The organism is Rickettsia sp. 109562A South Dakota (genome assembly GCF_055791265.1).
Genome location: NZ_CM147703.1, coordinates 829,903 through 887,573, shown reverse-complemented (window position 1 = coordinate 887,573; position 57,671 = coordinate 829,903). Strand labels below are relative to the sequence as shown.

Here is a 57,671-nt window from a genome sequence, read left to right as displayed (position 1 = left end):
TAGACGAGGTGTTTGAGCAATAAATTTACTAGAAAAATTTCCTGATAAATTTAAATTATCCGTTTTAAGTAATAAATTTTTAAAAAATAAATCTATTAAAGTGAGTTTTAAATCTGACGATAAACTAAAAGGAATAACTTCTTTAATAGTAACGTCGTTAAATCCTAAAATATTCAGTAACGAATTTATATCGTTGTGCTTTAAATATAGCTGTCCATCGAACATACTTCTAACAGCATTCTGTGTTACACTACCTGTAAGCTTAAATTCCCCGCCTGACTTAATATTGCCTGAAAATTCATTTATCTTTAAAGTACCTTTTAATAAGTTAGAAGAAAAGACTATTTTTTCTAATGCTTCATTATTACTTAAAATTATTTCGTTAATTGTCACGTCTGCTTTAAGTAATTTATCGGCAAAAATAAATCTAATATTTGAAGGAGCAGTATTAAATGTTACCCCTGCATTTGGAGAAATTAACGAACTTAAATCTATTTTAGGAAAATCTAGTTGCACATTAGTAGTAATATTATCATTTTTAGCAATGTTAACAAATCCGTTACCGGTAATAAAAGACGATGCTATTACTATGTCTTTTAGCTCTATTTCATCTTCATTATTTGAAATATTAAATTTAACGTTTACTGCCTCATTTTGATTAAATTTATTAAAAAGATGGTTTAAATCCGGTAATATACTATACATTACCGACGCTAAATTTTTAATCTGATATTCACCGCTACCGCTAGTAAGCTTAAAATCTTTGTAAATTTGCGATAACTTAAAACCATAATCATTATTATCAATATTAAGACTAAAATCTACTGTATCGTCATGTTTATTAATTGAACCTGAAATTTTACCTATATAGTTACTTGTAGTTTTAAATATGTAATTAGACGATAAAGCATTTTCTTTTTTTAATATACAATTATCAAAATTTAAAATAGAATAGTCTTGTTTATTAATAATACTTAGATTAGCAACATTTAGATTTATATTTTGTAATTTATATTTAAAGAAATTCTTTATTAACTCTTCATGATTATAAATATTTAATACATTAGAATTTGAATAAAATTTAGCATCTAATATGTCTATTTTATTAATTTTAGGATTAAATTTTATAAGCGACCACAACGAAAAATGAATTTTAATCTGCTCTAAATCTAGCTTTCCTTCTGCCCTTATCAACTCAATAATTAAATAGGGCAAAGGAAATTTATTCATCTTTATTTTTCCGATATTTTCCTTCGCAATTCCTAAATGACTAGTAAGATTATTAGTAACCGAATTATAATTAACAAAAGATAATGCACCAAAAATTATAAATAACAATAATGAGAAACAAATTATGATGCCGGCAGCTATTTTTTTTATCATGTCTGTAAAAAAGTTTTTAAATATATTATTATATATAACTATCAAAATTTAAAGGTAAATTAATGAATTCTTTAGAAAATTTAATTTTAGTCGGTGTAATAAAATCATGTCACGGAATTAAAGGTCATGTAATTTTAAAATCTTTTACCGTCCCTACTACAAAAATACTTGAAAGAAATTTAGTAAATGAATCAGGAGAAAATATAAATATTAAGCTAATTAGCCAAAATGCCAAAGGGGAATTAATTTGCACATTTAATGATATAGCTACTCGAAATGAAGCTGAAAATTTAAAAGGTTATAAACTATTTTGCTTAAGAGCAAGTTTACCGGAACTAGAAGAAGATGAATTTTATATAGCGGATTTAAATCATCTACCGATATTAGACCAAGATCATAAAGAAGTAGGCAAAATTAAAAATATTCTTAACTTTGGTGCCGGTGATATAATTGAAATAGAATTTTTAGACCAAACAACTGAATTATTACCTTTCAATAAAGAATTTTTCCCTGTTATAACTAAAAATTATGTGATTTTAAATTATCAAAAGAGAAGTTTGAACAATTTACTTTAATTTTTCAATCTCTTATTTTTGGAGTTCTTCAATTTCTTTTTTTGTAAAACCGGTAAATTCAACAATTTCATCTCAAGGCTTATTTTTTGTTAGCATCTTTTTAACTAGTATTATTTTTTTCTTTTCTTCTACCTTTCTCGATGCCTTGTTGCTCCCAATGATATACAATACTTCCCATAATTTCTTCTCCTTCTTCAGGGTTTAAATGTAATTTAAGTATTTTTTCTATTATATCATTTTGACTAATTTTGGTCAAAGTATAGTATAAAATTAGCTCTATATAATCAATGCCGATATTAACCTCGGCAAACTTAGGTAAAAGGTCAGCTATCTCATGCCATCTTTTTAATAAATCACGCTCATTTATATATTTCATAAAAAATTGTAAAATTCCAGACCAAGCATTTTCTTTCAATTTTTGATCAGATATATCATGCGCGTTTATAAGGTGATAATCATTAATCCAAGTATTTTTTACAAGTTCACTATGATCAAACAACTCCCATAAATTTCGAGGAGCATTATATTTTTGTATACCGTTTAAAATACTAACGGATATACAAAAGGAAATTTCCTATTTTTTGTTATTTTCATATAATATTCAGCAATATTTAACATATACTTAAACAAGCGAAAAGTCATATAATGATCAGGTTTACTTTGATGTTCTAATAATAAAAATAAGTAACCGTCTTCACCGTCAAATTTAGCAGAAAATAAAATATCCGATATAGACTTCTTAAGGTTAGGTTCTATAAAACTATCCTTTTCCATTTGAAGAGTTTCAAACGAGAGTAAATCTTTGATATGAGGCGGTAAATGCATCTGAAAAAACTCTCTAGCGACGAAAGGATTTTCAAATGCACTACGTACAATCTCGTCATACCTAAATTTATTAGACATAAATATTATTGATATTCAAAACTATAAATACATCAATAAAATAATTATTTCAATTAAAAATTGAGTAAATTATATGAATTTGACAATTAAGCCTTAAATACTATAATCAATATATGTATATAAATAGAAGGTTAAGCTCTATGCCTAAAGCTTTAAAATACTCACTTATTATATTTATAAGCATAATATTGTTATTAATTGTTATTCCTTTCTTTATTCCTTTAAATAATTATAAAGGAGTAATAATAGATAAAGTCAAAGAGGCTACAAATAGAGATTTAACTATTAACGGCGATATAAAATTATCTTTATTACCGAATCCCGCAATATCACTATCAGAAATTAAATTATCATCAATAGACGGCACAAAGGAACCTCATCTAGTTTCCGTTGAAAGTGCTAAAGCGTCATTGCGGCTTTTTTCTCTTTTTAGAGGAGCAATTGAAGTCGCTTCTATAGAACTGCAAAAACCTATTATAAATCTAGAAGTTTTGAATAACGGACAAAAAAATTGGCAATTTGCTACACCTAATAATAACCCTAAAATAAATAATGTCAGCTCTGCAGAATCTACTAATACTAAAACTGAGTTAGAACTTCCTATTTTGATTAGTCATTTTAAAATTATAGACGGCAAAGTAATATATATAGAAAAAAATAATGAGAAAATATTTAACGATATTAACTTAGATACTAAAATTAAAAGCCTTAAAGGACCTATAGATTTCACTTTAGCTTTAAAGGCTTTGGAACAGCAGATTAATATAGACGGAAATATTGCAGAAATCGGGAAAATAATTACGTTAAGTGCCGATATTAATCTTGCCAGTGAAAAAATTAAAATTGAAGGAAAATTTGATAGCGAAAATAATTCTTTTATAGGTAACGCAAATATTAAAGGCAATACTAAAACTTTAGGTATACCGGCTGACTTACAACATGACTATGAGCTAACTACGGCAATTACTGCCGATAGTAAAAACATAGCTATTAAAGATACAAGACTTACTTATACAAATATAGAATTATTAGCAAATACAAATTATGATATAGAGCGTAATAACCTAAAATCAAATATTATTATAAATCCAGGTAACATTATAACCGAGATTAGCTCTAATTTAGATAAGACAAATATTCTGCTACAAGCAGATAGTGTAAAACCTATACTTGATGCTCTAAAGCTAAAGACCGATAAATTACCTCCTATTATTAACCAAAAACTTATACTTACTTCTAGTGTAGTGTATAATTCCCAAGCAATAAAACTGAAAAATATTAATTTATCGGCTGCAAATAGTAATCTAACCGGAGATATTGAGCTTAAAAACTTAGCACAAGATATAACTATTTCCCACAATCTAAAAATTAATAATTTTGAGTCGTTTATGACTTTACTTGGAGTAAATAATCTAAATCGTATTGGAGTATTCCAGCTAAACGGGGAAGTGCAAAAAGTTAAAGATACTTTCCGTATCAATAATAAAATATCTGCTTTTAATACTAATATGTCTATTAAAGGCGATATTAATTTAGCAGCTCAGAAGCCAAATTTTAACCTTAATTTATATAGTCCATTAGTTAATTTGGAGAAAATTATTTCAAGCAATAGCCCTACTGCTACTCCAAATAAAACTAATAGTCCTGCTACTCAAAATATACCGACCCCTAAAAATAATTCTCCTTGGTCAAATAATCCTATTAACTTAGGATTTTTAAATGAAATTGCAGGACAAATATCTGCGAGTATTGATAAATTAACTAACGACTCATTAATCATAAATAATTTAAAAACAAAATTAAATATCACCGGCGATAAGCTAAATATTACTTCAGTTAATGCGAGTATTTACGGCGGTGAACTTAATAGCACAGGTTTTGTAAATTCAGGAAAAGATCAAAATATTGCAATTAAAATCGATTTAAAAAATGCCTATCTCAAAAATTTAACTCCACAATCGGGTAAAATAAAAATAACTGATGGGCGACTAAGCTTTAAAGCCGATCTTAACTCTAGCGGTAATAGTGTTTATACATATGTTAATAATCTAAACGGACAATTTAACGTAAATAGCGATAACGGGAAAATAAGCGGATTTGATTTAAACAGAATTGCAGATGCGGTAAATAATGCTAAAAATACCGAAGGAGTATTGCGACTTATTAACAGCTCCTTTAGCGGTGGTTCTACATCTTTTAAAAATTTAATTGCAAGCGGAAATATAACACAAGGCAAGCTTAAGTTAAACGAATGCAGTTTAGATGCTTCACCTGCCAAAGCAAATGCAAGCGGTCAAATTAACTTACCGCAATATATGATGGATATTAGTGCAAGCGTTACTATTTCTGATTTACCGCCTATAGCCGTTAAATTATACGGATTTATAAACAACCCGCAGCATAAGCTAGATATTCAGGCTCTTCAGACATATTTAGTCACAAATGTTTTTAATAGCGTTATTAAAGACTTAAAAAGCGGAGAGAAGAAACCTGAAAATATTATTAAAGATGCTTTAGGCCTCAGAAAGAAAAAGGATTCAAATGTAGAGGAACAAAGCAATACTAAGCCGGAAAACCAACAAGCAGATCCTGTAAATAAGCTTCTACAAAAAGGATTGAAGAAACTGTTTTGATACAGTTATTCCTGCAGCAAACCTAATGGATACACATCCTTTGTTGCATCAGTATCCAATACCAAACTAGCTATGTTTTTAGGAAAATCTTGAATTGCTTCCGTAATTTTTGCTGCTTCTTCATTACAATTCACCTTTTTCAACAAAATAATAAGGTCTTCATATAATGATTTGCTATTTGGATTTAACCCGATAACTCTTTTGATAGAGGCAACTGCTTCTTCCGGCTTTATGCTATCTAACCTAATGAAAAGCTCTTCATGATAGTATGCTCTCTTTGGATCTAGTTCAATAGCTTTCTTTAATGATTTAATCGCATTATCTTGTTGTTTTTCCATTAAAATAGAACTTAAGCTATGAAAAACTTCAGCTTCTCTATTGTTATACTTCTCAGTTTTACTATAAGTTTCGATAAAATTTGAAAGTTCTTCAGGATCAATTTCAACGAATTTTCGTAGATTGTCTTTTTCCTCTTGATATTGATATCTGTTATGTAAATTGACACATTGTTTAAATAGCTCCGCAATTTCATCTTTAGGTCGGGTAGAAACCATAACATTTACTCCATATTTTAATTAAATTAGTTCCATGCTATGGTAACCCCCACAGAACCGTGCTTGCGATTTTCCCGCACACGGCTCCTCAATGAAACATTTACTATAAAGCTAGAATTAATACATTGCATTACATATCCTCGGTGTTGGTAGTGGATTCCACTGTAGATAATTTTGATACTCTTTGACATTCATACTCTTTTTCTGACTGCGACGATTTATCCACTTGAATACTATCCAAAAGATCGACTTATAAAATTTATAGAGACAGCGATAATTACCACTCACTCCAAAATAATTATAATGGCCCGTTAATTTAGATTTAAGTACTGGCCACCATGCTTTAAGACACAATTTATTACGTATATTCTTTAACCATTCCTTAGTTTCCTTAAGCTTCTGACAAAGATTCTCCTTACTCGTCTTATGACCCATAACGAAATACCCTTGTCTACTCTTACCGCAATAATGCGTAAACCCAAGAAAGGTAAAAGTTTCTACTTTTTCTTTACTTCCCTGAGCATGTTTCCAAACTTTTCGTCCAAATTTAAGAACTCTAGTCTTATCTTCTGATACCTGTAGACCAAACTTTTCTAACCTTACATGTAGCAGATCTAGAAAATTCTTTGCATCTTTCTCACTTTCACAACATACTACAAAGTCATCACAGTAGCGTATTAGCTCCATGTGTCCTTTTGCTTGTGATTTAACTTTCTTAAACCATAAGTCTAGTACATAATGAAGATAGATGTTTGCAAGTAATGGACTAATCACTCCTCCTTGAGGAGTGCCTACCTCCGTTACTAACTGCTTTCCATCCTCAACTACTCCAGCTTTTAAGAATTTTCTTACTAACCACAATAAATTACGATCAACAATTTTCTCCTCTAAGCAACGTTGTAGCCAATAGTGATTAACATTATCAAAGAACCCTTTAATATCTACTTCCACAATGTAATTAATTGGCTTAGTCATAACCGTTTTGTGTAATGCTCTTATTGCATCGTGACAGCTTAACTTAGGTCTGAATCCATAAGACATATCCAAAAACTCAGCTTCATAAATCTGTTCTAAGATTTGCTTTAGCATAATTTGAACTAACTTATCTTCAACTGATGGTATACCAAGGCCACGCTTCTCATTCTTACCAGCTTTTGGGATATATACCCTCTTTACTGGTTTAGGACGATATTGCTTCAACTTTATCGATTCCACTAATTGATTAAGCCTATCTTCTAGATTAATACCGTATGCTTCCACTGTCTCACCATCAATCCCACAAGCTTTATTACGCTTGAGCACTTGATAGCATTCTGCAAGATTAGCCTCATTAACATGATGTATTAATGATGTGAATTTTAGCCTTTTATCTTGCTTCGCTCTTTTAGCTATTTGATTGAGTTTAACCTGCATCACTATAATAACCTCAGCGTGTTATCTTGAACGGTACTCAACCAAGCTTTCCATTGCTGACCGCTTCCCCATGTACATAGCTTTCCTATACTCCGAGTACTATCAGTCAGTCCGACTTCTTCTGTATCATTTGTCAGTTCTTGCCTATTTTGACTTGTCCCAACATACTCTTTCGAGAATACAGAAGATCTCCCAAGTTTACGTAAACTCCATCTCATACCATGCCACCGGACTCCGACCCCGATAGAGTGAGTTGTGACTTACCATTACGTCACCCTTCATGCTGCCTTCCGCACTATGAAAAACGTCGGCCTCTATAATGTTGGATATTTCGGGGCTCAACACCTTCACTTGCGTTGCAGCCTGGTATGTCGCTTCTACTGGCTTCATCACATTTGTCGCCTCCTGTAATGCAATAGTTGCTTCTATGCTGTTGGTTAGACTTTGCATAGGTGGGATTTTCACCAACTGATTTTTACGCACTTTCCTTGGCGCACTCATATTTTTCCCCACCTTTATAATTAGCATAACGTCTACTTCTAGTAAAACCCATCTGTAAATATTTGCTTGCCATATCAGCTCCAACAAAATCATTATCCTCTAAGTATTTTAAAAAAATTTCATATATTTTTTCACTACTTTCTTTAGCAATTTCAGAAGTTTTAAACTTCCAATAAGGCAAAATTTCATTTTTATATGGTTGACAAATTAATACTCCCTGCTCACCTTTACCTACTCTATAAGCTTCAGGGCATTTACGATAATCAATATCATTTTTCCATTTATAATTTTTATTATCAAAATTTAGATAGCTTGGTTTCTCCATAACTTATGATATATTTTTGTAATTAATAATTTATAACTACAATTTCAATGCAAGTAAATAAATCTGGAGTTTGTAAAGTTAAGAAAGTATTTTTAATAAAATTAAATTTAAAATCGTATAATTAAGAAAATAGTACAAAATACGAAAACTTGGCACGTACGTCCTAATGGGAGATCAGCCGATTACATAACACCTAACTTTATATATGGCTGTGCTGGAGGTTGCAGAAATAGTTATTGCTATGTTATGCATCACAACTATGAAACATTGTATATAAATGAAAATATAGATCAAATACTTGACGTATTGGATAAACATATAGCGAGTTTACCAACTAAAATTTCCAATTAAACAGATTCTAAATACTGGACATATGATATAGGTTGCTCTACCGATATAAGTTTGCATTGGAAACACACCAATTGGTTAAAGATATTTAATTTCTTTAAAGAAAATTCGCGTGCTAAAGCAACTTTTGCTACTAAATATGTCACTCCTAAATTACTTAATTTTAATCCTGAAGGCAAAGTAAGAATCAGATTTAGTTTGATGCCGGCAAGGATGAGCGATATATTAGAGCCAAAAACGAGTCCAATTATTGAGAGGATAAAAGCAGCGAATATTTTTATTGAATCAGGTTACGAAGTTCATCTAAACTTTTCTCCTATTATTGCTTATGAAGGATGGCTCACCGAATATGCAAAGTTATTTGAAGATTTAGATCAATACATAAACAGTCAATATAAACCGTTTATAAAAGCGGAATGCATATTTTTAACGCATAACGATAAGCAGCATGAGAGAAATATTGCCTCAAATAGATTGGAGAGTGAAGCTTTAATTTGGCAACCAAAACATACAGGAAAATAAAGTAAGTGAATACGGAGGTAAGGCTGTACGTTATAAAGCTGGTATTAAGAGTAATTTTATCCAACGATGGAGCGTGGTGTTGCATGATAGGTTGATTCCATGGAATCAAATACGATATATCTTCTAATGCTTCCTACTTATCAAGCTTACGAAACAAAAACATAAACTCCTGTCTACTAAATTATAATTTTATATTACTGCAGTTAAAAAAGCAAAAAATTTGAGAATTACAGTTATAATTTATATAGTCAACTAATTTTTCAAAAATTAATTTATATTTCTTTACCATCACAAGAAAATTCCTAATCTCAAGGATTATTATAATAATAAAAAATCACTTGCATGAAAATAAACTTATGATATGTTTCTTCACGTTGGGTTTCAATTTTATCTTCCATAAAAGTAACCCAACACTACTATCTCTCAACTGATAGGGAGTATAGTGTTAGTTGAGTACAAAAGTAAAAATATAAAAAACAAATAAAATATTGAGTAAACAAAAAGTCTTTTAGCTTGTTTGTTATCAGGGGTATCATAGAATAAAGAACCGGCATAATATAAAAATACTAACCCAAGAATACCGGCAATTATTAAATATATAAAATTACTCATTCCGATAAAAAAAGGCATTAGCGAAACAATAAATAATAAAATGCTGTAAATTAGAATTTGTTTTTTAGTATATAAAGCTCCTTTTATTGCAGGCATCATCGGTACTTTACAGTTTTTATAATCTTCGTTACAGAATAAAGCGAGAGCCCATGAATGCGGCGGCGTCCAAATAAAGATAATCAAAAATAATATAACCGACTGAAGAGATATAGTATTACTTACTACTGCATAACCTATTACAGGAGGCAATGCCCCCGATACTCCGCCAATAACGATATTTTGTATAGAACGACGCTTTAACCAAATAGTATAAATACAGATATAATAAAAAATAGTGAATAGCAGTAAAAAGGATGCAAGTAGATTAACACATAAAGCCATAAAAAATACTGCAAAAAATCCCGTTATCAAACCAAAAGATAAAGCCTCATCAGGTTCTATAGCACCTCTGATGACAGGTCTTTTTTGAGTACGTTTCATTAAGCTATCGATGTCTCTATCGTACCACATATTAATTGCCCCTGCACTACCTGCACCAAGAGCTATGCAAACAACTGCAATACCGGCAATAAACGGATGCACAGAATAAGGAGCAAGCCACATACCTACAAAACCCGTAAAAATTACAAGCGACATTACACGCGGCTTCATAAGTAAAATATAGTCTTTAACAGTACTCTGTGAATGATTAATTTTATCTAAATTTATCGACTTTATTAAGGAACTCATATGAAATATTTTTTAATTGAATATAAAAAGTTTTAGGTTAAAAATCAATGATTGACTTTGATGCAAGAAATGTATATATTTTCTTGTAATTCAAATAAAAGTTAAGGATATTATCAGTGACAAAAATTGTTCGTTCTAAATATAAAGCTAGTAGAAGACTTGGAGTAAGTCTATGGGGTGATAGCAAGGATGCTTTCAATACACGAAATTATCGTCCCGGACAACATGGGCAAAATACCATGATTAAAACTTCAGATTACGGTTTACATTTAAAAGCTAAGCAAAGATTAAAATGCCACTACGGTCGCGTCACTGAAAAACAATTTAGAAATATTTTTGCACTTGCTCAAAAAATGAAAGGTAATACCGGTGAAAACTTCATTGGGCTACTTGAAAGTAGACTTGATACGGTAGTTTATAGAATGAATATAGCTCCAACTATTTTTGCTGCAAGACAGTTAGTTTCACACGGTCATATTAAATTAAACGGTAAGAAAGCCGATATTGCGAGTATACGCCTAAAGGAAGGCGATGTTGTAGAAGTTAAAGAATCCGTAAAACAGATAGCACTTATTCAAGAATCCGTTTCAAAACAAGGTCAAACAACTCCCAATTATTTATCATTTGATGTACCTTCATTAACCGGTAAATATTTAAGAGTTCCTGCTCTTTCTGATGTTCCGTATCCTTTTGAAGCAGAAGTTCATTTAGTAATCGAGTTGTATTCTCGTTAATACATAATACTGTCTTTACAAATTAAGTCCACTACTCTAAGAACGTTCAGAATGTCATTCCCGCGAAAGCGGGAATACAGTTAAACATATAAAAACTTGTTTTGTATATGTTTATTTTTATTAAATATACGTTATTTTTCTAGATTCCCGCTTTCGCGGGAATGACATAGAATCGTTGTATCGAACCACGTAACAATGCCTTTCAACACTCACTAATAGCAATTATAATCAAATTTTAATTATAGTCAATTCAGCCCCATTTGGTGACAGGCGTGAGGGTAGAGCCTATAATAATAAGCGAGACGACGAGCAACGTGCTACTTGCGTAGGGATCAATTGATTATATGGGAATTTTTTAAGATTTCTTTATAGACTTCAAGATTTTTTCTAAGCATCAGATCAAGGGAAAAATTATTAATTACTGTATGTCTTGCTGCTTCTTGGATTTTCTTAGCAGTATCGGTACCTAAAATCGAGAAACAATAATCAATTTTCTGTGCTAATGCGTCAGCATTATTGGGTTCTACGTGGAAACCGGTTATATTATTATTTATTGTTTCTACTGCCCCGCCAATATTAGTTGCAATAACAAGCTTCTCCATCGCTTGCCCTTCTATAATAGTACGACCGAAAGCTTCAGGCTCGATTGAGGCAGAAACGATAATATCAGAAATTCCGTAAAGATTTATTATATCTGAATCGTTACCGAAAATTTGAATTTTATTTTGAAGTTTTAGATTAGCTATAAGCTCTTTTACTCTATTAGTAAAATTAGGATGTCTAGATATATCACCGACCATTAAACAATAAAAATCTCTATGTTTTAACTTACTTAATGCTTCTACTAAAACAAGATGCCCTTTCCAGCTTGTCATTCTAGAAGGCATTAATATTATCGGCACGTTGCTCGGTGCATCATATTTATCACGACATTTTTTAAGTTTTTCCGGCGTTAAATTTGCCGGATCAAAATAATAACAATTCACTCCACGCTCAATTACTACTATTTTATTTTCATCAACTTTATAGTTTTCGAGCAAATGTTGTTTTACAAAATTGGACACGGCAATAACTGTCTCGCCTTTTAGCATTATGCTATTATAATATTTTTTAAAACTATTCGGAATATTATAAACCCCGTGAAAAGTAGTCAAAAATTTAGCATTTGTCCATTTTGTTGCTAGATATGAACTCCATGCCGGTGCCCTTGATCTTGTATGCACTATATCAACATTATATTTTTTAATTATTTCTGCTATTAATCTTGCATTATTCAGAATTACAAAAGGATTTTTACTGCTACTGTTCATTTCAATATGCAATATATCTTCCTTATCTAACTCTTTTACTAAAGTACCGCCTGCTGAAATTATGATAGGAGTATGACCAAGAATTTTAAGATATTTTGCAACTTCTATAGTACCTCTTTCAACCCCTCCCGAAACTAGAGCAGGCACTACTTGCAAAATAGTATATTTATTGTATCGTTTACTTAACTTTAATGAAGGCATTAAATCTCAATCTATTAAAATAATTATTTAAAATGCACAAGCTTTATAATAGCACACAAGACAAATTTATTGTCTATAATAATTATAGAATAATTAATACAAATATTCCATCTGTAATTTTTTTACACGGCCTGATGTCTAGTATGCAATCAACTAAAGCTCTTTATTTAATAGATTATTGTAAAAAAAACAATTATAATTTTATTGTTTTTGATAATTTCGGTCATGGAAACGCATCAGGACGATTTGAGGATCAAACAATTAGTGATTGGTTAGAGGGAATCTCGCTAATTTTAGACAAGTTAATAGATACAGAGGCAATATTAGTCGGTTCGAGCATGGGAGGATGGCTAGCACTCCTTGCAGCTTTAAGATTTCCTAATAAAATAAAAGGACTTGTATGTTTAGCTCCCGCTCCCGATTTTACCGAAGATATTTGGCAAAATATATCGCTAGACGATCAAAATAAGATGCAAAAAGAGGGAATGCTAGAAGTAAGCGGTAAAAATTGCGAACATAAATATCCTATTAGCTATAAACTAATAGAAGATGCAAAAAAACATTTACTGCTAACAAAAAACAAAATTGATATAAATATACCGATGCATCTAATTCATGGTATGTTAGATGAAGATGTACCTTATAATGTTTCAACAAAATTATTCGAAAAAATAGCCGGTAAACAAATAGTATTAAAATTAATTAAGGATGGTCACCATAATTTATCTAGAGAAGAAGATTTAAAGGTAATGACAAATTCCTTAGAAGAAGTAATAAGTGACGTTACAAAATAAAGATAGATATGCGGGCATTGTTGCGTGGATCAATTCCACCCCTGTCATCCCGCGACTTGATCGCGGGATCCAGTTAAAAATACTAAAATTATCAGTACTTTAAGTTGTTTTTCTGGACCCCGTGGTCAAGCGAACTAGGTGACACAGTGGGTTTTATCGATCCACGCAACAATGCCCGCCCGTAATGACGTGACGTAGAATTTTAAACCATCAATAAAAAATAAATATGTATAGCAAAATAAATAAAGTTCATGATTTTAAAGAAGTTATAGAAGCAATAGAGCAAGCCGATAATACTAGCTTGGTGCTTTTTGATGTAGATGAAGTAATTGTAATGGATAGTGATGAATCTAGGTTAACACATGACTATAGAAAAGAATTAGTAAGCAATATTGAAAAAAGACTTACCAAAAAAGAATGTGAATTATTACTTAGCATTGTTCTTAAAGATAGGAAAGCTAGATTTGTTAACCCAGATATCTTAACAATATTTGCTCTACTTAAAGAAAAAAATGTACCGGCAATGGGTCTTACTAAACTTCCTACCGGCAAATTCGGTGCAATTGAAGATATGATCGAATGGAGAATTCGTGAATTAGCCGAATTAAAGGTAAATTTTCAAGAGTTTTCACCTTTGAAAGATGAAATAATAATCGAAGCTTTTAGTGCCGGCTACGGTAAACCTACATTAAAAGACGGAATAATTTACACCGCAGAATATGATAAAGGAAGTGTGCTTGAATATGTATTACGTAAAACGAATTATTATCCTAAATCAATAATATTTATTGATGATATAGAAGAAAATTTATTATCATTACAAGAAACTTGTAAGACACTAAAAATGAACTATCAAGGATTTGAATTTATGGGTTCTGCTATCGTTCCTGAACCTGATCTTGATGAACAATTAGAAAAAATTAGATTTGAAGTTCTAGAAAAAGAATATAAATGGTTAACAGATACGGAGCTTAAAACACTAAAAAAGTAATCTCATGTTTATAAAGTTTATTAATTTACTTATTTTACTTATTTCATTATCTGCGATAGCAAATAATGAAGTAACCACAAACATTATCGGTGTAAAAGCAACTAAAGTACAAATTGCCGAGCTTTATGACATATTTAATATTGTAGGGCAATGCCAAAATGATAATAGCCGTGATTATTATGCTAATGCCACCGGAGTAGTTGAAAAGGTCTCGGCACATCAAGGAGAAATAGTAAAAAAAGGGGATATATTGCTAGTTATAGATAAAAACATAGCAGAAACCACTAAATCTAGAGCAGCAGCTTTATTAAATACAAAACAAGAAGATTATAATAGAAAAGAAGCTTTATTTGCTAAAAAATTTGTAAGCAGCGAAGAACATAAAAGATCAAAAAGCGCACTTGAAGATGCAAAATTTAATTATTCCAAAGCTCTAAAAACATACAACGATATGATAATTACTGCACCCTACTCCGGTAAAATAGGTGTAATTAAGGCTAAAGTCGGTGATGAAATAAAAATTGGAGATTATCTCTTTAGCATTACCGGAACAGAAAACTCACAAAGTATTTTCATTGAATTACCGGAATCTTTAAGCGGAAAAGTTGGAGTCGATACTGAAGTTTTAATTGCAGGAAAAATTAAAAGCAAAATCGGAGCAGTATCGCATTACTTATCAGATAACGGTACTATTACCGCTAAAATTATTTTACCGTATGAAGATACAGACTTTTTGAATAACAAAGCTAATAAAGAGGAATTTGAAGGAAACACTTCACCTCGCACCGCAGCGTACAAAGAAGTACGTGAGGATGCGAGTACCGGATTGACGTACAAATTACCTTTAGAAGCGAGTTATTCAAAAAGTCTACTGCATAATAGCTTTGTAGATGTTATGCTTATAATTAATCCCCATAAAAATCTAACCGTTCCCGAAAGTTGTATTCAACGAAATAATCAAGGTAATTTTATTTATAAAATAGACGGTGACACATCTAAGCAATTATACGTAAAAATCGGTACACGCACAGAAGGTTTAATTGAAATTATCTCAAACGATATTAAGGAAGGCGACTTAGTCGTTACCGAAGGTATGACTAAAATCGGTGATGGATCAAAAGTGAAAATACTTGAGGAATAAACTAATTAATTGCTTCTTTTAAAAACTCTTCTGCTGAATTTACAGCTATTAAACTCTCATTATGATTTAGAAACCTTCTTACTGCTCTTGCTATTGACGTAGGGGAATTAGGATCAAATGTCTCTTTTGGGTTTGCTACATCTCTTACATAATCTAATTCAGATGCAATAATAGGTATTTTATATTCTGTAGCCTCAATTAAAGGCAAACCTAATGACTCTGACTTTGAAGGGTAAATTAATGCTGAAACTTGTGTATATAAATCTAACACTTCGTTAGAAGATATTTCTCCTAGGTTAATAACATTTAGTTTATATTCTTGTATATATTTTTCTAATTTTTTAGCCGATTCAGGATATAACTCAACATTTACAGTTAAAGCAAGAGATGGTTTTATGCCTATATCAGCAAGAATTCTCCATGCTTTCAATAAATTAATATGGTTTTTGTGCGATTCCCCACTAGCAGGATAAATAAAATCAAATTTTTTAAAATCTGAATTTTTCTTTTTTACCTGATTATTTTGAGGGACAAAAGCTAGTACAGCGATATCAATGTCTTGACTTAAAAACTCCTTAGCAACTCTTAGCATAGAAGGAGTTTGTACTATATATTTTATATTGTTATATCTAGAACCTAAATGTAACCAAATTTTTTTTAATGATGTTAAAATTGAATGGTTATTGTTTTTTAGAGGTTCTAATAAAATACGATTTTGTAAAAATACGATTACTTTACCTTTTATAGGAAATAAAGGAGGTAACCCATGAAAACATAGCACAATATCATTGATTTTACAATTTTTCTTTAATTCCCATTCGGCTAATAACCGTGATTTAATAAAAACAATATTTTTTATAGAATTAGATAAATCTAATTTCGTTTTTACCCTTTCATCTAAATATATATGTTTCCAATTATTGGTAAAATCTTTACTATTTAGAACTTCTTTTAATAATATTAAACCTCCCCCTGTATGAATACTAGGAGCATAAAATATAAGATTATTTTTTAGTGTTTGTTGATACGCTTCCTTATCCATCTATATATTTTTGTAATTGTTGTATTTATCCCATGCTCTCTTAAAGAATATATTATTTCTGTAATTATAAAAACCCAAAATCCTGCTATAACTTTCTGCTCTGCCATAGAAAGAGCTAATTTATATGATTTCATGTATCCATTTTTCTTTAAAAAAGCAGCAATATGAGATAAAAATTCATTAGTAGACCCTTCTATTTCGATCATTTCCTCTTTTGTTAATTTTTTTAAAAAACCTGACCATAAAATCTCATATTCCTCTAATTGATTTAAAGCGGTATTAGTAGTTTGTTCAGAGTGTAGCCGAGACTTTATAAGAACTTCATGGTCAAAATAAACAGGGGCTACTCGAAAAAGTTTAAACCATAAATCATAATCTTGAGTATATTTTAAAGACTCATCAAATAAACCAATTTTTTGAAAAAATTTGCTAGGAATTAATAATGTACATCCATGAATTAAGCCATGCAAAAGCGAAAATAGTGGAATGTCTAATTTTTTTTTTGAATATCTTTGATCTAGTTTTACAAAATATAAAGAACGTGATTTTTTGTCGATTAGTTCATAACCACAATAAACAACAGTATCTTTATTATCTAATTTACTTAATATATTAACTTGATGTTCAATTTTATTAGGTAAATATACATCGTCATGACTGAGCCATGAAAAATATTCCCCTTGCATATTTTTTATGCCACAATTTAAAGCTGAACCACACCCACCGTTCTCTTTATAAAAATAACGTATTTTGTCCCCGTACGATAATGCAATAGCTTCTGTTGTTCCATTATCTTTTGAACCATCATTAACAACAATAATTTCAATATTTTTGTAAGTTTGAGCTAAAGCACTATCTATAGCTTCACGCATATAGTGAGCACCGTTATATACAGGAATAAGGATGGAAACTAGAGGAGTGTATATGTTTTGCTTCATCTAACTCTTCAATCCTAAAAATTTGAAAAATGCATCTTTCATACAATCTAATGTAAAATCTCGAAAAAAGCATTCTGAACCGTTTTTAGCAAATTTTTTATAAGAATCTTCATCAGTTATTACCTTTTCAAGCTCATATATTATTTTATCAGCAGCAAGAGAATTACATAAATACCCTGCATTATTTTCTGCTATATATTTGCTTGGTGAAGAATAGTCAGGAGCATGGCAAAAGACCGGTATACCGGAAGCAAAATATGTAACTAATTTTGAAGGAAAACTCGTACTTGATTCTTTATAAAATTCTTCAGAAAACCAGTAAGGCATATAAAGAAGATCTGACTCAGTAAGTAATCTAATGGTTTCTTCTTGAGAACGCCATCCTAAATACTCAAAATTAGCAGGTGATTGCGTAAATGCTTGAAAACCTCCACCCATTACCCGAACTTTAATCTTTCTGCCCGCAATAATCCAGTTAGCTTGATTAAGAGCATTAATAAGACTTAGCCATTCAGCTTGAGCATAAAACTGTCCTGCCATACTAATTATAAATTCACTTTCATCTCTATAAGAAGTAGAAAGTAATCGGGCGAATTCTTTTGGTAATCCTGCAATTACCGGTATAGTAGATATATTATATTTAGCCTTATAACTCTCAGACATCGCCCATGAAGCAGTAGCACAGCAAGTGCTATGTTTAATTACTTCATCAAATTCTTTTAAAAGCCTTTTTTGAGTAAACTCATCAATTTTATTAGCTCGAAGCCACCACTCAAAAGGATCCCATATTTGAGTAAATAAAGATACTGTTAGCTTTTTAGCTAAAGGTTGTGTTAATCTAATTATAGTCTGCCCTTGCAATACTGCCCATATAGCATCAACTTGCTGCTCTTTAGCAAATTTTATTATTTTAGGAAGTAAAAAATATTTTACTTTTGCAGCATTAAATAACTCAAAACTATAAGCAATTAAGTCTCCTATTTTTCCTTCTTTATGTCTTCTAGCGGCTTCAATAGGTTTAAATAATTTTAAGTGAGGAATTTCTTTTAGTTCTTTTGATATTTTAAATTCTAGAGTAGGATTTGCAACACTACAGATAACAATTTGATCTAAAGGTAGAAATTTTACTAAAGGATATAATACTAACCCTGCCGTATAATTCTCACACGGCGGTATATCAGTTAAAAGTAAAATTTTCATTTATTTAAGGTCTCTTTATAAATACTTACTAAATTTTTTATGTGCATATCTTGACTATAATGTAATTCAGCTATTTTCCTACCTTTATTACCTCGCTCTAAACGCTCTTTCGGATTATCAATTAATTGCTTTATAGCATATGATAAAGCGTTACTATCACGCATTGGAACAGAGATGCCGACTTCCGGAGCAAAAGTTACTTCAGGCAATGAATTATCGCCGTCAAAAACTATTACCGGTTTACTGCATGCCATAGCTTCTATTGCCATAACACCGAATGCTTCCGCAACAGACGGCATCAGGAAAATATCACAAGCAGCTAAAGCATCTCGGAGTAATACATCATCATTAGTCCAACCAAGCTCAATTATCTCAAATTTTCCTCTAAAACGTTCTAGTATATTATGCCTACCAACCGTTAAAAGACATATAGGTTTTGTAGTTTCTAATTTTTCTAGTGCCTCCATAATATATTGGTAGCCCTTAAAATGAGTATCTTCAGAACGAAAACATATTACTATTTTATCTTCACTAATATTAAAGCGTCTTCTTGCATTTGCGGTGAAATCGGAAGAGAAAAATTCTAAATCTATACCAAAAGGTAAATGATGAACTTTAATTTCTTTACTATTAAACAGTGGAGAGGCATTAACCATATAGTGCATCCATTTTGATGCTACAATTATGTTAAAATTAGCTTTCTCATAAGCCATACGTTTATAGTTAAATAAAAATCTACTATTATCTTTTTTCATTGCAAACGGAGTTTTAAGATCAGGGCAAACGCCGCAATCTTTTTTCCAGCCTAAACAACCCATTGGATAAACACAACGTCCGGTCATTGCCCAAGGGTCATGTAATGTCCAAAGAGTAGGTTTTAAATCTGTGATCATTGATAAATCGCTAATACTAAAGTAACCGGAATGTATAATATGAAGATGTATTAAATCCGCCTCTTGAAAAGCCGGCATTTTTATTATTTTAGGAACATTACGATACAGCATAGATTGTAGAGAAGCTTGTTCTTCTATTAATTGAAGAATTAAATTTACTTTTCTTGTTACTATACCCTCAAATGTTAGTACTTCAGGATCCTTAGTATCCTTAGCCCATACTAAATGCTTAGATTCAATACCATATTTTTTTAAAATCGGCGTTATAGACAAACCATGAAACCTACGACCCGGTGATTCATAACCATTTATTTGTAATATTTTCATTTAATTAGACCTTATTAAACGCTATATCCCTCATATTGCTCTTAATTTATTTAACATTCTGCTTATTTTAGCGTAAATCTTTATAAAAATAGAGCGATTCTCATTACTGATGTTTAGTTCTTGCTCCTTGATTTTCAACTGTTCTTTAAGTATTGCTAATTCTTCAGTACTAACGATTAACTGATCTGTTAATTGGTCTGTAGTAGATTTTAATAATTCTTGCAAATTATTTATTTGTACATTAGCAGAATCTAGTAATTTTTGTAAATTATTGATATCTTTAAATTGTGAAGCAAATTTATTTATCTTAGATACATATTCTTGAGCTGTATTAATAGCAAAATTTATTTTTTCACTCTCTACTATTTCTAAAATTTCTTTTAAAGACGTTGTTGCTCCTTTCTCAATTAATAGCTCTGTTGTGCGTTGACACTTCCATAAACCACATTTTAAACTATTTTTTACAATTTCACTGTTTATAACTTTTTCTCTAAAGTCAGGACATGTAGCTTTAAAATTTTCTAAATGATTTGTAGTATCAAATAAAATCTTTTCTCCATATACGTCATTAAAATAATTTTCGGTATATACTATATTTTTTATTGCATAAAACCCTCCATAAGGAGTAGTAAGAAGCTCACCCTTAGCATTATGAGTATGTAATTCTTTACATCCTATAATACTCCATCCGGGAAAATCTTCTGGATGCCATCCGGATTTATGTTCTTGCCATTCTCCTCCATGTAAATTCCAACCGTCGGTATCATGTACTTCTTGCGGCATAAAACCCAAAGGGGTAAATATTATAATTTGTTTGCGAGCTACCCGTTCGCATTCAATTAACACTGCTTTCCCGATTTCTTTAGGCATATGCTCTATAACATCTATTAAAAATATTGAATCAATCGATTTATCGGAAAATGTAGTAAGAGTAGCTTTTGCATCTAAAGGAATTATTATTGAATTAGTTCCTGATAAATTCTTTTTTAATATTTCAGCATATTCTTGATATGGTTCTACACAAATAAGTAAATCAGGAACTATATATTGTTGCGGACGAATCCCGCATCCAATATCCATAATACTGGAAACAGAACTTATAAATTCTTTTATTTTAGTATGAAATATATCTGCCGAATACCATTCTTCAACTATTTTATCTTCTTCTGTCATTTAAACCAAACCGTACGGTTAACATAATCAACATAACTTAAAACTATACGTAATATTTTCTTTGATACAAGTCCTGCTTCTGCATAATCCGGTACAATATTTTGCATACGTTTGTTATTTTCGTGTTCTTCCGTAATAGCTTTCACCGATTGCAGTACCCGCTCAGCCTTAAAACCCGACATAATTAACGTGCCGACATCCATACCTTCAGGACGCTCATGTGCTTCTCTAATATTTAAAGCAGGTAAATTAAGTATCGATGCTTCCTCGGTAATAGTACCGCTATCGGATAAAATACAAAATGTATTCATCTGAAGCTTGACGTAATCCGTAAACCCGAAAGCCGGCAAAAATCTTATTTTATCTCCTAACTCCTTAAACCCTTCCAAATCTTCGAGCCTTTTTTTAGTCCTTGGATGTGTTGAGAAGATTACGGGCAAATTATACTCTTTAATAAGCGTTTGTAAACTACTTAATAATTCTTTCAGATTATTTTTTACATCAACATTTTCTTCACGATGTGAGCTAATTAAGAAATATTGTTTTGATGTAAGTGATAATTTTTCTAGAATATCAGATTTTAATATTTTAGGCATAAAGCGGTCAAGGACCTCAGGCATATGTGAACCTGATTTAAAGGTAAGCTCAGGCGGCAAGCCTTCAGCAATTAAATAACGCCTAGCATGCTCGGTTAATGTAATATTAACGTCGCTAATATGATCAATTATTTTACGGTTTATTTCTTCAGGTACTCGTTGATCAAAACAACGATTTCCTGCTTCCATATGGAAAATCGGAATTTTACGGCGTTTAGCGGCAATTGCCGATAAGCAAGAATTAGTATCACCGTAGAATAAAACGGCATCAGGTTTTGCTTTCTCAAGAACTGCGTCAACTTTTTCAATAATAAGCCCGATAGATTTTGCAGTATTGTCTGCTGCTACTTCTAAGAAATAATCAGGTTTTCTAATTCCCATATCATCAAAAAAAACCTGATTTAATTCATATGCATAATTTTGACCGGTGTGAACTAGGATGTGATTAGTATATTTATCAAACTCAGAAATTACGCAGCATAGTTTAATAAGTTCAGGACGAGTACCGACAATCGTCATTACCTTAAGCATTTTTTAGCTCCTCTTGTACGTAATCAAGAGTCAGTAATAACTCCTTTACTTCTTCTAAATTTAAACGTCTTGTATTATGCGAAGTGTAATCATCTAAAAGCGCTACTTTCTTTTCACCTTCAACAAAATATTTTGCATAATTAAGATCACGTCCATCCATAGGAATACGGTAATAACCGCCTAAATCTTCAGCCTTTGCCATATCTTCGGATGATACTAACGATTCATAATGCTTCTCTCCATGACGTGTACCGATAAAGCGTATTTTATTTTTGCTACCGAATATATCTTGTAACGCTTTTGCAAGTACCTCAATTGTACTTGCCGGAGATTTTTGTACGAAAATATCACCCTGACGACCATGCTCAAACGCATATAAAACCAAATCTACCGAATCTACTAACGACATTAAAAAACGTGTCATTGACGGTTCGGTAATGGTTAATTCCTTACCTTGTTTTATTTGATTGATAAAAAGAGGAATTACCGAACCTCTAGAAGCCATAACATTACCGTATCTAGTAACACATAGCACTGTTTCATTCATTGAACGCATACGTGCTTTTGCTATTGCTAACTTCTCCATTAACGCTTTAGATAATCCCATTGCATTAATCGGATATACGGCTTTATCCGTACTAAGAACTATAACTTTTGCAACTTTGTTATTAATGGCTGCACTTAAAACATTTTCAGCACCTAACACATTAGTATTGATTGCTTCCATAGGATAAAATTCACAAGTCGGAACTTGTTTTAAAGCTGCTGCATGAAATACGTAATCTACACCATGCATCGCCTCATCAACACTTTTATAATTACGCACATCCCCGATATAGAATTTAAGTTTCGGATTACTTAAAGCAATACGCATATCTTCTTGCTTTTTTTCATCCCTACTGAAAATTCTAATTTCTTTAATATCGTTAATAATATCGGATTCAAGAAAACGAGAAAGCACCGCATTACCAAACGAACCGGTGCCTCCCGTAATCATTAAAGTTTTATCTACAAACATTATATAAATACCTATTTTAAAAAATTGTAATGTCATTCCAGCGTAGGCATTGTTGCGTGGATCGGTTTTTCCGTTGTCATCCCACGACTTGATCGCGGGATGACAAGCTCATCAACCAAACTCATACATATTTTTTACAAGCTCACGCCAATCAGGCGGAGTATATCCCGTCACCTCATTAAAACGAGTAGCATCAAGTGAGCGATCTATTACAAGCTCATCTGACGGAATAATATCGATTTCTTTATTATATATTTCCGCTACTAATTTTAACAATTCTAACTTATTAATCGGTTTTGATGCAACATGATAAAGCCCGCGTAACTCTTTATTAGGCAATACAAAATCCCTTATTATTCTTGCAAGCTCTACTGTCGGAAAACCTGAATAAATAGCTTTCTCAAAACCTTTTACTGAACCTTCTGCACTTAAAAACCAATTGGTTAAACTGCTATTTCCTGCTAGCTCATGACCTATAATGGAAGTACGCAGCGTAATAGCATTAGGGTAGTCTACCTCACCAAGAAGCTTAGAACGTCCGTAGAGATCATAACAATCAGGAAAATCACTTTCCTTATAATTACCTTTTTTTCCTGAAAAAACACAATCCGTACTAATATGAATTAATCTACTACCTACAAGCTCGCATAAACCCGCTAATCTATGCGGTAACAAACTATTTATCGGCAATGCTTTTAACGGATCACCCGCATCTGCTAGTTGTTTTACAAGTCCTATACAATTTATTACTATATCGGGTTTTGTTTTATTAAATACTTCAACTAAAGAATCATGGTTCTTAACATCTACATTTGTAATTAATTTATCGGATAAATCCTTAGAAAAATAAGAACGAGCGGAATTATTTCGGGCTGTCGCATAAACGTCAAATTTTTTATCACTGCTTAAAAACCTAAATATGCTATTACCTAGCATACCGGTAACACCTAGAATTAATATTTTCATGGTATATTTTATTTATTTTTATCGCACCGTTTCTATCATAAATAATATATCTTTACAATAAGGTTTTTGCAAAGCTAGAAAGACATTGCCTAAAAAAGTGATTTTGTTTTACCCGACTCTTAAAAAAGACCTTATTGTCATTCCCGCTTTCGCGGGAATGACATCAAAACATTAAGGCTTTCCAAGCAATGCTTTTTAGGCAATACCGCTAGAAATATATAATTATCAACGAATCAATTTATCTCTTCTTCTTTTCTCATGAGCTTTAATTCTTAATATAAATCAATATCTTTATACTTATCGAGTATATTTCTTGCTTTTTCTATATTTGGATGAAAAGTTGATATTATTAATTCTGAATCATATTGGTTTTGCATATTCATCCACCAGCGAGGATTAATATTAAAATACTTACCTAAACGAGGTGCGGTATCAGCAGTAATAGAGCGATGATGCTTAATTATATTATTGATTCTAGTAACAGGTACATCAATATCACGAGCAAGTTTACTTTGGCTAATACCCATAGGCTCCATAAATTCTTCTAAAAGAATTTGTCCCGGTGAAATAGGTGGTAATTTGTTTGTCATAAATTCTTTCCTAATTAATTAATAATAATCTACAATTTTAACAAATATAATTTAAAACCTCTTAATCGAATCAAGCACGGTTTCCAGTATCATACTAGCTGCTACTGCATCATCGTTATTATTACGGTCTTTTCTTTTCACTCCAAATGACTTAAGGAAATTATTCGCTGCTTTTGTAGTTAGTCTTTCATCTTGTAAATATATAGGCAAATTTGTAGACTTTGCCAACTCTTCGGCAAATTTCATCACTATATTTGTTTGCTGTGTTACTACACCGCTCATATCAATCGGCAGACCTATTACAACGCCGCAAATTTTATATTTTTCGATTATATTAAGCAAAGAAGTAATAACAGCCTTTTTATTTACCTCGGTTATAGTATTTAAAGGCATAGCAATACTCCGTTTCCCATTGGACATAGCAATACCAAGTTTTTTACTCCCGTAATCAATAGCGATAAGCGGAGCATTCACTATTAAAAGCCGATAAAATTCTTGAAGATTTTTTATGATCATGGTAGTTATTAAGTCGACTTATATTATGTTTTATATGCTAAAAACTATTCAAAAACATTTAGATACGAAATTAATTAAATTATCGGCAATTTTAGCCTTTATTTATTGTTTGTTATTTGATACCGCAATATTGATTTATAAATTTGATTATTATAAAGCAACGATCTTTAGAGGGATATTAGAATTATCAAAAGATTTTTGTTATATTTATATATTTTCTTTTATAGCATTTTTTGGTCTTAGCGTACATAGATTAGTGTTAAAAATCGGCACAGGGTTTTTATTTATAACATCCGCTATTGCTAGTTATTACATTTATTTCTTCAAAATAAATCCTACTAAACAAGTAATAGGTAGTTTTTTCTCAACGGATTTAAACGAAGTTTATGAATTAACCAGCATTAAGTTAATAATATGGATAATTTTTTGCCTTTTTACCTGTTTTTATACCCTTAAATCTTTCGCTGCCGAAAATTCTAAATCATTCGTAACAAAACTATTATCTGCCGCTTGTTTACTTATTTTTGTATATAATATTATTATTCCTTCATTTAAGATACTAAAAAATTATTTTCCTGTTCAGTATTTACATAATACTTATCTTAATTTTGCCGGAAATGTCGGTGATAAAAATTATGCACGTATAGATATTAGCAAACAATATAATTTTATAGATAACTCTGACGCCAATATTATAGGCGTTTTAGTTATAGGAGAATCGGCAAGATTTGATCATTTCGGTATTAACGGTTATGAAAGAGATACGACTCCTTACTTAAAGACTGCTCAAAACCTAATTTCTTTCAAAGCTAAATCTTCTTCTAACCTTACCTATATTTCCGTACCGTCGTTACTTTCACGTTATCCTGCAAGTCAAATTGAAAATAGTAGACAAGAGAACAGCTTTTTATCAATTTTAACAAACCTTGGCTTTAATACTACTTGGATCGGCACTCAAACTTTAATGAGGAGTTTTGCAAATTTTGACCTAAGTAATATCTACAATGACGTTAATTTTACTATAGTACCGGGCGGCTCTGCCCTATTCTCTCTAAATGATCATGATGAAAAAATATTGCCTTTTATAAAAGAAATAATAACAAATTCAGAAAAACAATTTTTAGTAGTTCACACCTCAGGAAGTCACTGGAACTATAATGCGAGATATCCTAAAGAATTTGAGTATTTTACCCCTACCTGCCCTATTAAGGTTAAGGGGGATGCGAGCGATTGCGATAAGCTTGCTTTAGTTAATAGCTATGACAACTCTATTTTATATACCGATTTTTTTTTATCTAATTTAATAGATCTACTTAAAAATAAAAATGCATTTTTATTTTATGTATCGGATCACGGAGAATCACTAGGAGAAAACGGCTATTACGGACACGGAGGTCCGCTACTTGCAGAACAAGTAACCGTGCCGCTTATAGTTTGGGTATCGGATGATTTTAAAGCAAAATATCCTGAATCAGTATCTTCAATTAAAAATTATGCTAATACCGAGATTAGCCATGATTATGTATTTCACTCAATCCTTGATTGTTTAAATATAGATTCTGACATAATAGATAAAGACTTAAGTATATGTAAATCTAGTTAAAAATTATTGGATTATTAAAAAATTTATATATAAATTAAGATCTCAATAATTATATATTTATTATTATGTCTGATACACCTAAACTAGAAGACTATTATTATAGATTTTTACAAAATATTTTACTTAAAACATTAGAACCAAAATAAAGCTGCAGAAACTTATTTATTACAGGAAGATTTTAATAGTGCTTTAAATGAGATAAAAAATGTAAATGAACAACTTGAAGAATATTCAAGCATTCTTTCTTTACGCAAAGCAATTAAAACCCATTTTTGATAAAAAAATATATAATTAAATATAACAATATTTTTAGATATTTTTTTGACTTAAATTCTTTTTTTATAATCAAAAATAATATAAAGTAAAAATAAAAAAAGGTATCAAATATGGAATACGCATTATTAATTTTTAGTATTATAGCGATTTTAGTTATAATACAAATGGTTAAAGTTGTACCGCAACAACAAGCATGGGTAGTGGAAAAACTTGGAAAATTTGATAAGGTACTGCAACCTGGTTTAAATTTACTAATCCCCGTCATTCAAAGAGTAGCATACAAACATACTTTAAAAGAAGAAGCAATAGACGTTAATGCACAAACTGCTATTTCAAACGATAACGTGACACTATCCATTGATGGCGTTTTATATGTCAAAATCATTGATCCAACGGCAGCTTCTTACGGTGTTAATAATCCTTACTATGCCATAACGCAACTTGCCCAAACTACCATGCGTTCAGAAATCGGTAAATTACCTTTGGATAGAACTTTTGAAGAGCGTGAAGCATTAAATATTGCTATAGTGTCGGCAATTAACCAAGCTGCTATAAATTGGGGTATACAATGTATGCGTTATGAAATTAAAGATATACAGCCACCGCAATCCATACTTAAAGCTATGGAATTACAAGTAGCAGCCGAGCGTCAAAAGCGAGCCCAAATTCTAGAATCGGAAGGTAATAGACAAGCAAAAATTAACCATGCAGAAGGTGAAAAAGCACAAATCGTACTGAATTCAGAAGCTTCTTATACAGATCAAGTTAACAGGGCAAAAGGTGAAGCTGAAGCAATAGGCTTAGTCGCTACCGCTACGGCAAATAGTATTGAGATTGTTGCAGCAGCAGTACAAAAAACAGGAGGAAGTGATGCGGTAGCTCTTAAAATAGCCGAACAATATATCAGTGCATTTGGTAATTTGGCTAAAGATACCAACACCGTAATTTTACCTGCAAATCTTTCAGAACCGAGTAGTTTTGTAACTGGAGCGTTAACTATATTTAACCAATTAAAAGCTTCTTCAGAAAAGAAAATAAATAAGTAACAATTTATAAAGATTTATTATTGTAATAATAATTAGTTTTATATATCATATCAAATTATTAATTAATAAAAGGTTATGAATATGTCAGTATTTGTCGGCAAAACTGCTCCGGATTTTACGGCTAAAGCTATTATGCCTAATAATAATATAGACGATAAGTTTAAACTTAGCGATTATGCTGCAGGGGATAATATAGTGTTATTTTTTTATCCCCTAGATTTTACTTTTGTTTGTCCATCGGAAATTATAGCATTTCACAATAAGCTTGGTGAATTTACCGAAAGACGTACTAAAGTAGTAGCTGTTAGCGTTGATTCTCATTTTAGCCATTTAGCTTGGAAAAATACTCCGCATAATAAAGGAGGGCTTGGACAAGTTCAATTTCCTATGGTTTCCGATATAAAAAAAGATATTTCTTCAAAATATAACGTACTTAATGAAGATGGGGTCGCTTTGCGTGGAACTTTTTTAATTGATAAGGATTTCATAGTACGTCATATGCTAGTTAACGACTTGCCTATCGGTCGTGATATTAATTATACGTTAAAAGTAATCGATGCTTTAACTCATCATCAAAAGCACGGTGAAGTTTGTCCTGCCGGTTGGCATAAAGGTGAAGAAGCAATTACTCCGTCACATGAGGGTATAGCACATTATTTAAGCTCACATGCAGAGAAATTATAGTTGCTCTTAATTTATGTCATCCCGTGGCTTGACCACGGGATCTTGTATCACAGGCTGTGTCCTGAGATCCCGCGGTCAAGTCGCGGGATGACACTAACTCATATCAAATAACCCTAAATAATGCTAAAAGAATTATTCTCTGCCTCTAGTTCTAAAACATCCTATAGCACTGAAATAATCAATATTTTACGGCTCATTAGGAGCGAAAATGTCGGTCCTAAAACTTTCTTTAGTCTAATTAAATTATTTGGTGATGCAGCTACCGCTATAGATAATGCTCCGGATTTTTCTTTAAGAGGCGGTCGTTCAAAAGCAATTAAGATTTTTAGCAAAAGTGATGCCGAAAAAGAAATAGAGTGTCTTGAAAAGAATAATGCTAAGATCATCACATATAAATCTCCGGCATATTTAAAATTATTACTTGAAATTTATGATCCTCCGCCGATATTAAGCTATAAAGGCAATATAGAGTTATTAAATCATAATAAATGCGTTGCAATAGTAGGGGCAAGAAATGCTTCTGCAAACGGAAAAAACTTTGCTCATAAAATTGCTACCGGTTTAGTAGAGCAAGATTATATAACTGTTTCAGGACTGGCCAGAGGAATAGATAGCAGCGTGCATCAAGCTGCAATTTCTAAAACTATCGGAGTTATTGCAGGCGGTATTGATCATATATATCCACCGGAAAATAAAAAATTATTTGAAAGTTTAGCCGAAGAAGGTTTAATATTAGCTGAATTACCTATCGGCTCTACACCGCTTGGCAAACATTTTCCGCAACGTAATAGAATAATATCAGGACTAGCCTTAGGAGTAATAGTAGTAGAAGCAAGCTTAAAATCAGGTTCGTTAATAACTGCAAAATTTGCACTTGAACAAAATAGAGAAATATTTGTCATTCCAGGTTTCCCTTTAGATCCAAGATGTCAAGGTACAAATAAATTAATTAGAGAAGGAGCATATTTAGTGGAATCAGTAGACGATATTGTAGCTAATTTACCACAATATGAAAAATTTATCGAAAAAGATGATGAGTCATTTAAAGATTTTATTGAAATGGATGCTAATTTTAAAGCACTAGATACGACACATCTAAAAGAACCGTCACAAAAGGAGCGTGCTGCTACATTGGAACTATTATCGGCAGTACCTATTAATTTTGAGTATTTACAAAAAGAAACAGAATTACCGCTTCCTATTATATACACGGTAATATTAGAATTAGAACTCGCCGGTAAAGTGGTACGCCATGCCGGTAATAAAATCTCATTAGTTTATAATAAGTAGATGAAATTAGTAATAGTAGAATCGCCGGCAAAGGCAAAAACAATAAATAAATATTTAGGTGATGAGTTTAAGGTCATTGCATCATTCGGTCATATAAGAGATTTACCTTCTAAAAAAGGATCAGTATTACCTGATGAAAATTTTGCAATGAAATATGACCTTTCAGACAAAGCCGGTAAATATGTAGATGCAATAGTTAAAGATGCAAAAAAAGCCGATGCGGTATATCTTGCAACCGATCCGGATCGTGAGGGTGAATCTATCTCATGGCATGTTGCAGAGGTAATAAAAGAAAAAAATAAGGTTAAATCCGATGATTTTTTCAAAAGGGTAGCCTTTAACGAAATCACTAAAAAAGCAATTATTCATGCCGTTGAGAACCCTAGAACACTTGACACTAATTTAGTAAATGCTCAACAAGCAAGAAGAGCTTTAGACTATTTGGTCGGCTTTACCCTTTCACCTCTTTTATGGCGTAAGTTACCCGGATGTAAATCGGCAGGGCGTGTACAGTCTGTGGCTCTGCGATTAATATGTGAGCGAGAAGATGAAATAGAGCGTTTTAAGTCAGAAGAATATTGGGATATTAGCCTTAAAATGCAAAATAGTAATAACGAACTATTTACTGCTAAATTGACTCATGTAAACGATCAAAAGCTAGAAAAATTCTCAATTACTAATGAAAAAGATGCAAAAGATTTAACCGAAAAATTAAAGTCTCAAAATTTTCATATCGATAAGATAGAAAAGAAACAACAGAAACGTCAACCGCAACCTCCTTTTATTACTTCATCACTACAACAAGAAGCAGCACGGAAATTAGGTTTTAGTGCTAAAAAGACTATGCAAATAGCACAAAAACTTTATGAGGGCGTTGACATAGGTAAGGAAACTATAGGGCTTATTACCTATATGAGAACCGACGGTGTTACATTATCAAATGATGCAGTAGCAGATATACGTAAGTTAATCGATAAAAATTACGGCGATAAACATTTACCGAGTAGCCCTAGAATTTATAAATCCAAAGTAAAAAATGCTCAAGAAGCTCATGAGGCGATAAGACCGACAAATATAACTTATACTCCTGATAGCTTAAAAGAAAAACTCGAAAAAGACTATTATAAACTCTATGAACTAATTTGGAAAAGAACTATAGCCTGCCAAATGGAAAATGTTATAATGGATTTGGTAGTTGCAAATTTAGCTTCAGAAAATAAAGAATATTTGGCAAAAGCAAATGGATCGACTATAGCCTTTGACGGGTTTTATAAGGTTTATCGTGAAAGTGTAGACGATGAAGCAGAGGAAGAAAATAAGATGCTGCCACTTTTAAAAGAAAATGAGCAGCTAAAAACTAAAGAAGTTATTCCAAATCAGCATTTTACAGAACCGCCTCCAAGATATTCGGAAGCAAGCTTAGTGAAAAAACTTGAAGAGCTTGGGATCGGTCGCCCCTCCACCTATGCTACTATTTTATCGGTTTTACAAGATCGAAAATACGTCTCTCTTGAGAAAAAACGTTTTATGCCTGAAGAGCTTGGACGTTTGGTAACTGTATTTTTAGTTGGTTTTTTCAAAAAATATGTAGAATATGATTTTACCGCAAGTCTTGAAAATGAATTAGATGAAATAGCAGCCGGCAAGCTTGAATGGAAATCTGCCTTAAGTAATTTTTGGAGTGGTTTTAACCATAATATTGAATCGGTAAACGAACAAAAAATAACCGAGATTATTAGCTATGTGCAGAAAGCCCTTGATTATCACTTGTTCGGTGAGAATAAAGAATCTAAAGCTTGTCCTTCATGTAAAACAGGCGAGCTTAGTTTAAAGCTCGGTAAATTTGGAGCGTTTTTAGCATGTAGCAATTACCCTGAATGTACCTTTAGAAAATCCATTGTTAGCGGTAACGATAATAACGAGAATGAGGGTGAGCTTTCTACTACTCCTAATGAGAATAAAGTTTTAGGCACCGATAAAGACGGAATAGAAATATATCTGAAAAAAGGACCTTACGGACCTTATATTCAACACGGAGAACAGGAAGGTAAAGTAAAACCGAAACGTAGCCCCGTGCCTGCTAGCTTGAACCAAAGCGATATCACACTTGATATAGCATTAAAGCTTCTAAGCTTACCGCTTAAAATTGGTATTCATAAAGATACTAACGAGGAAATTATGATAGGATACGGTAAATTTGGTCCTTACATAAAATATATGGGTAAGTTTATTTCAATCCCAAAGAAATATGATTTTCTAAATTTAAGCTTAGATGAGGCAATGCAGCTAATCGAAGACAATAAGGCAAAATTAGAAAAGAAACAAGCGTGATCAGTGTCATACCGTGGCTTGACCACGGTATCCAAAAAAATAACTTAATGGATCCCGCGATCAAGTTAGCTAGGATGACATTAGAGGTACTGGATACCGTGGTCAAGCCACGGTATGACATATGTATTTTAATAATTTAAATACCACAAATAATGACAAAAGTTATAACACGATTTGCTCCGTCACCGACCGGCATGTTACATGTCGGTAATATTAGGGCAGCACTACTTAACTGGCTATATGCAAAGAAGCATAACGGGCAGTTTATCTTAAGGTTTGATGATACGGATTTAGAGCGTAGCAAACAAGAATATAAAGACGCTATAGAGGAAGATCTAAAATTTTTAAATATTAATTGGGATCAAACATTTAACCAATTAAGCCGTTTAAGTAGATATGATGAAATCAAAAATCTATTATTAAACAAAAAAAGATTATATGCCTGCTATGAAACTCCTGAAGAGCTAGAGCTAAAACGTAAATTTCAATTATCTAAAGGATTACCGCCGATTTATGACCGAGCTAGTTTAAATTTGACGGAAGAACAAATAAAGAAATATATAGAACAAGGAAGAAAACCGCATTATAGATTTTGGGTAAATCATGAGCCGATTAGCTGGCATGATATGATCAAAGGCGAGGTTAAATATGACGGCAAAGCTTTAAGCGACCCAATAGTGATAAGAGCTGACGGTAGTATGACCTATATGCTTTGCTCGGTTATTGATGATATCGATTATGATATTACTCATATTATTAGAGGGGAAGATCATGTTAGCAATACCGCTATTCAAATTCAGATGTTTGAAGCTTTAAATAAGATTCCGCCGGTTTTTGGGCATTTGAGTTTAATAATCAATAAAGACGAGAAAATTTCTAAAAGAGTAGGAGGATTTGAGATTGCAACTCTTAGGAAACAAATTGGGCTTGAAGCTATGACAATTGCCAGCTTTTTTAGTTTACTTGGTTCTTCATCACAAATCTTGTCTTATAAAAACATGGATGAATTAGCAACGCAGTTTGAGATAAGTAGTTTCTCTAAAAGCCCGACTATTTATCAGCCGGAAGATTTAGAAAGATTAAATCATAAATTACTTATCAGTTTAGATTTTGATGAAGTAAAAGATCGCCTCAAAGAAATAGATGCCGAGTATATTGATGAAAATTTTTGGTTATCGGTAAGACCTAACTTGCAAAAATTACGTGATGTAAAAGATTGGTGGGAGATTTACCATCAAACTCCAAATGTAGAAAATCTAAATTTAGATAAGGAATATTTAAAGCAAGCAGCAGAGTTGTTACCGCAAGGTGAAATCACTAAAGATAGCTGGAGCATTTGGACTAAAGAAATAACAAATATAACAGGTAGGAAAGGTAAGGAGTTATTTTTACCTCTTCGCCTTGCTTTAACCGGCAGAGAATCAGGACCGGAAATCGCAGGAGTATTACCTTTGATTGATCGGAAAGAGATAATAAAACGATTAACGTAATTCCCGTGAAAGTGCTTTGTTGTATGGATTCTATGTCATTCCCATGTAGGCATTGTTGCGTGGATCGATTCCACCCATGTCATCCCACGACTTGATCGCGGGATCCAGTTAAAAAAATCATTAGTGTTTTAAATTATTTTTTGGATACCGTGGTCAAGCCACGGTATGACCTAGAGCACGTTTTTCGATCCATGCAACAAAGCCAATGCCTACTTGCAATGACGATTGAGTATGACAACAATTTTAGTAATACTCTATCATATTGGTATTAATAGCACCGGCAAGTTCTGCGGTATCGCCGTAGATATTATCAACAATAAGAGAAATTATGCCTGCTGTTCCTAAACCTTCCACAGTTTCACAAGCTACATATCCTGCAGTTAGCCCTGCTTTTACTGTATTTTTTACACATTCGATAGAATCAGACGGCGAAATTAAAATTGCTCCGACAGTCAAAGCCCCAATAAGAACCGGAACCGGAGGTGTATAGTAAGTAAGACTCGCAAGACCAGCTACCGTTGCTTGAACAAATATAGCGGTAAAGGAATAATTAGCACTGCTTACATCAGAAGCAAGTTCTTGAATAGAACCTACAAATTTTGCACCGTTCGTCACTATATTAGTAGCATGTGTTATTGCTGAGCTAGCATATGTTGTGCAATCTGCTGCAGCTTTGTTAACATTTTGAAAATGAATTGCAGCACTATCAAAGTAGCTGGATGTTTTTTTGAGGTTTGTAACCCCGTATAGTTTTTTGACATAATTTCCCCTTAAAATTAAATTGTGACGCAATTATAAATTAAATGTTAGAGTATGTCATGTCAATGGATATTATTAATAGATGATTAGGGCATTAATAATGTATTAAAGTGAAGAGAGAGTATTTAGCCGTTAAAAAACTTTTTAATTTTTAGCTTATCTTCTTTAGATAGATTAGGCTTGAATCTGTATATATCTTTTTTATCAGCACTTTCAGGTCTAAATTTAAACTCACCTTTAGTTGTTTTGATTATAACAATCTGATCAGGATCACTATTAGGAAAGTCATAACGCACCACTCACTATATCACCATTCCGCAAACCTGCTTTATAAGCGTTACTATTTTCGTCAATATTTTTTATTGTATCATTATTTACTAAAGCATCTCGATCAAAACCACGATCATACACGCCCATTTTTACTTTCTCGATCGGCAGAACTTTAGCTATGTCAGTTAGATCTATAGTTTTGCCTTGTCCTATATATTTGTTTATTTCTTTATCTATCCCTTTTGGAACATAATTTTTAACTATTTGTTTTAAATAATCGCTTGAAAATTCTTGCTCTTTTGAGGTTTTAAATAAATCAAGCATAACATTATCTAACGATTTACTCTTATTACTATCTTTAATGAGATTATCTAAATAAAGTGCAAAAACAAACCTACGATAATAAGGTAATTTCCTTATCCGTTAAATCAAACTGACCTTGCAAAGAAAGATATACCGGATTTTTCTGATTAACAATTTTGTAGATACGTAAATCCCCTGCTGCATACAAAGCACTAAGTAGCTCTTCCTTTTTAGCTTAAAATTTAAAGGATTTACTGATACCGTAATCTGATATTGTTTTCCAGCTATCAGAAATATTATTCCATTCAATATTAAACTCAATTTTATCCTTATCATTAATATCTTCGGGTAAGGTAAAAAGCCCATAACCCGGTGAATGAATTAAATTTTGTCTAATTATTGTTTCGTGGACGTTTGAAGGATTGCCAGTTTTTTGGTATATCTCATAACTTAAACGGATAATATTGATTTTTCCCGTATTTAAAACAGCTTGATTCCCATTTTGATTTCTAAACTGTAACTCTCCAATCGGATATTCAAGTTTGACATTCTTTATTTGTTCATAATATGAACCGCTTGCCCATGCATAAGGTAAATCTAAAATAACTTCGCCGTCCATAGCGCCGATTATTTCCGTTTCAACTTTAATAGCCGAAACAGGCTTATTAGATAAAGGAGTTATTTTATAATTTATTTGTCGATAAGTATTTGCAAATACTTAATTTGAGACTAAAATTAAAATTAGGAAGAATGCAACTTTTATTAAATTCATATGTTACTTTCTGCCATTAATTTATAAGCTTCTTCATCTTCAAGCCATTTGGCATTTTCTATTAAATATGATTCTTGAAATTCGGCAAGTGTTGGATCAGGTTCGCCTTTTAAATTTTTAAGCCCGTCACATAAAATACCTAAAAAACCGATATTATTCTTTTTACAATAATCCCCTACATCTTCAATATGCTTCATGCGGTCATCAACAAATACAATAAAACTAGCATTTAACTCATCAGAAAATTTTGATAAAGTACCGCTTTTTGAATGATTACTCGTTATAAATATCCCTTTAGAAAAAATAGCCTCATCCTTTTGTCCTGAATTATAAGCTGCCAATTCTTTATTATCAGAAAACTCTATATCAAGTTCTTTTAATTCTTTATATTGCCAATCTTGCATAGAAAGAATATTGCCGAATTCTCCGGTATTCATCTGTGTAAGACCATAAACCGGATAATTTTCTTTTAGATTATTTAAAACTTCTACCCACTCTTCATCAATTAATATTACCTTTCGCTGTAGTCTCCAATTACTGACAATTTCTTCATAATTATCATAATTACTTTTACTTTCCTTAATTCTATCAATCATTTGATTATAAGGTGCTGCTCTAAAAGTTTTTGATTTAGGGGTTATAATAGTATCGTCTATATCAAGAAATATTAAAGTATTAGCAGGTGCATTTTTTATTATTAAATCATAAACTTTTAATGCACTATCAGCAGTTTCAAAATTTTTCATACGGTTTTTACTTTATATTACTAAAATCAATACCAAGCTCATCAGCCAAAATAACCATTAATTCAAGCCCTGCTCTATTGCTCCATTTTCCGTGTTCATAAAAAAAGTGATAAGGACCACTAACCGGTGACGACAACCAAATTTCTTTGGCTGCACTTTGTTTATTTATTACATATATACCTTTATCAGTATCAAGATTTAATATATCGCCTTGTAAATCTACGTCTATACTCGCTTCTTTATCTTGCTCTTCTATCTTTACTGCTATATATGCAATTGTTGTTTCGGCTATTTTACTAAATTCGGCGTTATTCATAATCAGTATATATCTATTTGTCAGGATCAATTTCCGGCTCAGGTACTTTAATCAAACTTTTTCTATAACTTTCAACAAATCTATTATGATCATTAAGGTTGTTGGAAAAATTATGCCCTCCTTTACCGTCAACTACAAAGAATAAGGCATCTGTTTTAGCAGGTTTTACTACTGCTTCTAAAGATTTTAACGAAGGACACGAAATCGGACCCGGCGGTAAACCTTTAATATAGTAAGTATTATACGGCAGTGCTTGCAATAAATCTTTTTTTGTTAAAGCTCTTGCTAATTTAAATTTTCCCTCAGTCAAAGCATATATAGTAGTCGGATCGGCTTGTAGCTTCATATTTTTCTTTAAACGATTAATGAATACTGCTGCTATAATAGGCTTTTCTGCATTTGAGCCGGCTTCTTTTTCCACTATAGAAGCTAGAGTTAATACCTCAAGTCTAGTTTTTAATGGAGAATCCGTTGGAAGATTTTGCATTACCTTATCTAAATTAGCAGACATTAAATTTCTCATTTGATCGATTATTTGCTCTTTTTGATCTCCATAAGAAAAAAAATACGTTGAAGGCATTAAAAAACCTTCCGGTATTATACCTTTTATTTCTCCGAGTAATCGACTTTCTTCATTAATTTTCTTTATAACCTCACTAACTACCGTACCTTCCGGCACAATTATCTTGTGTATTATAGATTTACCGCTTGCTAATATTCTTAAAGTTTGCAGAGGCGATATATTACGTGTAAACACATATTCACCGCTTTTAAGAGGGTTTTTTACAGAATAAATTTTAGCAATTACTTTAAAAATTCTTGGATATTTAATTACCTCATTAAGATACAGTGTTGTAACTATTTGATTTACGGATAATTTAGGTTCAATAATTATCGTTTTATTTTGAGTAAGATTACCCGGCACAAAAATATAAAATATACTAAAATTTAGCAAAGTAATAAATACAATTAGAGATACTATAACTAAAAAAAGTTTAGTTTTTAATAGATTTTTTAACATAACGACTATTATTTTTATAAAGCTTAGAAATATTGATAAAAAAAATTACCACGAAATATGGTTTTTTCTTGACATGTGAAATAACATATAGTAAAACTAACTTAAAGTTTGGTTGAAGTTAAATATTTGCTAAATTTAAATTATATAGTTTTTGCTAAATAAATCAATAGTTTTAATATTTAGTAATTAAAATATTAAAACTAGATGACCAATGAGCAACAAAATTAATAATGCAAACCAATTTACTATAACAATAGTATACTCCTGTGAAATGAAAAGTTGTAATTTTTATTACAAACAAAAAATATAAATCTTTATTCATAGTTCATATTACTATACCGGCGTTAATGCTGATCTTATAATGGGCATTATATATTATGATACAAGATCACAATACCGATCTAAAACACGAAGAGCATACTGAAAGGTTAAAAGCTTTACAAAATAAGTTAGGAAACTTATCCGGTTTCTTGACAACAATGCGTTCTGATAACAATGAGGAATACAAAAAAATTTCCAATGATTTAGAAATTTTAATGAAACAAATTAATACTATAAGAAAAAACATGGAAATATATTTTGTTATTATATTAATATTAATGTTTATTATAATTCAAAAAATGTTATGGACCACCGGTTCAAGTACTAATCTTTCTCTTTTAACAACTTTATTTTAGGTTCTAAGAACTCCTGTTTAATAATTTCTGCAGCTATATAAGAAGGTAATTGATTTGATTTAAATCTTAATTTTTGTAAGATTTTTTGGCTTTCTATTACCTGTTTATAAGCTTTTTTAGAATTAAATAATAACTCTTGAAGCTTATTACTAATAAGAGTAGCTCGGCAATTAAATTGGATAAATTCTGGAATTATTTCGCTGCCGGCTATAATATTTATCAACGTAACATATTTTATTTTTATTAATGCTCTAATGATAAGACAACTTAAAATATTAACCTTATATGCTACAATCATAGGGGTACCCGAAACAGCTATTTCTAAAGTATTAGTACCGGATTTTGCTAGAGCCAAATCAGAGACGGCATAAGTTTTAAGTCTTTCACTTGAAAATAAATAATTAAACTTAACATTTTCTAAAAACGGTTTTATTATTACCTCATGGGCAGGATTTGCAAGAGTAAATATAACTTTAAGATTCTTACAACTCTTGAATATTTCTTCTATTGAAGAAATAAAAACCGGTAAATGCCTTAGAATCTCTCCTCTTCTACTTCCAAGAGTAACACATAGAATTTTCTCATTCTCATCTATTTTAAACTCTTTACGTAAAGCTATTTTATCACTATAAAACTCTTGCTCCATAATCGGATGACCTATATATCTACAATCAAGCCCTACTGTAGTAAAATATGGAGGTTCAAACGGTAGTAAAGCAAATAAACAATCATAAATTTTAGCGTATTTTACTGCTCTCCCCTCTTTATATGCCCATACTGACGGAGCAACGATATGAATCATTTTCAGCTTTGGTAAAAGTTTTCTTACCTGCTTTGCAACACGATAAGTAAAACCGGGTGAATCTATGGTAATCAATAAATCAGCTTTACTATTTATTATATCCTCCACAGTTTTATCAATTAATTTTTTAAGCTTAAAAATATGAGGTAAAATTTCTACAAAACCCATTAAATTTATTTCAGATATAGGAAATAAGCTTTTAAAGCTACCGGCTTCTTCCATATATTTACCGCCAACGCCAACAAACTGTACTCCTGTATTGTTTTTTAAATGCTGAATTATGCGTCCACCGATAAAGTCTCCTGACATCTCACCAGCTATAAAGTAAATTTTTGCCATTTTGTTTAAGAATTCTAATTGTGAAGATAGTTATTTTTTAAGGTTCTCAATTTCTGCTTTTAATTGCTCTATTTCTTTTATAGATAATTCAGTAATCTCATGTATTTCTTCTATCGATCTTTTTTTAATTAACATCTTTTTTGCTATTTTTATACTTTTTGTAACTTCCCCTTCTTGTCTACCTTCTTCTATGCCTTTTGCCATGCCTTGTGCTCTACCTTTTTCTTCAGCAGAAACTATATAATCACGCTCTTTAAAGCTTTTATTCATATACGCCCGATAAGCTATATGCTCTTTAGGCGTCATCTTAAGTATATTAAGTCACTTTGCAACTTTCTTCATATAAGGTGATTTAAAATCTTTCTTAACTTCAGAATGCTTTACTATATACAACCATTCATCCAACTCATTTCTTATAATATCATCAAATAATGGAACAGATATTATAAAATACTCAGGAAATACATTATACAAATCAAATATCCTACCTTTCATATCACCTAAATGCAATTTCATAGGATGTTTTTTATCAATCTCTCTAAAAATAGTTTTCCCATGATATAAAGGCTTCTTCATATTATCAAAAGAAAAATATAGCAAATTAATATGGAATACTTTTTTAATTATAGAGTAATCATCATTTTTGGATATACTATCTACTATTAATCTACTACTATTCAAACAAGCCTTGTGTAAAAAAAGATTTGTATATGACTTATCTATCTCTACTATATATTTATGCCCTTCTTCATCTTCCACTATTACATCTGCTACACTAGATTTTAAGCTATCATTTTCTTTATTACTGCTACTCTCAAGTAATGCTGTTATCTTGACTGAGCTATAACCTGCATCCTTAAGTATTGCCGAAATAAATCCTTCAACTATCTCGTAATCACCTTTATCCTTAAGTAAATATTTAATAGCGTAATCAAAACTTATTATAGTACTCATATTTTTCTATCTAATTATATATTATTAAATTCCATTTTACGGTAACTCAAAGCTTCAGCAATATGCATTTTCAAGACCTTATCGGCATTCTCAAGATCAGCAATCGTACGTGCTACTCTCAGTATTCGATTATAAGCCCGCATTGATAAACGAAATTTATTTGCTGCCTCATTCAGTAAATCTCTTCCTTCATCCGCAGGCATAGCGTAATCTATTAATAACTGACCGTCTAATCTGTTATTTGTTTTAATATTATAACCCTCATATCTCTTGTCTTGAATCAAACGCACTTTCTCAACTCTTGCAGCTATATCCCTAGAATTTTCTTCAGAATTATAAGCAATGAGATCATAATTATAAACATTAATACTAGATACTTCTATATGCAAATCAAATCTATCCATAATAGGCCCCGATACTTTCATTTGATAGTCGCTAGCACATTTTGGAGCTTTTATACATTCTTTATAAGAATCCCCTAAATAACCGCATTTACAAGGATTCATAGCTGCTATCAGCTGAAAACTTGCAGGATATTTTATATGGGCGTTTGATCTTGAGATTAGTATTTCACCGTTTTCAATAAGCTGTCTTAATGCATCAATAACATTATGCGGGAATTCAGGTAATTCATCTAAAAATAATACTCCGTTATGAGCAAGCGTAATTTCACCCGGCTTTACTTTTTTTCCTACCCCGCCTCCCCCCAACCATAGCGGCAAGTGAACATGAATGGTGTGGCGTTCTAAACGGTCTTGCTGTGGTAAGTTTACCGTCTAAAAATTTTCCGGCAATACTTGTAATCGTGCTGCATTCTAAAATTTCTTTTGTAGACATTTTAGGTAAAATACTTGGAAGACGGGCAGCAAGCCTTGATTTACCGGTTCCGGGAGGACCGAACATTAAAAGGTTATGCCCTCCTGATGCTGCAATTTCTAAAGCTCTTTTAGCAATTTTTTGACCTTTTATATCTTTAAAATCAGGATAATTTATCGGCTCATCTTGCAGCTTAGCTTCTGGAGGAGTTAAAACTTGTGAACCTTTAAAATGATTTACTAGTTCAATTAAATTACCTACAACAAGTATATTATCGTTACCCCCGACCAAGCAACTTCCGAGCTGTTTTTACTTGAACACATAAGTCCTTTACCTCTAGCAAAAGCACCGATCGCTGCCGGCAAAGCTCCACTTACCGGTCAGATTGAACCGTCTAACGATAATTCTCCTATTATAAATATTCCGATATTTCAAGCTCCGGTAAAATATTCATTGCGGTAAATATTGAGCAGGCAATCGCAAGATCGAAATGGCTTCCCTCTTTTACTAAATCTGCCGGAGCTAAATTTATTAAAATCTTTTTAGTAGGTAGTGCAAGCCCTAATAGAAGATAGTGCCGCTTTAACTCGTTCTTTTGATTCGGCTATAGTTTTATCGGCAAACCCTACTATAGTAAAAGCAGGGATGCCAGGTGATATTTGTACCTGTACGTCAACATCGATAATATCAATTCCATTAAACGTTAGACTTGCTATATGAATTATCATGAAATTTTTCTTAAAATGCTATCCTGCGAGCTTGTAAGTACTTTTGTATGACTCTCAAAAAATCCTCGGCGTCATACCGTGGCTTGACCACGGTATCCAGCACAACAACTTATAATACTAATAATTTTAGTATTTTTAACTGGATACCGTGGTCAAGCCACGGGGTAGCAGAGAAAAGAGCCATACAACAATCTTATCTCAACTATTGATCGAAAAAGCATATTATAGAACAAACTTAGCTAAGTCAAGATTAGTTATTATTTTTGATAATTGATTTTCTACGAATTTATCATCGATAGTGATTTTTTTGCCTTTCATTTCGCTAGCTTCAAAGCTTATATCCTCAAGCAAATTCTCAAGTATAGTATGCAGCCTTCTAGCCCCTATATCTTCGACTTCTAAATTAACGGTAATAGCATAATCCGCTATCTTCTCAATAGCAGAAGCAGTAAATTCAAGATGCACGTCTTCAGTACCTATTAACGCCGAATATTGCTTTATTAAACTAGTTTCAGGTTCAAGCAATATTTTAATCATATCATCTTTAGTTAGCGAATTTAATTCTACTCTAATCGGTAACCTTCCTTGTAACTCCGGTAATAAATCAGAAGGTTTGGCAATATGGAAAGCACCGGAAGCAATAAATAATATATGATCGGTTTTAACCTGTCCATACTTGGTATTAACTGTCGTCCCTTCTATCAAAGGTAATAAATCTCTTTGCACTCCCTCTCTACTTATTTCGGCATTTTTTTCACCGGAACTAGAAGCTGAAGCTATTTTGTCAATTTCATCAATAAAAACTATACCGTCATTTGCAGCTAAACTTATAGCTTGCTGAATAATTTTTTCTTGGTCTATTAATTTTTCTGATTCCTCAGGTATAATAATAGCCATAGCCTCTTTAACTAGCATTTTTTTTGTTTTAGTCTTACTGCTGCCAAGCGCTCGTCCGATCATATCGCCAAGATTAAGCACACCCATTGATGCTCCGGGCATGCCCGGTATTTCAAAACTTCCGCCGCCAATAGGTGCAGTATCAGCTACGCTAATTTCGATTTCCGTATCGTTAAGTTCGCCGTTTAAGACTTTTTCTTTGAACTTTTCTCTAGTCTCACTACTAGAAGTTTTACCTACTAAACTATCTAATATTCTCTCTATCGCTTTTTCACGGGCATTAATATCTACTTCTGTTTTTGCTAAAGTTTTTTCAGTATTAACGGCTATTTCGACTAAATCACGAATTATTGATTCTACATCACGCCCTACATACCCAACTTCGGTAAATTTAGTTGCCTCTATCTTATAGAAAGGAGAATTAGTGAGCTTTGCAAGCCTTCTAGCTATTTCCGTTTTACCGACGCCGGTTGAACCGATCATTAAAATATTTTTCGGTACTATTTCATTACGCAAATTACCTTCTACTCTTTTACGACGACAACGATTTCTAAGTGCAATAGCAACGGCTTTTTTGGCCTTTTCTTGACCTACGATAAATCTATTAAGTTCATTAACTATTTGAGAAGGGGTAAGCCCCATAGGGTCTTTTTTATAAGTCGTTTTAGTAGCTTTCATACAACTTTTTCCATTATAATATTATGATTAGAAAATACACACAAATCTGCAGCTATATTCATAGATTTTAAAGCAATTTCTTCAGCAGTTAAATTATTATCGTAAGACATTAGGGCACGAGCGGCAGATAGTGCAAATAAACCGCCTGAACCGATTGCCGCAACATTATTTTCAGGCTCCACAACGTCACCGTTACCGGTTAAAATTAATATATGACTACGATCGGCAACAATCATCATTGCTTCAAGTCGTCGTAAATATTTATCGCTACGCCAATCTTTTGCAAGCTCAACTGCACTTCTAAGTAGATTATGCGAATATTTCTCTATTTTTGCTTCAAGTTTTTCAAATAAAGCAAGCCCATCAGCCGTAGACCCTGCAAAACCGGCAATAATTTTATTGTTTGCTATAGTCCGTAGTTTCCTAGCACTAGACTTTAATATCGTATTGCCATGCGAGACTTGTCCATCTGCTGCTATAATTATTTCTTCGTTCTTTTTTAAACAAAGTATTGTAGTGCCGTGTAAGGCTAAATTGTCTGACATCATATAAAATTTATTGATATTAAGTTGTTAATTAAGTACTATATCCATAGTATTAGAATAAATTAAAAATTAATAATATACTCCTACTCCTGATAAAGGCATTAGTAGGTAAACGAGTATACTTGACTAATCCAATTTAATTAATTATTGTCCCTTGAATTTTCAAGACTTAAACTTAAATAATGAATATATACGCAATATACATTAACTCTACACAAAAAAATAATAATTTTATTGTTATTAAAGAAAGCTTTTCATGGATAGCTGCTCTTTTAAGCATATTTTGGGCTTTATACCATAAAATGTGGTTAGTAGTTACTATTGCTATATTAGCAAATATAATTATTACGGCAATTAATATTGAAGAGTTAACGTTTATATTTAAGATAGTCGTAATATTAGGATTCGGCTTTTTTGCTTCAGATATTAGAGAGAATTATTTAAAAAGAAATAATTACCGACTAGAAGCTATTATAGTTACAAATTCTAGCATTGAAGCTGAATTAAAATTTCTAAAACGTAATATACTCGTTTAATAGGAGCGTTGTTACATGAATAGGAAAATGCCCTTAATGTCATTCCTGCGAAAGCAGGAATCCAGTAAAACCTATAAAAAACTTGTTTTTTTAGGTTTATTTTGTCAATTAATGTGTAATTTCTGTGCTAGTATTAAGGTTATTTTGGATTTCCCGCCTGCACGGGAATGACATCGATCCATGCAATAAAGCCTTTAACAGGAGTAAATGATGTACAATAAAGAAAATGTTTTTGCTAAAATTATAGATAAAAATCTTCTGGCAGAAATAATTTACGAAGACGAACAAATTTTAGCATTCAAAGATATAGCACCTGTAGCACCTGTGCATATTATCGTTATACCTAAAAACGAATATATAGATTATGCTGATTTTATCTCTAAAGCTTCCATAGACGAAATAAAACATTTTTTTGCTAAAATTTCTGATATAGCAAATGAAGCAGGTTTAGATAAAGACGGTTATCGTTTAATAACTAACAAGGGCGAGAAATCAGGACAAACTATTTTTCATTTTCACTTCCATATTATCGGCGGCGAAAAACTTATCGGATTGATAAATAAAAATGACTAAAAAATACAATATTGCAGTAATCGGAGCTACAGGAAATGTAGGGCGTGAAACTCTAAATATTCTAGCTGAGCGTAATTTCCCCATTAATAAAATTCATGCTATAGCTTCAGATAACTCTCTTGGACAGGAAGTAAGCTTTGGAGAAAAAATACTACAAATTAATAATCTAAAAAATTTAGATTTTAAAGGGTTAGATATTGCTTTTTTTTGTGCCAGTTCAGAAGTCTCAAAAGAATTTATACCGAAAGCTACTGCTAGTAATTGTGTAGTTATCGACAAATCCTCACTTTTTAGAGTTGACAATCAAGTACCATTAATTGTACCTGAGGTTAATTTATCAACACTTAAAGAGTTTACTACTAAAAATATCATAGCTAACCCTAACTGTATCGTAATTCCGCTTGCAGTAGCATTAAAACCGCTAGATAATGAAATAAAGATTAAAAGAGTAGTGATATCTACTTATCAATCGGTATCAGGAGCAGGTAAAGCAGGAATGGATGAACTCTACGACCAAACAAAATCTAAATATGTTTTTGGAGAAAACGATCCTAAAAAGTTTCCAAAACAGATTGCATTTAATCTATTTCCTCATATAGGTGATTTAAATAAAGACGGCTATACAGGTGAAGAAGCAAAAATTGCTTTTGAACTAAACAAAATTATAGGTGATCACTTTAAAGCTAGCGTTACTTCTGTCAGAGTACCGGTATTTATAGGTCATTCTATATCAGTTAATATAGAATTTAGCGACAAAATGGATGCTAACATCGCTGAAGAAATACTAAAAGATGCTAACGGTGTCGTTACAATTTCTAATAATAACAACCTTGCTTATATCTCACCCGTTGAAGTGGTAGGCGAAGATGCAGTATATGTCTCCCGCATTAGAAATGACGTAAGTAGACCTAATACGATAAATTTATGGATCACATGTGATAACTTACGTAAAGGAGCCGCTTTAAACAGCGTCCAAATTGCTGAAGAACTAATTAATACTTATTTATAATAATATAACTAATATGGATAATAAAAATAATAATTTAAATAAAAAAAACCCGTTAGTAATAGCATTAGGTGAATGTAGAACAGCTTTTTGGATAGTCTTTTGGTTTGCTTTTGTAATTAACTTACTAATGTTAATTACTCCTCTTTACTCGCTACAAGTTCTCGATAGAGTTCTTGGGAGCGGTAATCTACAAACATTATTATTTTTATCGATAATAATCGCATATATTTATTTTGTTTACGGATTACTACAAATTGCTCGTTCTTTTACACTTATAAAGGTAGGAGAATGGCTTGATAGAACAGTAGCCCCCGTGATTTTTGCTTCTTCAATTTCTGCAGCTGCAACACGAGCAAATATGGGTTCTAGCCAATTATTACGTGATTTTCAATCCGTCAAAACATTCCTAACAAGTACCGGAATTAATACTTTATTCGATGCCCCATGGAGTCTCATCTATATTGCAGTTATTTTCTCAATTCATCCATATATCGGTCTTATTACCGTTTTTGGTGCAATTATCATAGTTTCAACCGCTTTCTTTAACGCAGCAGCTACTAATAAAACGCTCGGTGAAGCTACCGAATTTTCGATCAAAGGCATGACCCAAGCTGATATTGCAAACAGAAATGCAGAAGCAATTGAAGCAATGGGAATGATGAAGAATGTTACAAACAATTGGCATAAATTTAATATATCAGCCCTTGATAAGCAATCGGTTGCTAGCTATCGTAACGGTGTTATTTCTAACTTTTCAAGGTTTATCCGTAACATAATGCAAATGGCTGTTACCGGCGTCGGTGCTTACATTGTTGTAAAATCTCACAGTGCAGATATGACTCCCGGTAATATGATTATGAGTTCTATTATAGTCGGTAGAGCTCTTGCTCCTTTCGATAATGCTATTGAGTTATGGAAAAGCATGAGCGGTACTATCAAATCATATAAGAATATTAATAATTTATTTAATACTTATACTTCTAGAGATGAAGCAATGCCGATTCCGAACGTTGAGGGGCATCTTACCGTTGAAAATGTTTATTATGCTCACCCTATACCAAAACATTTACCTCAACCTCCTGTACCGAAATATATCTTAAAAGGCGTTAGTTTTGCAGTACAACCGGGCGAAATTTTAGCAATTATCGGTCCTTCAGCTACAGGAAAATCAACTTTAGCTAAAATCATAGTTGGGGTATGGAAAGAGTCATCAGGTTCCGTACGTTTAGATAGTGCTGAAATTTATCGTTGGAATAGAGAAGATTTCGGTAGACATGTTGGCTATCTTCCTCAAGGAATAGAACTTTTTAGCGGTAGTATTAAACAAAATATAGCTAGAATGGAAGAAAATGCCGATCCACAAAAAGTTATTGAAGCAGCTAAAATAGCCGGTGCTCATGAGATGATATTAAGATTTCCTGACGGTTATGATTCTGATATCGGTCCCGTAGGCTCTAATCTATCAGGCGGACAGAGACAGCGTATCGGGCTTGCTAGAGCTTTTTACGGTCACCCAAAACTCATCATTTTAGATGAGCCTAACGCTAATTTAGATGAGGCAGGTGAAGTTGCTCTTGCAAGTGCCTTAAAACAAGCGAAACTTAAAGGAATAGCAGTGCTTGTAATTTCACATAGACCTTCCGTATTATCCGTTGTTGATAAAATTCTAATATTACAGGATGGAGCCGCTGCAGTTTACGGAACGGAAGAAGAGATTCAAAAACACTTTAAAACTTTAAAAAGCGGTACAATTCATATTAATGCCGACCAATAATGTCATATCGTGGTTTGACCCTATGTTGTACGAACGTTCAGGATGTCATTCCTGCTTCCGCATGAATAACATCGAAAGCAACGCAGACAAACACTGACTAAATATAATAATGATTAAATTGTATGCAGGACTTAAAACATAATAAACCTCAAACTACTCCGGAACAATTAAAACAATTATTATCTTTAAGAGAAGATGCGTTAAGCCTTAAAGGTCAAAGCTCTAAACGTAAAACTTTAATAAATACTACATTAAAGAAAACTTCTCATGCTATAGAATTTCTATTAGTAAAACTTGATAGGTTTATTAATTTTATTACCAAGAAAACCGATAAAGATCGTAATAACGTAGCACAAGCTGCAAGATCATCTATACTTTTCGGTATTTATGTTATTATCTTTTTAGTATTGATAGGCGGATTATGGTCGGCTCTTGCACCTCTTGATAGCGGTGCCGTAGCTGTCGGTATAGTAATGCCAAGCACAAATAAAAAAACAATCCAACATCATGAAGGCGGAATAATTAATGCTATTTACGTTAAGCAAGGTGATAAAGTCAAAGAAGGCGATAAGTTAATAGAGCTTGAAGAAACTAGAATAAAAAGTGAGCATGAAAATATTCTTGGTCAGTACCGTAATTTTTTAGCAACTGAAAATCGTTTAATTGCCGAGCGTGATCATTTAGAACAAATTGAATTTTCTGATTTTCTAATGCAAGATATAAACTTGCCGGAAGTAGCTAAAATAATTCATACCCAGGAAAATTTATTTAGATCTAGAAAAGAAGTATATAACTCAGAGAAAGATGCATTACATCAACGTATTGCTCAACTCGAGAAAAAAATTGAAGGTTTAGAAGCAAAAAAAGTTGCGGCTACTAAAACAGCTGAAGTTTATCAAGACCGTTTAAAAGCTTTAAGAACGCTAAAAGAAAAAGGCTTTGTACAAAAAGCAGCCTTATTAGACCAAGAGGCAAAAGTTGCCGCTTCAAAAAGCGACGTTGCAACAACTGAAGCCGAAATAGCAGGAACACGTCATACTATTACCGAAAGCCAAATTAGTATTATAAACCTACAAAATAAATATACTGAAAAAACTTTAACAGAGCTTCGTGATGCACAAGTACAAACCGCAAGCCTTAAAGAAAAATATAATTCCCTGACGGATTCGCTTAATCGTGTGATAATCAGATCACCTGTTGACGGTATAGTTAATAATTTAAAATATCACACAATCGGCGGTGTTATAGGTCATGGACAAACTATTATGGAAATTTCGCCGATTAATGATCCATTAATAATAGAAGCAAAGGTATCTCAAAAAAATATTGATGCAGTACATGAGGGGTTAGTTGCAAAAATACGTTTCAGTGCATTTAAATCAAGAACAACTCCAACATTTACCGGTAAAGTGGTGAGTATATCCCCTGATATAGTACAAGATGAAAGACAGCATCCGGGACAACAACAAGATAATTATTATGTTGCAAGAGTTGAAATCGATATGGATGAATTTAACAAAGTTGCTAAAGTTAAAAATCTTGAACTACACCCCGGTATGCAAGCTGAAGTACAAATCGTAACAGGCACAAGAACGCTACTTAGATATTTACTTGATCCCGTTACCGATACTGCATTTAAAGCTTTCAGAGAAAAATAGATAATTTGAAAATTCTAGATATCCAATAGCAATGTTTATTAAAAATTCTTAATACTGTATTGACTTTTAACCAAACAAGGTATAACTTTATTTCACAATCTAATTATATAAAGGTTATGTTAGGCTACGAAAAAGAACAAAGAAGTTTAAATAAAGAACAAAAACAAGCTATTGGATTACTTTCTATAGGTACATTTCTAGAGTATTTTGATCTTATGCTTTATGTGCATATAGCGGTGCTTTTAAATAATTTATTTTTTCCGGAATATGATCCTTTCACTTTTTCGTTGCTTACTGCCTTTTCTTTCTGTTCTACCTATTTGCTAAGACCTATAGGAGCATTAATATTTGGGTATATAGGCGATCATTTTGGACGTAAGATTGTAGTTGTTTTAACTACCTTATTAATGGCTATTACTTGTGTGATTATAGGCAGTATACCAACATATGCACAGATAGGTATAACGGCCTCTTGGGTTCTTACTATATGTCGTATAATTCAAGGTATATCGGCAACTGCAGAAGCACGAGGTGCAGAGTTATATTTAACCGAAAATTCAGATCCGCCTATACAATATCCATTAGTAGCAATTATAACCGTATTTTCTGCCGTAGGCACCACGGTAGCACTAGGTATTGCATCAATTTTTACTAATCAAAATATTTATCAACATGAATCAAGTTGGCGTATAGCCTTTTTCGTTGGTGCAACTATCGCTTTTGTAGGTACTATTGCAAGGACTAGTTTAAAAGAAGCGGATGCATTTTCAAATAAAAGACACAAATTAAAACTAAGACTTCAAGACAATAATATTATGCTTGAAGAAATTGAAAAAGATATGCTAGATCAAAAAGTTCCGAACGCCACTTCTATTTGGTATTTCTTTATCCAGTGTGCTAGACCTCCGTGTTTTTATTTTGTGTATATATATTGTGGCGATATATTAAAAAGAGAATGCGGATTTACTCCGAATCAAATTATAAATCAAAATTTTTGGGTATCTATAGTAGATTTACTCGGTATTATCGGTCTTGCATTTATTAGCTATAAAATCCATCCTTTAAAAATATTAAAAGTAAAATTATATCTATTTTTTACCTCTCTCATTTTTTTCCCTATAATGTTAAATTATAATCCTACCCCTTTATATATTTTTATTTTTCAATGTTTAGCTGCATTATTCGTATTTGATCACGTACCGGCAGCTCCTATATTTTATAAATATTTCCCAGTTTTTAAGAGATTTACATATACTAGTATGCTAAGTGCAATAGCAAAATTATTTACTTATATTATAACGTCATTTGGTTTAGTTTATATTACTAATTATTTAGGATATTGGGGATTATTTTTAATTTTCATTCCGGTAGGTATAACTTTCTTCATGGGAGTAACTTATTTTGAGAAAATGGAAAAGGATCGCAGTTTATAATTTTATTAAAAGTAGAGTTTATATTAAACTTAAAATTATTTTTATAACATTCAGCATATATAAGCTCTGAAACTAAAGGTATTTCAAGCATTTCACTTAAAACTAGAAAGCTTTTCAATGTCTCTTTAATTATTTTATGAGCTTTTTCAGGCGATGTAGCTCCTAAAGTTTGTAAATTATGTATTCGATCAAAAAGTTTTATAAGAGCAGTATCATATCTTTTTTGTTTAATTAATAAATTAAGATTTTTCGCTGCACTAATTTTCCCCCAAGGTTTAATTCTAGTTAGACCTTCTACATGTCTTGCTACTTCTTCATCAAAAATGTTGCTAATCATTTCTTCAGTAAGTTCAGTATCTTCAATAGTGTCATGAAGTAATGCAGCTTGTAGCATTCTAAAAGTAAAGAGTTTAGGAACTTCTTTTGCTACAAATTCCGCTACCATAATTGTTACTGCGATTGGATGAGAATAATAAGGGGCACCCGATTGACGCATTTGCTCACCATGATATTTACGAGCATAATAAATACCTTTTTTAACTTCTCTAATATCGATAGGTTGTTTTACTTGGGTATTTAAAAATAAAAGCCTTTCGATTAATTTATCTGAATACTTACAGCTTTCAAAATTTTTTTCCCAATACTCTATATCTTTCATAAAATCTCCCAATTCTATATATTATTTTATTGGTTTTTCTTATGATTATCTTTTATGTTTTCGTTTTAAACACCAATTACTATTTATTTAAAATCATTAAAAATCTTTATATGTAATAATTTTACTATTTTTAATGCTAAAAAATAACTATATATTAAAAATAGTTTTTTATAAAGGGTTTATATGCTATTCTTAACTATCACCTACATTTTTCTCATTACAACAATCTTAATATCTTTATTTTGTCGTGATAAAAGACCTACATATTTAGGCATAGGCATTACGATTTTAGCAGCTTTTTATCAAGGTATAATAAATATTATAGAGGTTGGGACTTTATCTATTTTTACTGCTATTACTTATGTCTATTTTAATTTGCAACTAAATAAGATAATAAAAACATTATTATTTATATTAATCTCGTTAGGTTTTACTATATTTGCTTTTCATAAAGTTCCAGGATTCTTTAATATACTTGCTATTAATAAAGTACAGTTATCGGAATTATCTATACCATTTACTATGTATCTAAATTTTGATAAGGTAATGCCGGCTTTAATAATTTTCTCTATCAGTGATTTATATATTTTAGAAAAACAAAAAAGTATAAATGCTATAAGATATACCTCCCTTTCTCTATTACTATGTATAACAATAATTATGGCTCTGTCTTTAATAAGCGGTTACGTCTTATTTGAGCCTAAAATACCAAGCATAATACCAGTATGGGCAATTAACTAATTTCTTTTTAGAATGTATGGCTGAGGAAACGTTCTTTCGAGGATATTTTGTACAGAACATTACAAAATCTTTTACCAAAACAGCAAATTTTAGCTGTTATTATAGCATCTTTAGTATTTGGGGTCGCACATTTTCAAGGCAGACTAATATATATAGCCTTAAGTTCTATATGCGGGTTCTTCTACGGTTATGCAATATTATAAAACAGACAAAATATTATGCTCTATGATAGTCCATTTTGGTCTAAATCTATGCCATTTATATTTACTTATCCTACTCTTAAAACTTTGTGAAATAAATCTAATTTTAGTAGACAAAGTTATAGAGTTTATTTATTTATAAAATAAATAGTAAATATAATAACTAAGTTTTATGAACAAAGACATCCCAACCGATTTATTACCTTCTGAATATGATATAACAAGTTCTAATAATGCTGCTTTGACTTTATTTTTAATGGGAACAACTTTATTATTCTTGTTTGGTTATTACTGTTATTGTTGTTTCAATAATGAGCAAAAAGATATGGGGTTTGAATTAATCGGTGAACAGGATGAACATACTGAGTAGTATTTTAGAATTATTACACGGTTCTTGATGTCATTCCTATGAAAGGGCGCTGTTGCTGGCTCAAAAAAAAGCGTTCTATGTCATTCCCGCGGAGGCGGGAATGACATACGAGCCATACTGTGAGTAAATGAAGAATAGTCAAAATAAAATATAAATTAAATTTGTATTCGAGATGGGAACCGCTTTCCATCTCGAATACCCGTTATTTTAAACTTCTTTCAAAAGGAGTATGTAATACTACTTTTGAAAGAAAAGAAGTATACACCCTACAACTTACTCGGATCAAAGCTAAAATTAATTTCTTTCCAGTGGTTAAAGCGTGCAGGATCAAGATTTTCGATAGGGCTTGCTTGCCATACCGCTCTAATTGCATTATCCGCTAAAGCTTCACAAACGCTAGCCGGAATATTAGGACAAATTTTTTCTTTAACTTCTGCCTGCTCAACGTTACCCGCTTTATCTAGCGTAATGCTAATAATGACTTTTACTTTATTATTACCTCTAACCCCTGCCGGTATATTACTCCAATGTCTTTCAATCTGTCGCTTTATTAGCGAGCTTTCACTATCGGAAAGAGGCAGCCCTTCCGTATAAACACCTTTAGCTTCTTTTGCATTATCAACTTTTTTTGATCTTTTATGCTTATTGGATTTTACATTATCCCCTTCCGAAGATTGCTCTAAATTCTTAAGTAAAGAATCAAGTTCGTCGGTTTTAGGTTCTTTTTTCTTTACCTCTTTTGGCTTTTCTTCGGGTTTTTTAGCTGTTATTTCTTCTTTTTTTTCTTCAGGCTTCTTCTTTTCTTCTGCTTGTTTTTTTTCCTCTTCTTTAGGCTTTTCTTCTTTGATCTCTTCTTTTTTCTCAGGCAATAGCTCTTTTACCTCTTCAGGCTTTGGTTCTTCTATAGGTTTTTTCTCTTCTATTTTTGGCTTTTCTTCTACTGTTTTAGTCTCGATTGCTGTTGCTTTTTCTTCTTTAGGCGAGTCTTGCGGTTCTGCTTTAGGCTTACTCTGCTCAGACTTTTTAGCATCTTCGTTTTCTATATGGGCTTCTTTTTGTTTTGTCTGAGTGATAATATTTGATTTATCGCTAACAGGTAACATTTCAAAAGTTATAGTTTGCTCTTCCGGTAATTTTTCAAAAAGCGAGGGCACACCGAATAGAAAAAAATATAAAAGAAGTAAGTGCAGAACAATAGAACCACTAAGGAAAATCGTAAAATTATCCCTATTTTTTTGATCGTTACTTTTCATTATTTTTAATATTTGAAATAAGCGCTACACGAGAAAATCCGGCAGCATGAATTTCGGCAACTATCTCTACTACCTGCCCATAAGAGACATTTCTATCGCCTCTTACAAAAATTCTAGCATCCTTTTTTTCTTCAGTGATATTTGCAAGCTTGTCGGCTAAATATGCTCTCTCTATAGGAGTTTCAAGCAAGAAAATTTCACCTTTGTTATTGATAGTAACGACTAGCGGTTCATCCTGCCCTGAAATCGGGCTAGAATTTGTATCAGGTAAATCCACGTTTACGCCTGAAACTAGCATTGGAGAAGTGATCATGAAAATAATTAATAGCACAAGCATCACATCAACAAGCGGCGTGACGTTAATTTCGCTAACTACCGCTCTTTTGCTTTTTCTATTACTTCCGGCAAGCTTTATAGCCATTACATTTTCTCCTGATCAATTGCCTTGGAAAGTATAGAATTTAACTCACTAATGAAATCTTCAATTTTATTGTTGATAAGAGTAATACGGGAAATAAGATAGTTGTAAAAAATTACTGCCGGAATAGCTGCAAATAAACCGATAGCCGTTGCAAGTAATGCCTCAGCAATCCCCGGGGCTACTACGGCAAGAGAAGTATTTTTTGAAGTAGCGATTGACTGAAAGCTGTGCATAATCCCCCAAACGGTACCGAACAAACCTATAAAAGGACTACTAGACCCAACAGTTGCCAAAAAGCTTAAATTTTTCTCAAGCTTTTCGATTTCTCTATTCTGAGCTAAGTACATTGCACCAGTTATACGCTCTTTATGATTATTTTTAAGTGCATCGGAAAGCCCTTTGCTATTTAAGCTTTTACACTCATCCATAGCTGAGACGAAAATTAAAGCTAGCGGATTATTAACCGATCTTTTTATACTTTCATATAACTGTTCTAGTACTCCCCCTGACCAAAACACATTTTCAAACGCCCTCATTCTTCGCTGTACTTGCATTAGCTTAAATATTTTATCCAAAATAATAGCCCATGACCAAATGGAAGCAATAAACAACATCAACATAACCGACTTACCTATAATGTCGGATGAGCTTATTAAAGAAAAAATCGACAAATGATCTTGCGTAACGACTTCTAAACTTTTGCTAATATTATTAATATCCGTACTCATAACTTCCTTAAGTAAATATATTCTAAAATAATATATAGTTATTTTCTTTTTGTCATTAGGTTATGTGAAATTTTTTTAGTGGTCAATTCAGTGTTGTTGCATGGCTCTTAAAAAAAACACTTCGGTGTCATACCGTGGCTTGACCACGGTATCTAGAAAAAAATTAAAAAAAAGACTAGACCTAGTTCACAAGTCACGGGGTGACATATACTTCTTTAAACTATTAATTTAATATTATTTGACTTGTTTCAATTTTTCATATAAAGTGCCGCTCTTAAATTTAACTTATAGTTGCATATGAAATTAATTCAATATTTTAAAAAACTTGAATCTATAGCTTTTGGTCCATGGCTTAATAAATACAAACAATTATTTGCCTCAGAAGAATTAGAAACTGAGATGTTTGATATAATCATTCAAGCTAAGAACAATAAACAACATTCTAATGAAGAATTAGTGATATTATCTAATGACATTATTGAAAGAGAGATAGGAAGGAATAAAACCTTAGATACAAATCAATTAAAAGTTGTTGCTATTTTGTCTTTGAACCATAGAGAAAATTTATATCTTGTATTTAATTGGTTAACTGACTTTCAGTTAAAACAATATTCTAAATTTATATTAAATCTTCCAAAAAATTATAAAGATTATGAATATTTTTACACGAAGAACAAAAAGATAGATATTCAAAAATCAACGCTTTTAATGATGTCCAAGATAAGAACTACTTAGCAAGAAAATATTTCAATTTATCAAAGCACGAATCATCAAATAATTACCAATTGCTTAAAGAAAATACTTTAAAATTGCAAAATTTAGAATCTCCTTATGAATATAATACTGCAATTTATAAATCTGAATTTCTAGGTTCTGTAGATAGCTATTATAATTATTTTGGTGATAATTTATGAATCATCCTTGAGCATGGGTGGTATACTTGTATGTCGTTCCAGCGGAAGCAGGATTGTTGCGTGGATTGATTCTACCACTGGCATCCCGCGACTTGATCGCGGGATCCAGTGTATAATACTAAAATTATTAGTACTATAGGTTATATTTCTAGATACCGTGATCAAGCCACGGCATGACACCGAACGCGTTTTGCGATCCACGCAACAATGCCTTGCGGGAATGACATCGAAGCATTAGGGCTATCTCAAGCAATTCTTTTTAAGTAATACCCTATTTTAAATTAAAAAGTCTATTGTGTTCTTAAACTTCTTTGTTATTATTTTTAGAATAACCTTTTAATAATAATTCTATGTAAAATTTCAAAATCTTCTCATCACATTGTAACAGTTCTTAAGCCCAACTAATACTAAATTATATTCATGAAAAACACGGAATCTTCAATTACCTTTAAGCTTAATATTGCTGAGATTTATAACACCCCAAATATATTATCAGAAAGTAGCATAAGAAATTTTAGAAAAACTTCTCCTGGTCTTAAGGTAAAAGAAATAGATAACAATTTTCTATCTATACCGACTGTCAATGCCGCTATAGAAGTAA

The 57,671-nt window shown here is 31.9% G+C and carries 59 protein-coding genes and 3 pseudogenes (2 of these 62 only partly in view); 27 read left to right on the top strand and 35 right to left on the bottom strand.

Going from position 1 to position 57,671, the window contains the following annotated elements; all coding sequences use genetic code 11:
- Positions 1-1,383, bottom strand: the 5' portion of a protein-coding gene (locus ACIAS7_RS04910) for an exodeoxyribonuclease 7 small subunit (RefSeq protein WP_473198447.1). The gene continues 1,266 nt to the left of window position 1, outside the view; 1,383 of the gene's 2,649 nt are visible here — the first part of the coding sequence; its start codon is at positions 1,381-1,383; the stop codon falls past the left edge of the window.
- A gap of 62 nt (positions 1,384-1,445) precedes the next feature.
- Between ACIAS7_RS04910 and rimM the strand changes: the two genes are divergently transcribed.
- Positions 1,446-1,958 (top strand): ribosome maturation factor RimM, encoded by a 513-nt coding sequence (rimM, locus tag ACIAS7_RS04905; protein ID WP_473198446.1) that lies wholly within the window; start codon positions 1,446-1,448, stop codon positions 1,956-1,958.
- Between the two features lie 100 nt (positions 1,959-2,058).
- Here the strand turns inward: rimM and ACIAS7_RS04900 are convergent.
- Positions 2,059-2,783: pseudogene (locus tag ACIAS7_RS04900) on the bottom strand (Rpn family recombination-promoting nuclease/putative transposase).
- Between the two features lie 218 nt (positions 2,784-3,001).
- Between ACIAS7_RS04900 and ACIAS7_RS04895 the strand changes: the two are divergent.
- Positions 3,002-5,494, top strand: coding sequence for an AsmA family protein (locus tag ACIAS7_RS04895; RefSeq protein ID WP_473199421.1), 2,493 nt, complete (start codon positions 3,002-3,004; stop codon positions 5,492-5,494).
- A 5-nt stretch (positions 5,495-5,499) separates the two neighbouring features.
- On the opposite strand, the gene ACIAS7_RS04890 is transcribed toward ACIAS7_RS04895, so the two are convergent.
- The 4 genes from ACIAS7_RS04890 to ACIAS7_RS04875 all read right to left on the bottom strand — a co-directional run bounded on the left by ACIAS7_RS04890 (position 5,500) and on the right by ACIAS7_RS04875 (position 8,287).
- Complete coding sequence (locus ACIAS7_RS04890) at positions 5,500-6,048, bottom strand: hypothetical protein (RefSeq protein ID WP_473198445.1); 549 nt, start codon at positions 6,046-6,048, stop codon at positions 5,500-5,502.
- 117 nt (positions 6,049-6,165) lie between these two features.
- Positions 6,166-7,461 (bottom strand): group II intron reverse transcriptase/maturase, encoded by a 1,296-nt coding sequence (gene ltrA, locus ACIAS7_RS04885; RefSeq protein ID WP_473198444.1) that lies wholly within the window; start codon positions 7,459-7,461, stop codon positions 6,166-6,168.
- Between the two features lie 2 nt (positions 7,462-7,463).
- Positions 7,464-7,679, bottom strand: a complete 216-nt coding sequence (locus tag ACIAS7_RS04880; RefSeq protein ID WP_473198443.1) for a hypothetical protein — start codon at positions 7,677-7,679, stop codon at positions 7,464-7,466.
- Between the two features lie 257 nt (positions 7,680-7,936).
- The gene (locus ACIAS7_RS04875; protein ID WP_473198442.1) at positions 7,937-8,287 is read right to left on the bottom strand and encodes a DUF4385 family protein; all 351 of its coding nucleotides are present in this window, start codon (positions 8,285-8,287) and stop codon (positions 7,937-7,939) included.
- Between the two features lie 402 nt (positions 8,288-8,689).
- Here ACIAS7_RS04875 and ACIAS7_RS04870 point away from each other — a divergent pair, with 402 nt between their 5' ends.
- A complete protein-coding gene (locus ACIAS7_RS04870) occupies positions 8,690-9,157 on the top strand; it encodes a spore photoproduct lyase family protein (protein ID WP_473198441.1) in 468 nt (155 codons plus the stop codon).
- 423 nt (positions 9,158-9,580) lie between these two features.
- Here the strand turns inward: ACIAS7_RS04870 and cyoE are convergent, their stop codons facing one another.
- Positions 9,581-10,498, bottom strand: a complete 918-nt coding sequence (gene cyoE / locus ACIAS7_RS04865) for a heme o synthase (protein ID WP_473198440.1) — start codon at positions 10,496-10,498, stop codon at positions 9,581-9,583.
- A 116-nt stretch (positions 10,499-10,614) separates the two neighbouring features.
- Between cyoE and rpsD the strand changes: the two genes are divergently transcribed.
- On the top strand, positions 10,615-11,232 hold the full coding sequence (gene rpsD / locus ACIAS7_RS04860) for a 30S ribosomal protein S4 (RefSeq protein WP_473198439.1): 618 nt from the start codon (positions 10,615-10,617) through the stop codon (positions 11,230-11,232).
- Between the two features lie 332 nt (positions 11,233-11,564).
- On the opposite strand, the gene ACIAS7_RS04855 is transcribed toward rpsD, so the two are convergent.
- A complete protein-coding gene (locus ACIAS7_RS04855; RefSeq protein WP_473198438.1) occupies positions 11,565-12,743 on the bottom strand; it encodes a glycosyltransferase family 4 protein in 1,179 nt (392 codons plus the stop codon).
- Positions 12,744-12,775: 32 nt separating this feature from the next.
- Between ACIAS7_RS04855 and ACIAS7_RS04850 the strand changes: the two genes are divergently transcribed.
- From ACIAS7_RS04850 to ACIAS7_RS04840, 3 genes are all read left to right on the top strand, one after another.
- Positions 12,776-13,537, top strand: coding sequence for an alpha/beta hydrolase (locus ACIAS7_RS04850; RefSeq protein ID WP_473198437.1), 762 nt, complete (start codon positions 12,776-12,778; stop codon positions 13,535-13,537).
- Between the two features lie 226 nt (positions 13,538-13,763).
- The gene (locus ACIAS7_RS04845; protein ID WP_473198436.1) at positions 13,764-14,528 is read left to right on the top strand and encodes a DUF2608 domain-containing protein; all 765 of its coding nucleotides are present in this window, start codon (positions 13,764-13,766) and stop codon (positions 14,526-14,528) included.
- Positions 14,529-14,532: 4 nt separating this feature from the next.
- Positions 14,533-15,669, top strand: a complete 1,137-nt coding sequence (locus ACIAS7_RS04840; protein WP_473198435.1) for an efflux RND transporter periplasmic adaptor subunit — start codon at positions 14,533-14,535, stop codon at positions 15,667-15,669.
- A gap of 1 nt (position 15,670) precedes the next feature.
- Here the strand turns inward: ACIAS7_RS04840 and ACIAS7_RS04835 are convergent, their stop codons facing one another.
- The 10 genes from ACIAS7_RS04835 to ruvX form a co-directional block, all read right to left on the bottom strand.
- Positions 15,671-16,711 carry a glycosyltransferase gene (locus ACIAS7_RS04835; protein WP_473198434.1) on the bottom strand — a complete coding sequence of 347 codons (1,041 nt, stop codon included), beginning with the start codon at positions 16,709-16,711 and terminating at the stop codon, positions 15,671-15,673.
- Positions 16,681-17,649 carry a glycosyltransferase gene (locus tag ACIAS7_RS04830; protein WP_473198433.1) on the bottom strand — a complete coding sequence of 323 codons (969 nt, stop codon included), beginning with the start codon at positions 17,647-17,649 and terminating at the stop codon, positions 16,681-16,683. Before ACIAS7_RS04830 ends, ACIAS7_RS04835 begins: the two co-directional genes overlap by 31 nt.
- Positions 17,650-18,849, bottom strand: coding sequence for a glycosyltransferase (locus ACIAS7_RS04825; RefSeq protein ID WP_473198432.1), 1,200 nt, complete (start codon positions 18,847-18,849; stop codon positions 17,650-17,652).
- Positions 18,846-20,069 (bottom strand): glycosyltransferase family 4 protein, encoded by a 1,224-nt coding sequence (locus ACIAS7_RS04820; protein WP_473198431.1) that lies wholly within the window; start codon positions 20,067-20,069, stop codon positions 18,846-18,848. The genes ACIAS7_RS04825 and ACIAS7_RS04820 overlap by 4 nt, the downstream gene beginning before the upstream one ends.
- 30 nt (positions 20,070-20,099) lie before the next feature.
- Positions 20,100-21,242, bottom strand: coding sequence for a methyltransferase domain-containing protein (locus ACIAS7_RS04815; protein ID WP_473198430.1), 1,143 nt, complete (start codon positions 21,240-21,242; stop codon positions 20,100-20,102).
- On the bottom strand, positions 21,239-22,369 hold the full coding sequence (gene wecB, locus ACIAS7_RS04810; RefSeq protein ID WP_473198429.1) for a non-hydrolyzing UDP-N-acetylglucosamine 2-epimerase: 1,131 nt from the start codon (positions 22,367-22,369) through the stop codon (positions 21,239-21,241). Before wecB ends, ACIAS7_RS04815 begins: the two co-directional genes overlap by 4 nt.
- Positions 22,362-23,387, bottom strand: a complete 1,026-nt coding sequence (capD, locus tag ACIAS7_RS04805) for a UDP-glucose 4-epimerase (RefSeq protein ID WP_473199420.1) — start codon at positions 23,385-23,387, stop codon at positions 22,362-22,364. The genes wecB and capD overlap by 8 nt, the downstream gene beginning before the upstream one ends.
- 111 nt (positions 23,388-23,498) lie before the next feature.
- A complete protein-coding gene (locus tag ACIAS7_RS04800) occupies positions 23,499-24,353 on the bottom strand; it encodes a dTDP-4-dehydrorhamnose reductase family protein (protein ID WP_473198428.1) in 855 nt (284 codons plus the stop codon).
- Between the two features lie 272 nt (positions 24,354-24,625).
- A complete protein-coding gene (locus ACIAS7_RS04795; RefSeq protein WP_473198427.1) occupies positions 24,626-24,943 on the bottom strand; it encodes a HigA family addiction module antitoxin in 318 nt (105 codons plus the stop codon).
- A 51-nt stretch (positions 24,944-24,994) separates the two neighbouring features.
- Complete coding sequence (gene ruvX, locus ACIAS7_RS04790; protein WP_473198426.1) at positions 24,995-25,459, bottom strand: Holliday junction resolvase RuvX; 465 nt, start codon at positions 25,457-25,459, stop codon at positions 24,995-24,997.
- A 34-nt stretch (positions 25,460-25,493) separates the two neighbouring features.
- Between ruvX and ACIAS7_RS04785 the strand changes: the two genes are divergently transcribed.
- The 7 genes and pseudogenes from ACIAS7_RS04785 to gltX all read left to right on the top strand — a co-directional run bounded on the left by ACIAS7_RS04785 (position 25,494) and on the right by gltX (position 34,179).
- Complete coding sequence (locus ACIAS7_RS04785) at positions 25,494-27,062, top strand: phosphoethanolamine transferase (protein WP_473198425.1); 1,569 nt, start codon at positions 25,494-25,496, stop codon at positions 27,060-27,062.
- A 65-nt stretch (positions 27,063-27,127) separates the two neighbouring features.
- A pseudogene (locus tag ACIAS7_RS04780) lies at positions 27,128-27,357 on the top strand (hypothetical protein).
- A gap of 91 nt (positions 27,358-27,448) precedes the next feature.
- The gene (locus ACIAS7_RS04775; RefSeq protein ID WP_473198424.1) at positions 27,449-28,384 is read left to right on the top strand and encodes an SPFH domain-containing protein; all 936 of its coding nucleotides are present in this window, start codon (positions 27,449-27,451) and stop codon (positions 28,382-28,384) included.
- A gap of 81 nt (positions 28,385-28,465) precedes the next feature.
- A complete protein-coding gene (locus tag ACIAS7_RS04770) occupies positions 28,466-29,068 on the top strand; it encodes a peroxiredoxin (protein WP_473199419.1) in 603 nt (200 codons plus the stop codon).
- Positions 29,069-29,188: 120 nt separating this feature from the next.
- The gene (gene dprA, locus ACIAS7_RS04765; protein ID WP_473198423.1) at positions 29,189-30,358 is read left to right on the top strand and encodes a DNA-processing protein DprA; all 1,170 of its coding nucleotides are present in this window, start codon (positions 29,189-29,191) and stop codon (positions 30,356-30,358) included.
- Positions 30,359-32,689, top strand: a complete 2,331-nt coding sequence (gene topA, locus ACIAS7_RS04760; protein WP_473198422.1) for a type I DNA topoisomerase — start codon at positions 30,359-30,361, stop codon at positions 32,687-32,689.
- Positions 32,690-32,841: 152 nt separating this feature from the next.
- Complete coding sequence (gene gltX / locus ACIAS7_RS04755) at positions 32,842-34,179, top strand: glutamate--tRNA ligase (RefSeq protein ID WP_473198421.1); 1,338 nt, start codon at positions 32,842-32,844, stop codon at positions 34,177-34,179.
- 243 nt (positions 34,180-34,422) lie between these two features.
- Here gltX and ACIAS7_RS04750 read toward each other — a convergent pair whose 3' ends face one another.
- From ACIAS7_RS04750 to mltG, 7 genes are all read right to left on the bottom strand, one after another.
- Entirely contained in the window at positions 34,423-34,971 is a 549-nt protein-coding gene (locus tag ACIAS7_RS04750) for a hypothetical protein (RefSeq protein ID WP_473198420.1), read from the bottom strand.
- Between the two features lie 92 nt (positions 34,972-35,063).
- On the bottom strand, positions 35,064-35,234 hold the full coding sequence (locus ACIAS7_RS04745) for a hypothetical protein (protein ID WP_473198419.1): 171 nt from the start codon (positions 35,232-35,234) through the stop codon (positions 35,064-35,066).
- Positions 35,224-35,532: a hypothetical protein gene (locus ACIAS7_RS04740; protein WP_473198418.1), complete on the bottom strand. Its 309-nt coding sequence runs from the start codon at positions 35,530-35,532 to the stop codon at positions 35,224-35,226. Before ACIAS7_RS04740 ends, ACIAS7_RS04745 begins: the two co-directional genes overlap by 11 nt.
- Before the next feature lie 214 nt (positions 35,533-35,746).
- On the bottom strand, positions 35,747-36,130 hold the full coding sequence (locus tag ACIAS7_RS04735; RefSeq protein ID WP_473198417.1) for a hypothetical protein: 384 nt from the start codon (positions 36,128-36,130) through the stop codon (positions 35,747-35,749).
- 149 nt (positions 36,131-36,279) lie between these two features.
- Complete coding sequence (locus ACIAS7_RS04730) at positions 36,280-37,029, bottom strand: DUF2608 domain-containing protein (protein WP_473198416.1); 750 nt, start codon at positions 37,027-37,029, stop codon at positions 36,280-36,282.
- A gap of 7 nt (positions 37,030-37,036) precedes the next feature.
- Positions 37,037-37,345: an iron donor protein CyaY gene (gene cyaY / locus ACIAS7_RS04725; RefSeq protein ID WP_473198415.1), complete on the bottom strand. Its 309-nt coding sequence runs from the start codon at positions 37,343-37,345 to the stop codon at positions 37,037-37,039.
- Between the two features lie 13 nt (positions 37,346-37,358).
- Positions 37,359-38,366 carry an endolytic transglycosylase MltG gene (gene mltG / locus ACIAS7_RS04720; RefSeq protein WP_473198414.1) on the bottom strand — a complete coding sequence of 336 codons (1,008 nt, stop codon included), beginning with the start codon at positions 38,364-38,366 and terminating at the stop codon, positions 37,359-37,361.
- Between the two features lie 377 nt (positions 38,367-38,743).
- On the opposite strand from mltG, the gene ACIAS7_RS04715 reads away from it, so the two are divergent.
- Positions 38,744-39,043 carry a hypothetical protein gene (locus tag ACIAS7_RS04715; RefSeq protein WP_032139557.1) on the top strand — a complete coding sequence of 100 codons (300 nt, stop codon included), beginning with the start codon at positions 38,744-38,746 and terminating at the stop codon, positions 39,041-39,043.
- On the opposite strand, the gene lpxB is transcribed toward ACIAS7_RS04715, so the two are convergent.
- The 6 genes and pseudogenes from lpxB to hslV form a co-directional block, all read right to left on the bottom strand.
- Positions 39,012-40,184: a lipid-A-disaccharide synthase gene (gene lpxB / locus ACIAS7_RS04710; protein ID WP_473198413.1), complete on the bottom strand. Its 1,173-nt coding sequence runs from the start codon at positions 40,182-40,184 to the stop codon at positions 39,012-39,014. The genes ACIAS7_RS04715 and lpxB overlap by 32 nt on opposite strands.
- Positions 40,185-40,214: 30 nt before the next feature.
- Positions 40,215-40,454, bottom strand: coding sequence for a hypothetical protein (locus ACIAS7_RS04705; RefSeq protein ID WP_473198412.1), 240 nt, complete (start codon positions 40,452-40,454; stop codon positions 40,215-40,217).
- 51 nt (positions 40,455-40,505) lie between these two features.
- Positions 40,506-41,138: a PD-(D/E)XK nuclease family transposase gene (locus tag ACIAS7_RS04700; protein ID WP_473198411.1), complete on the bottom strand. Its 633-nt coding sequence runs from the start codon at positions 41,136-41,138 to the stop codon at positions 40,506-40,508.
- A 14-nt stretch (positions 41,139-41,152) separates the two neighbouring features.
- A pseudogene (locus ACIAS7_RS04695) lies at positions 41,153-42,682 on the bottom strand (YifB family Mg chelatase-like AAA ATPase).
- Positions 42,683-42,904: 222 nt separating this feature from the next.
- Positions 42,905-44,257 (bottom strand): ATP-dependent protease ATPase subunit HslU, encoded by a 1,353-nt coding sequence (hslU, locus tag ACIAS7_RS04690; protein ID WP_473198410.1) that lies wholly within the window; start codon positions 44,255-44,257, stop codon positions 42,905-42,907.
- Entirely contained in the window at positions 44,254-44,802 is a 549-nt protein-coding gene (hslV, locus tag ACIAS7_RS04685) for an ATP-dependent protease subunit HslV (protein WP_473199418.1), read from the bottom strand. The genes hslU and hslV overlap by 4 nt, the downstream gene beginning before the upstream one ends.
- Positions 44,803-44,984: 182 nt before the next feature.
- Here hslV and ACIAS7_RS04680 point away from each other — a divergent pair, with 182 nt between their 5' ends.
- From ACIAS7_RS04680 to ACIAS7_RS04655, 6 genes are all read left to right on the top strand, one after another.
- Positions 44,985-45,338: a DUF2628 domain-containing protein gene (locus tag ACIAS7_RS04680; RefSeq protein WP_473198409.1), complete on the top strand. Its 354-nt coding sequence runs from the start codon at positions 44,985-44,987 to the stop codon at positions 45,336-45,338.
- A 210-nt stretch (positions 45,339-45,548) separates the two neighbouring features.
- Entirely contained in the window at positions 45,549-45,911 is a 363-nt protein-coding gene (locus ACIAS7_RS04675) for an HIT domain-containing protein (protein ID WP_473199417.1), read from the top strand.
- Positions 45,904-46,920: an aspartate-semialdehyde dehydrogenase gene (gene asd / locus ACIAS7_RS04670; protein ID WP_473198408.1), complete on the top strand. Its 1,017-nt coding sequence runs from the start codon at positions 45,904-45,906 to the stop codon at positions 46,918-46,920. Before ACIAS7_RS04675 ends, asd begins: the two co-directional genes overlap by 8 nt.
- 13 nt (positions 46,921-46,933) lie before the next feature.
- Positions 46,934-48,694 (top strand): type I secretion system permease/ATPase, encoded by a 1,761-nt coding sequence (locus tag ACIAS7_RS04665; protein ID WP_473198407.1) that lies wholly within the window; start codon positions 46,934-46,936, stop codon positions 48,692-48,694.
- A 122-nt stretch (positions 48,695-48,816) separates the two neighbouring features.
- Positions 48,817-50,352, top strand: coding sequence for an HlyD family type I secretion periplasmic adaptor subunit (locus ACIAS7_RS04660; RefSeq protein ID WP_473198406.1), 1,536 nt, complete (start codon positions 48,817-48,819; stop codon positions 50,350-50,352).
- Positions 50,353-50,468: 116 nt separating this feature from the next.
- Complete coding sequence (locus ACIAS7_RS04655; RefSeq protein WP_473198405.1) at positions 50,469-51,785, top strand: MFS transporter; 1,317 nt, start codon at positions 50,469-50,471, stop codon at positions 51,783-51,785.
- Here ACIAS7_RS04655 and ACIAS7_RS04650 read toward each other — a convergent pair.
- A complete protein-coding gene (locus tag ACIAS7_RS04650) occupies positions 51,736-52,443 on the bottom strand; it encodes an HD domain-containing protein (RefSeq protein ID WP_473198404.1) in 708 nt (235 codons plus the stop codon). The genes ACIAS7_RS04655 and ACIAS7_RS04650 overlap by 50 nt on opposite strands.
- Before the next feature lie 183 nt (positions 52,444-52,626).
- Here ACIAS7_RS04650 and ACIAS7_RS04645 point away from each other — a divergent pair, with 183 nt between their 5' ends.
- The 3 genes from ACIAS7_RS04645 (at position 52,627) to ACIAS7_RS04635 (ending at position 53,754) form a co-directional block, all read left to right on the top strand.
- On the top strand, positions 52,627-53,184 hold the full coding sequence (locus ACIAS7_RS04645) for a hypothetical protein (RefSeq protein WP_473198403.1): 558 nt from the start codon (positions 52,627-52,629) through the stop codon (positions 53,182-53,184).
- A gap of 47 nt (positions 53,185-53,231) precedes the next feature.
- Complete coding sequence (locus tag ACIAS7_RS04640) at positions 53,232-53,387, top strand: CPBP family glutamic-type intramembrane protease (RefSeq protein ID WP_473198402.1); 156 nt, start codon at positions 53,232-53,234, stop codon at positions 53,385-53,387.
- Between the two features lie 169 nt (positions 53,388-53,556).
- The gene (locus tag ACIAS7_RS04635; RefSeq protein ID WP_473198401.1) at positions 53,557-53,754 is read left to right on the top strand and encodes a hypothetical protein; all 198 of its coding nucleotides are present in this window, start codon (positions 53,557-53,559) and stop codon (positions 53,752-53,754) included.
- Between the two features lie 266 nt (positions 53,755-54,020).
- On the opposite strand, the gene ACIAS7_RS04630 is transcribed toward ACIAS7_RS04635, so the two are convergent.
- From ACIAS7_RS04630 to tolQ, 3 genes are read right to left on the bottom strand one after another with little or no spacing between them, the layout of a single operon-like run.
- Entirely contained in the window at positions 54,021-55,007 is a 987-nt protein-coding gene (locus ACIAS7_RS04630) for an energy transducer TonB (RefSeq protein ID WP_473198400.1), read from the bottom strand.
- On the bottom strand, positions 54,997-55,428 hold the full coding sequence (gene tolR / locus ACIAS7_RS04625) for a protein TolR (protein WP_473198399.1): 432 nt from the start codon (positions 55,426-55,428) through the stop codon (positions 54,997-54,999). The genes ACIAS7_RS04630 and tolR overlap by 11 nt, the downstream gene beginning before the upstream one ends.
- The gene (tolQ, locus tag ACIAS7_RS04620) at positions 55,428-56,156 is read right to left on the bottom strand and encodes a protein TolQ (protein WP_473198398.1); all 729 of its coding nucleotides are present in this window, start codon (positions 56,154-56,156) and stop codon (positions 55,428-55,430) included. Before tolQ ends, tolR begins: the two co-directional genes overlap by 1 nt.
- Positions 56,157-56,453: 297 nt before the next feature.
- Here tolQ and ACIAS7_RS04615 point away from each other — a divergent pair, with 297 nt between their 5' ends.
- The 3 genes from ACIAS7_RS04615 to ACIAS7_RS04605 form a co-directional block, all read left to right on the top strand.
- Positions 56,454-56,891, top strand: coding sequence for a hypothetical protein (locus ACIAS7_RS04615; RefSeq protein WP_473198397.1), 438 nt, complete (start codon positions 56,454-56,456; stop codon positions 56,889-56,891).
- A gap of 50 nt (positions 56,892-56,941) precedes the next feature.
- The gene (locus ACIAS7_RS04610) at positions 56,942-57,070 is read left to right on the top strand and encodes a hypothetical protein (protein ID WP_473198396.1); all 129 of its coding nucleotides are present in this window, start codon (positions 56,942-56,944) and stop codon (positions 57,068-57,070) included.
- Positions 57,071-57,490: 420 nt separating this feature from the next.
- A protein-coding gene (locus ACIAS7_RS04605) for a hypothetical protein (RefSeq protein WP_473198395.1) crosses the window boundary here: on the top strand, positions 57,491-57,671 show its 5' portion. 119 nt of this gene lie beyond the right edge of the window; only the first 181 of its 300 coding nucleotides appear in the window; the start codon lies at positions 57,491-57,493; the stop codon falls past the right edge of the window.

What these genes read in the sequence shown, in the direction of transcription:
- topA (WP_473198422.1), top strand. Translation starts at nt 30,359, where the DNA reads ATGAAATTAGTAATAGTAGAATCGCCGGCAAAGGCAAAAACAATAAAT.
- ACIAS7_RS04660 (WP_473198406.1), top strand. Translation starts at nt 48,817, where the DNA reads ATGCAGGACTTAAAACATAATAAACCTCAAACTACTCCGGAACAATTA.
- ACIAS7_RS04680 (WP_473198409.1), top strand. Translation starts at nt 44,985, where the DNA reads ATGAATATATACGCAATATACATTAACTCTACACAAAAAAATAATAAT.
- ACIAS7_RS04800 (WP_473198428.1), bottom strand. Translation starts at nt 24,353, where the DNA reads ATGAAAATATTAATTCTAGGTGTTACCGGTATGCTAGGTAATAGCATA.
- hslU (WP_473198410.1), bottom strand. Translation starts at nt 44,257, where the DNA reads ATGAAAGCTACTAAAACGACTTATAAAAAAGACCCTATGGGGCTTACC.
- ruvX (WP_473198426.1), bottom strand. Translation starts at nt 25,459, where the DNA reads ATGATCATAAAAAATCTTCAAGAATTTTATCGGCTTTTAATAGTGAAT.
- ACIAS7_RS04785 (WP_473198425.1), top strand. Translation starts at nt 25,494, where the DNA reads ATGCTAAAAACTATTCAAAAACATTTAGATACGAAATTAATTAAATTA.
- ACIAS7_RS04715 (WP_032139557.1), top strand. Translation starts at nt 38,744, where the DNA reads ATGATACAAGATCACAATACCGATCTAAAACACGAAGAGCATACTGAA.
- ACIAS7_RS04655 (WP_473198405.1), top strand. Translation starts at nt 50,469, where the DNA reads ATGTTAGGCTACGAAAAAGAACAAAGAAGTTTAAATAAAGAACAAAAA.
- asd (WP_473198408.1), top strand. Translation starts at nt 45,904, where the DNA reads ATGACTAAAAAATACAATATTGCAGTAATCGGAGCTACAGGAAATGTA.
- ACIAS7_RS04630 (WP_473198400.1), bottom strand. Translation starts at nt 55,007, where the DNA reads ATGAAAAGTAACGATCAAAAAAATAGGGATAATTTTACGATTTTCCTT.
- rimM (WP_473198446.1), top strand. Translation starts at nt 1,446, where the DNA reads ATGAATTCTTTAGAAAATTTAATTTTAGTCGGTGTAATAAAATCATGT.
- ACIAS7_RS04820 (WP_473198431.1), bottom strand. Translation starts at nt 20,069, where the DNA reads ATGAAAATATTACAAATAAATGGTTATGAATCACCGGGTCGTAGGTTT.
- ACIAS7_RS04875 (WP_473198442.1), bottom strand. Translation starts at nt 8,287, where the DNA reads ATGGAGAAACCAAGCTATCTAAATTTTGATAATAAAAATTATAAATGG.
- ACIAS7_RS04675 (WP_473199417.1), top strand. Translation starts at nt 45,549, where the DNA reads ATGTACAATAAAGAAAATGTTTTTGCTAAAATTATAGATAAAAATCTT.
- ACIAS7_RS04730 (WP_473198416.1), bottom strand. Translation starts at nt 37,029, where the DNA reads ATGAAAAATTTTGAAACTGCTGATAGTGCATTAAAAGTTTATGATTTA.
- hslV (WP_473199418.1), bottom strand. Translation starts at nt 44,802, where the DNA reads ATGTCAGACAATTTAGCCTTACACGGCACTACAATACTTTGTTTAAAA.
- ACIAS7_RS04645 (WP_473198403.1), top strand. Translation starts at nt 52,627, where the DNA reads ATGCTATTCTTAACTATCACCTACATTTTTCTCATTACAACAATCTTA.
- cyoE (WP_473198440.1), bottom strand. Translation starts at nt 10,498, where the DNA reads ATGAGTTCCTTAATAAAGTCGATAAATTTAGATAAAATTAATCATTCA.
- tolQ (WP_473198398.1), bottom strand. Translation starts at nt 56,156, where the DNA reads ATGAGTACGGATATTAATAATATTAGCAAAAGTTTAGAAGTCGTTACG.
- ACIAS7_RS04815 (WP_473198430.1), bottom strand. Translation starts at nt 21,242, where the DNA reads ATGACAGAAGAAGATAAAATAGTTGAAGAATGGTATTCGGCAGATATA.
- ACIAS7_RS04880 (WP_473198443.1), bottom strand. Translation starts at nt 7,679, where the DNA reads ATGAGATGGAGTTTACGTAAACTTGGGAGATCTTCTGTATTCTCGAAA.
- lpxB (WP_473198413.1), bottom strand. Translation starts at nt 40,184, where the DNA reads ATGGCAAAAATTTACTTTATAGCTGGTGAGATGTCAGGAGACTTTATC.
- capD (WP_473199420.1), bottom strand. Translation starts at nt 23,387, where the DNA reads ATGTTTGTAGATAAAACTTTAATGATTACGGGAGGCACCGGTTCGTTT.
- ACIAS7_RS04735 (WP_473198417.1), bottom strand. Translation starts at nt 36,130, where the DNA reads ATGGACGGCGAAGTTATTTTAGATTTACCTTATGCATGGGCAAGCGGT.
- ACIAS7_RS04770 (WP_473199419.1), top strand. Translation starts at nt 28,466, where the DNA reads ATGTCAGTATTTGTCGGCAAAACTGCTCCGGATTTTACGGCTAAAGCT.
- ACIAS7_RS04855 (WP_473198438.1), bottom strand. Translation starts at nt 12,743, where the DNA reads ATGCCTTCATTAAAGTTAAGTAAACGATACAATAAATATACTATTTTG.
- ACIAS7_RS04795 (WP_473198427.1), bottom strand. Translation starts at nt 24,943, where the DNA reads ATGACAAACAAATTACCACCTATTTCACCGGGACAAATTCTTTTAGAA.
- ACIAS7_RS04635 (WP_473198401.1), top strand. Translation starts at nt 53,557, where the DNA reads ATGAACAAAGACATCCCAACCGATTTATTACCTTCTGAATATGATATA.
- wecB (WP_473198429.1), bottom strand. Translation starts at nt 22,369, where the DNA reads ATGCTTAAGGTAATGACGATTGTCGGTACTCGTCCTGAACTTATTAAA.
- cyaY (WP_473198415.1), bottom strand. Translation starts at nt 37,345, where the DNA reads ATGAATAACGCCGAATTTAGTAAAATAGCCGAAACAACAATTGCATAT.
- ltrA (WP_473198444.1), bottom strand. Translation starts at nt 7,461, where the DNA reads ATGCAGGTTAAACTCAATCAAATAGCTAAAAGAGCGAAGCAAGATAAA.
- ACIAS7_RS04850 (WP_473198437.1), top strand. Translation starts at nt 12,776, where the DNA reads ATGCACAAGCTTTATAATAGCACACAAGACAAATTTATTGTCTATAAT.
- ACIAS7_RS04830 (WP_473198433.1), bottom strand. Translation starts at nt 17,649, where the DNA reads ATGAAGCAAAACATATACACTCCTCTAGTTTCCATCCTTATTCCTGTA.
- mltG (WP_473198414.1), bottom strand. Translation starts at nt 38,366, where the DNA reads ATGTTAAAAAATCTATTAAAAACTAAACTTTTTTTAGTTATAGTATCT.
- ACIAS7_RS04740 (WP_473198418.1), bottom strand. Translation starts at nt 35,532, where the DNA reads ATGCTTGATTTATTTAAAACCTCAAAAGAGCAAGAATTTTCAAGCGAT.
- tolR (WP_473198399.1), bottom strand. Translation starts at nt 55,428, where the DNA reads ATGGCTATAAAGCTTGCCGGAAGTAATAGAAAAAGCAAAAGAGCGGTA.
- ACIAS7_RS04845 (WP_473198436.1), top strand. Translation starts at nt 13,764, where the DNA reads ATGTATAGCAAAATAAATAAAGTTCATGATTTTAAAGAAGTTATAGAA.
- ACIAS7_RS04700 (WP_473198411.1), bottom strand. Translation starts at nt 41,138, where the DNA reads ATGAGTACTATAATAAGTTTTGATTACGCTATTAAATATTTACTTAAG.
- ACIAS7_RS04775 (WP_473198424.1), top strand. Translation starts at nt 27,449, where the DNA reads ATGGAATACGCATTATTAATTTTTAGTATTATAGCGATTTTAGTTATA.
- ACIAS7_RS04650 (WP_473198404.1), bottom strand. Translation starts at nt 52,443, where the DNA reads ATGAAAGATATAGAGTATTGGGAAAAAAATTTTGAAAGCTGTAAGTAT.
- ACIAS7_RS04615 (WP_473198397.1), top strand. Translation starts at nt 56,454, where the DNA reads ATGAAATTAATTCAATATTTTAAAAAACTTGAATCTATAGCTTTTGGT.
- ACIAS7_RS04705 (WP_473198412.1), bottom strand. Translation starts at nt 40,454, where the DNA reads ATGAATAAAAGCTTTAAAGAGCGTGATTATATAGTTTCTGCTGAAGAA.
- gltX (WP_473198421.1), top strand. Translation starts at nt 32,842, where the DNA reads ATGACAAAAGTTATAACACGATTTGCTCCGTCACCGACCGGCATGTTA.
- dprA (WP_473198423.1), top strand. Translation starts at nt 29,189, where the DNA reads ATGCTAAAAGAATTATTCTCTGCCTCTAGTTCTAAAACATCCTATAGC.
- ACIAS7_RS04665 (WP_473198407.1), top strand. Translation starts at nt 46,934, where the DNA reads ATGGATAATAAAAATAATAATTTAAATAAAAAAAACCCGTTAGTAATA.
- ACIAS7_RS04890 (WP_473198445.1), bottom strand. Translation starts at nt 6,048, where the DNA reads ATGGTTTCTACCCGACCTAAAGATGAAATTGCGGAGCTATTTAAACAA.
- ACIAS7_RS04840 (WP_473198435.1), top strand. Translation starts at nt 14,533, where the DNA reads ATGTTTATAAAGTTTATTAATTTACTTATTTTACTTATTTCATTATCT.
- ACIAS7_RS04835 (WP_473198434.1), bottom strand. Translation starts at nt 16,711, where the DNA reads ATGGATAAGGAAGCGTATCAACAAACACTAAAAAATAATCTTATATTT.
- ACIAS7_RS04825 (WP_473198432.1), bottom strand. Translation starts at nt 18,849, where the DNA reads ATGAAAATTTTACTTTTAACTGATATACCGCCGTGTGAGAATTATACG.
- ACIAS7_RS04895 (WP_473199421.1), top strand. Translation starts at nt 3,002, where the DNA reads ATGCCTAAAGCTTTAAAATACTCACTTATTATATTTATAAGCATAATA.